37 protein-coding genes (2 of these 37 running past the window's edge) are annotated in these 57,671 nt (G+C 72.4%); 27 read left to right on the forward strand and 10 right to left on the reverse strand.

The genetic code is table 11. The features are described 5' to 3' along the window. The 7 genes in view from G401_RS0140145 to G401_RS0140180 are tightly spaced (each overlapping or abutting the next) and all read left to right on the forward strand, a layout consistent with a single transcriptional unit that may run on beyond the window. A protein-coding gene (locus G401_RS0140145) for a thiopeptide-type bacteriocin biosynthesis protein (RefSeq protein ID WP_027346919.1) crosses the window boundary here: on the forward strand, window positions 1-989 show its 3' portion. It extends 619 nt beyond the left edge of the window; the window shows 989 of its 1,608 coding nt (coding positions 620-1,608); its start codon lies beyond the left edge, outside the window; its stop codon occupies window positions 987-989. Then, window positions 986-2,131: a metal-dependent hydrolase family protein gene (locus G401_RS0140150; protein WP_034594551.1), complete on the forward strand. Its 1,146-nt coding sequence runs from the start codon at window positions 986-988 to the stop codon at window positions 2,129-2,131. Before G401_RS0140145 ends, G401_RS0140150 begins: the two co-directional genes overlap by 4 nt. Next, entirely contained in the window at window positions 2,128-2,511 is a 384-nt protein-coding gene (locus tag G401_RS0140155; RefSeq protein WP_027346921.1) for a hypothetical protein, read from the forward strand. The genes G401_RS0140150 and G401_RS0140155 overlap by 4 nt, the downstream gene beginning before the upstream one ends. Beyond that, a complete protein-coding gene (locus G401_RS0140160; RefSeq protein WP_027346922.1) occupies window positions 2,511-3,938 on the forward strand; it encodes a nitroreductase family protein in 1,428 nt (475 codons plus the stop codon). Before G401_RS0140155 ends, G401_RS0140160 begins: the two co-directional genes overlap by 1 nt. Then, a complete protein-coding gene (locus tag G401_RS0140165) occupies window positions 3,935-4,471 on the forward strand; it encodes a hypothetical protein (protein WP_027346923.1) in 537 nt (178 codons plus the stop codon). The genes G401_RS0140160 and G401_RS0140165 overlap by 4 nt, the downstream gene beginning before the upstream one ends. Beyond that, the gene (locus G401_RS0140170) at window positions 4,468-5,889 is read left to right on the forward strand and encodes a hypothetical protein (protein ID WP_157546809.1); all 1,422 of its coding nucleotides are present in this window, start codon (window positions 4,468-4,470) and stop codon (window positions 5,887-5,889) included. The genes G401_RS0140165 and G401_RS0140170 overlap by 4 nt, the downstream gene beginning before the upstream one ends. Continuing rightward, window positions 5,886-7,340: a nitroreductase family protein gene (locus G401_RS0140180; RefSeq protein WP_051367946.1), complete on the forward strand. Its 1,455-nt coding sequence runs from the start codon at window positions 5,886-5,888 to the stop codon at window positions 7,338-7,340. Before G401_RS0140170 ends, G401_RS0140180 begins: the two co-directional genes overlap by 4 nt. Window positions 7,341-7,490: 150 nt before the next feature. Here the strand turns inward: G401_RS0140180 and G401_RS0140185 are convergent, their stop codons facing one another. Both G401_RS0140185 and G401_RS0140190 read right to left on the reverse strand, forming a co-directional pair. Then, entirely contained in the window at window positions 7,491-7,946 is a 456-nt protein-coding gene (locus tag G401_RS0140185) for a hypothetical protein (RefSeq protein WP_027346926.1), read from the reverse strand. A 130-nt stretch (window positions 7,947-8,076) separates the two neighbouring features. Then, window positions 8,077-8,958 (reverse strand): LysR family transcriptional regulator, encoded by an 882-nt coding sequence (locus tag G401_RS0140190; protein WP_027346927.1) that lies wholly within the window; start codon window positions 8,956-8,958, stop codon window positions 8,077-8,079. A gap of 131 nt (window positions 8,959-9,089) precedes the next feature. Between G401_RS0140190 and G401_RS0140195 the strand changes: the two genes are divergently transcribed. Both G401_RS0140195 and G401_RS0140200 read left to right on the forward strand, forming a co-directional pair. Then, the gene (locus G401_RS0140195) at window positions 9,090-10,460 is read left to right on the forward strand and encodes an MFS transporter (protein ID WP_027346928.1); all 1,371 of its coding nucleotides are present in this window, start codon (window positions 9,090-9,092) and stop codon (window positions 10,458-10,460) included. A 319-nt stretch (window positions 10,461-10,779) separates the two neighbouring features. Next, window positions 10,780-11,226, forward strand: a complete 447-nt coding sequence (locus G401_RS0140200) for a hypothetical protein (protein WP_157546810.1) — start codon at window positions 10,780-10,782, stop codon at window positions 11,224-11,226. Here the strand turns inward: G401_RS0140200 and G401_RS0140205 are convergent. The 4 genes from G401_RS0140205 to G401_RS0140220 all read right to left on the reverse strand — a co-directional run bounded on the left by G401_RS0140205 (window position 11,221) and on the right by G401_RS0140220 (window position 13,724). Beyond that, the gene (locus G401_RS0140205; protein ID WP_027346930.1) at window positions 11,221-12,012 is read right to left on the reverse strand and encodes an alpha/beta fold hydrolase; all 792 of its coding nucleotides are present in this window, start codon (window positions 12,010-12,012) and stop codon (window positions 11,221-11,223) included. The two genes, G401_RS0140200 and G401_RS0140205, sit on opposite strands and share 6 nt — an antisense overlap. Before the next feature lie 23 nt (window positions 12,013-12,035). After that, window positions 12,036-12,392 (reverse strand): DUF1048 domain-containing protein, encoded by a 357-nt coding sequence (locus G401_RS0140210; RefSeq protein ID WP_034594555.1) that lies wholly within the window; start codon window positions 12,390-12,392, stop codon window positions 12,036-12,038. Next, the gene (locus G401_RS0140215) at window positions 12,389-12,724 is read right to left on the reverse strand and encodes a PadR family transcriptional regulator (RefSeq protein WP_027346932.1); all 336 of its coding nucleotides are present in this window, start codon (window positions 12,722-12,724) and stop codon (window positions 12,389-12,391) included. Before G401_RS0140215 ends, G401_RS0140210 begins: the two co-directional genes overlap by 4 nt. A 106-nt stretch (window positions 12,725-12,830) precedes the next feature. Continuing rightward, window positions 12,831-13,724, reverse strand: a complete 894-nt coding sequence (locus tag G401_RS0140220; RefSeq protein ID WP_027346933.1) for a helix-turn-helix domain-containing protein — start codon at window positions 13,722-13,724, stop codon at window positions 12,831-12,833. A 169-nt stretch (window positions 13,725-13,893) separates the two neighbouring features. On the opposite strand from G401_RS0140220, the gene G401_RS0140225 reads away from it, so the two are divergent. Together G401_RS0140225 and G401_RS0140230 are read left to right on the forward strand one after the other, a co-directional pair. Beyond that, window positions 13,894-14,751, forward strand: coding sequence for an aldo/keto reductase (locus G401_RS0140225; protein WP_034594557.1), 858 nt, complete (start codon window positions 13,894-13,896; stop codon window positions 14,749-14,751). Window positions 14,752-14,833: 82 nt separating this feature from the next. Beyond that, entirely contained in the window at window positions 14,834-15,817 is a 984-nt protein-coding gene (locus G401_RS0140230) for an aldo/keto reductase (protein ID WP_027346935.1), read from the forward strand. A gap of 8 nt (window positions 15,818-15,825) precedes the next feature. On the opposite strand, the gene G401_RS0140235 is transcribed toward G401_RS0140230, so the two are convergent. Then, window positions 15,826-17,274 carry an NAD-dependent succinate-semialdehyde dehydrogenase gene (locus G401_RS0140235; protein WP_027346936.1) on the reverse strand — a complete coding sequence of 483 codons (1,449 nt, stop codon included), beginning with the start codon at window positions 17,272-17,274 and terminating at the stop codon, window positions 15,826-15,828. 233 nt (window positions 17,275-17,507) lie between these two features. Here G401_RS0140235 and G401_RS51725 point away from each other — a divergent pair, with 233 nt between their 5' ends. Next, window positions 17,508-20,084: a chitobiase/beta-hexosaminidase C-terminal domain-containing protein gene (locus G401_RS51725; RefSeq protein WP_027346937.1), complete on the forward strand. Its 2,577-nt coding sequence runs from the start codon at window positions 17,508-17,510 to the stop codon at window positions 20,082-20,084. 91 nt (window positions 20,085-20,175) lie between these two features. Here G401_RS51725 and G401_RS0140245 read toward each other — a convergent pair whose 3' ends face one another. Continuing rightward, the gene (locus G401_RS0140245; protein ID WP_211240969.1) at window positions 20,176-21,159 is read right to left on the reverse strand and encodes a LacI family DNA-binding transcriptional regulator; all 984 of its coding nucleotides are present in this window, start codon (window positions 21,157-21,159) and stop codon (window positions 20,176-20,178) included. A 282-nt stretch (window positions 21,160-21,441) separates the two neighbouring features. Here G401_RS0140245 and G401_RS0140250 point away from each other — a divergent pair, with 282 nt between their 5' ends. From G401_RS0140250 to G401_RS0140275, 6 genes are all read left to right on the forward strand, one after another. After that, window positions 21,442-22,740 carry an ABC transporter substrate-binding protein gene (locus G401_RS0140250; RefSeq protein WP_027346939.1) on the forward strand — a complete coding sequence of 433 codons (1,299 nt, stop codon included), beginning with the start codon at window positions 21,442-21,444 and terminating at the stop codon, window positions 22,738-22,740. A gap of 2 nt (window positions 22,741-22,742) precedes the next feature. Further along, window positions 22,743-23,702 carry a carbohydrate ABC transporter permease gene (locus G401_RS51730; RefSeq protein WP_064741966.1) on the forward strand — a complete coding sequence of 320 codons (960 nt, stop codon included), beginning with the start codon at window positions 22,743-22,745 and terminating at the stop codon, window positions 23,700-23,702. A 43-nt stretch (window positions 23,703-23,745) separates the two neighbouring features. Then, window positions 23,746-24,588: a carbohydrate ABC transporter permease gene (locus tag G401_RS0140260; protein WP_051367947.1), complete on the forward strand. Its 843-nt coding sequence runs from the start codon at window positions 23,746-23,748 to the stop codon at window positions 24,586-24,588. Further along, window positions 24,585-26,477: a DUF5107 domain-containing protein gene (locus G401_RS58160; RefSeq protein WP_027346941.1), complete on the forward strand. Its 1,893-nt coding sequence runs from the start codon at window positions 24,585-24,587 to the stop codon at window positions 26,475-26,477. The genes G401_RS0140260 and G401_RS58160 overlap by 4 nt, the downstream gene beginning before the upstream one ends. Window positions 26,478-26,641: 164 nt before the next feature. Continuing rightward, entirely contained in the window at window positions 26,642-29,098 is a 2,457-nt protein-coding gene (locus tag G401_RS51735; RefSeq protein ID WP_034594560.1) for an RICIN domain-containing protein, read from the forward strand. 107 nt (window positions 29,099-29,205) lie between these two features. Further along, entirely contained in the window at window positions 29,206-29,748 is a 543-nt protein-coding gene (locus tag G401_RS0140275; protein ID WP_027346942.1) for an LURP-one-related/scramblase family protein, read from the forward strand. Between the two features lie 64 nt (window positions 29,749-29,812). On the opposite strand, the gene G401_RS0140280 is transcribed toward G401_RS0140275, so the two are convergent. After that, window positions 29,813-30,754 carry a hypothetical protein gene (locus G401_RS0140280; protein WP_027346943.1) on the reverse strand — a complete coding sequence of 314 codons (942 nt, stop codon included), beginning with the start codon at window positions 30,752-30,754 and terminating at the stop codon, window positions 29,813-29,815. A 303-nt stretch (window positions 30,755-31,057) separates the two neighbouring features. Here G401_RS0140280 and G401_RS51740 point away from each other — a divergent pair, with 303 nt between their 5' ends. The 7 genes from G401_RS51740 (at window position 31,058) to G401_RS0140315 (ending at window position 51,977) form a co-directional block, all read left to right on the forward strand. Beyond that, the gene (locus tag G401_RS51740; protein WP_064741967.1) at window positions 31,058-34,639 is read left to right on the forward strand and encodes a BTAD domain-containing putative transcriptional regulator; all 3,582 of its coding nucleotides are present in this window, start codon (window positions 31,058-31,060) and stop codon (window positions 34,637-34,639) included. Window positions 34,640-34,695: 56 nt separating this feature from the next. Next, window positions 34,696-36,069, forward strand: coding sequence for an FAD-binding oxidoreductase (locus G401_RS0140290; protein ID WP_027346944.1), 1,374 nt, complete (start codon window positions 34,696-34,698; stop codon window positions 36,067-36,069). Between the two features lie 96 nt (window positions 36,070-36,165). Then, window positions 36,166-38,613 carry a metallophosphoesterase family protein gene (locus G401_RS0140295; RefSeq protein ID WP_027346945.1) on the forward strand — a complete coding sequence of 816 codons (2,448 nt, stop codon included), beginning with the start codon at window positions 36,166-36,168 and terminating at the stop codon, window positions 38,611-38,613. Continuing rightward, on the forward strand, window positions 38,610-42,158 hold the full coding sequence (locus G401_RS0140300; protein WP_027346946.1) for a DUF6603 domain-containing protein: 3,549 nt from the start codon (window positions 38,610-38,612) through the stop codon (window positions 42,156-42,158). Before G401_RS0140295 ends, G401_RS0140300 begins: the two co-directional genes overlap by 4 nt. After that, the gene (locus G401_RS56535; protein WP_034594562.1) at window positions 42,155-45,886 is read left to right on the forward strand and encodes a hypothetical protein; all 3,732 of its coding nucleotides are present in this window, start codon (window positions 42,155-42,157) and stop codon (window positions 45,884-45,886) included. The genes G401_RS0140300 and G401_RS56535 overlap by 4 nt, the downstream gene beginning before the upstream one ends. Continuing rightward, window positions 45,883-50,271 carry a hypothetical protein gene (locus tag G401_RS0140310; protein WP_027346947.1) on the forward strand — a complete coding sequence of 1,463 codons (4,389 nt, stop codon included), beginning with the start codon at window positions 45,883-45,885 and terminating at the stop codon, window positions 50,269-50,271. Before G401_RS56535 ends, G401_RS0140310 begins: the two co-directional genes overlap by 4 nt. Then, complete coding sequence (locus tag G401_RS0140315; protein WP_027346948.1) at window positions 50,268-51,977, forward strand: hypothetical protein; 1,710 nt, start codon at window positions 50,268-50,270, stop codon at window positions 51,975-51,977. The genes G401_RS0140310 and G401_RS0140315 overlap by 4 nt, the downstream gene beginning before the upstream one ends. 88 nt (window positions 51,978-52,065) lie before the next feature. Here G401_RS0140315 and G401_RS51750 read toward each other — a convergent pair whose 3' ends face one another. Then, window positions 52,066-53,133 carry a fatty acid desaturase family protein gene (locus G401_RS51750; protein ID WP_051367948.1) on the reverse strand — a complete coding sequence of 356 codons (1,068 nt, stop codon included), beginning with the start codon at window positions 53,131-53,133 and terminating at the stop codon, window positions 52,066-52,068. Window positions 53,134-53,465: 332 nt separating this feature from the next. Here G401_RS51750 and G401_RS51755 point away from each other — a divergent pair, with 332 nt between their 5' ends. Then, window positions 53,466-54,614, forward strand: coding sequence for a glycosyltransferase (locus G401_RS51755; RefSeq protein ID WP_051367949.1), 1,149 nt, complete (start codon window positions 53,466-53,468; stop codon window positions 54,612-54,614). Window positions 54,615-54,768: 154 nt separating this feature from the next. Next, on the forward strand, window positions 54,769-57,671 hold the 5' portion of the coding sequence (locus G401_RS0140330; RefSeq protein ID WP_027346949.1) for a DUF5979 domain-containing protein. 1,636 nt of this gene lie beyond the right edge of the window; 2,903 of the gene's 4,539 nt are visible here — the first part of the coding sequence; the start codon lies at window positions 54,769-54,771; its stop codon lies off the right edge, out of view.

Consider the following 57,671-nt stretch of genomic DNA (forward strand, 5'->3'; position numbering starts at 1 on the left):
CGTACCTGTCGTCGCGGGCCAAGGTGCGCTCCGCCGTGGGACAGGACGCCGCCCGGACCGGGTACCTCGGACTGTGGCACGCGTCCGCCACCGCGTACGCCGAACGCCTGCGGCACCTGGAGGCGGCGGGGGAGCTGGGCGGGGTCGGATCGGTGTGGACGATCCTGCTGAGCCAGCTGCACATGCTGCACAACCGGATGGGCGTGGAACTCGCCGAGGAGTACCACCTGTCGTGGCTGGCGTCGCTGGCGGCCGTCCAGGCGAGCATGGGGGAGGGCTTCCACGACGGGGGGCTCGACACGCCCGCCCGCCGGTACCACGAGGCGGCCAAGTACTTTCCCGCCACGCTGCCCGCGCAGCTGCCGCGATCGGACGTGCCGCCGGCCTACGTTCCCCGGACTCCGGTGTTCGATCTCCCGGCGGCCGGCCCGCTCGACCGGCCGGTGGGGGAGACGCTCCTGGCGCGACGGTCCACACTGGCCGGTTACCACGGTCCGGTGTCCCTCGACGACCTCGCGACGCTCCTGGCGTACTCGGGGGGCGACCGGTATCCGAGCGCCGGCATCGTCCGTCCGACCCGGCTGCTCGTCGTGCCGACCCAGGTGCCGGGGCTGGAGCCGGCGGTCTATCACCACGATCCCGACGGGCACCGCCTGCGGCGGGTCGCGCCGTTCGTCGGGCTGGCCGGCACGTCGCCCTATCTGGACCCGGGCGAGGTGGTGGCGCTCGATCCCGCGCGCGTACCCCTGTGGCTGGTCGTCGTGGGCGACATCCCGGCCATCACGGCGCGCTACGGCCTGCGCGGCTACCGCTTCCTCCTGCTGGAGGCCGGTCACTTGGCGCAGAACGTGCTGCTCGTCGCGACGGCGCTGGGGCTGCGCTCGGTGCCGATGGGCGCCTTCCACGACGACGCCCTGGCGCAGGCACTCGACCTCGACGGGATCGGCGACGTCCCGCTGTACCTCATCCCGATCGGCGGCCGGTCGTGATCGTCTATCGGGGCGCCGAGGTGTTCGACGGGCACGACGTGTCCGTCACCGACGTGGGCGTCGCCGACGGCGGCATCGTCGCGATGGGCGCCGGTCTCGACGGCGAGCGCCTGGTCGACCTCACCGGGTTCGGTCTCCTGCCCGGATTCGTGGACTGCCATGTCCACGTGACCGTCAGCTCGATGGATCCCGGAGTGCTGCTGCGGACACCGGCCAGCTACCGGATCCTCAGCGCGGCCCGCAACCTCCGGCGTACGCTGGCCGCCGGGGTCACGACCGCGCGGGACGCCGACGGCGCGGACGCGGGGCTGCGCCAGGCGATCGACGACGGGCTGATCCCCGGTCCCCGTCTGCGGATTGCGATCACGATGCTGAGCCAGACCGGCGGCCGGGGCGACTATCGCACGGCGTCGGGCGTACCGCTGCCCGCGTTCCCGGACGACCGTCCCCCCGGCGTGGTCGACGGGGTGGAGCAGATGCGGCGCGCTGTACGCGGTCTCGTCGCCGCCGGTGCCGACGTCATCAAGATCGCCGTCAGCGGCAGCGCGCTGGGCACCGACGCCGATCGGGCTCAGCTGCGCGACGATGAGATCGCCGAAGCCGTCGCCGAGGCGAGCGCGGCCGGACTGCCCGTCATGGCCCACGCGCACAGCGCGGAAGGTGCGTTGCGGGCGATCCGCCACGGCGTGCACTCGATCGAACACGGCAGCGGGCTGAGCGACGAAGCGATCGCCGAGATGGCCGACCGGGGTACCTGGCTCGTGCCCACCCTCGCCGCGGGCCGCGCGACCGGCGACACGGAGTACGCCGACCGGCACGTCGAGGCGTTCCGGCGGGCCCGGGCGGCGGGCGTGCGGATCGCGATGGGCTCGGACTCCGGGCTGGTCGCGCACGGGCAGAACCTGACCGAGCTCACCGCCCTCGTCGAGGCGGGCATGTCGCCCTGCGAAGCTCTGACCACCGCCACGTACGCCGGTGCGCGCCTGCTGCACCTCGACGAACGGATCGGGACGCTGGCGCCGAAGCGGCAAGCGGATCTGGTCGTCGTCGCCGGCGGCGTCTTTCCCGTCGAGACCATCGCGCGGCGCATCGTGGCGGTCCTGCGCGACGGCCGGGTGGTGGCAGGGCGGTTGCCGTCATGATCCCCGTCCTCGCCGTCGGCGCCGTCGGGCACGCCATCGCGGCCAAGCTCACCGCCGAGTCCTACGACGTCGCGGTGATCCTGACCGACGCCGTGACCGCCGACGTCGAGCAGCTCGCGTGGCGCTGCCTCAGCGCGGGAACCCCGGTCCTCATCACTGTGCTGACGGGCGCCCGCCTCACCGTGGGGCCGCTGCATTTGCCGGACGGTCCGGGCGTGCCGTCGACGGGGTCGGGCGCGGGCGCGCCGGCCGGCGTACTGACGCAGCACATCGAGCTGGCCGCGGAGGTCACCCGCTGGTATCTGCGGCACGCCCACACCGAAGCGCTGAGCGTGGACCTGGTCGGCGTCGGTCTCCGGCGTTCGAGCGGGGAGCCGTGATGCCCCGGCTGACCGGTGCCACCACCGCCGACTCGCTGGCGGAGGCCGCCCGCACGGATCCGCATCTCGGCGTACCGGCGCGTCCGGCGCTGCGGCCCGGGATGCACTGGGAGTTCGGCGAACGTGCGGTCACCGTCGACACCGGTACGCGCCAGCTGCAACTGAGCGGACCGCGGATCTCGGCGGCGCTCGCCGCGCTCACGGCCCGCCTCGACGGGACGAGCGACCACGATCTTCTGGCGACCCTGTGCGGGCTCGCTCCGTCGGCCGTCGAGAAGCTGCTGGGAGTGCTCGCCGTGCACGGGCTCCTCCAGGAGGGGCCGTCCGTCCCCGATCCGCGTACGGACGGGGGGTCGTGGCTGTATCTCAGCCGGGGGGTCGCGGCGACCGGCGTACACGCCGATGCGTCGGGTGCGCTGGACGTGCTGGAAAGTACGCCGGTCTGGGGTGTCGACAGTGATCTGCTGACGGCGGCCCGCACCGTGGCCGACGCGGCCTGGGTGATCGTCGGCGGCACACCCGACCGCGCCGTGTGGCGGGACCATCTGCGGGCGGGCCGGACCGTCGTTCCCGTCGTGCGGGCGGCGGACGCTGTCACGATCGGACCGGTGCTGGAGCCCGGCAACCGGCGGCCCTGCCTGTCGTGTGTCGCCGAGGCGCTGCCGGCCGACGACGACGGCGGCACGGCATCGGCCCTGGCGGACGTCCTGGTGGCGATGGAGGTCGCGCAGACCGTCGGCCGCTTCGGGCGTACGCTCACGAACGTCACGGCCGTCCGGCACGACCTGCGCGCGTGGCGCACGGACCTTGTCCCGGTGGCCTGCCGCGGCCATGGTTCCACTGTGGACCAGGTCATCCGCGACTACGAGGCGGCGGCCGGGCTGCCCGCCCGCCGGTGGCTCGACCCGGCCCTGCACCGTGGCCACTACCGGCCCGGCGCGCTGGCCGCGCAGACCGCCTTCCCGCGCGCGCCCGGGCCCGGCCGGCCCGCGCTCGATCCGATCGGCGCGGCGCTGCGCCGGGCGGTCGGCCTGCGTGCCACGGCACCGCCCGACCGTTACGCGCCGTCCGCAGGCAACCTGGGCATCATCATCGGGTACGCCGCCGACGCGAACGGGATCCACCAGTACGACCCGTACGCGCACGAGTGGGTGACGCTGGAGAAGACCGGCCCGCCGATCGATGACACGGTGGTCGACGGGACGGCGATCGTGCTGGCCGCCGACATCGGGCGGTCGCTGCCGAAGTACGGGCTGAAGGCCTACCGGCTGGCGTGGCTGGAGGCGGGCGCGGCCATGGGCCAGCTCGCGATCGCCGCGACGGCACAAGGCCTGCGGATGGCGGCCCTGACCGAGTGGCCCGACGCCGGCTGGGAAGAGCGGCTGGGACCGGGGTTCCTCGTGTGCGCGATGGCGGTCGTGTCATGACGACGCAGGCCGCACTTCCCCTTGACGTCCTGGCATACGTGCGGTCGGCCCGGTCGTCGTGGCCCGCGCCGGTCTCCTTGCCGTGGGTGGTGGATCCCGAGGTACTGGAATCGCGGCGCTCACGGCGGTCGTGGTCCGGCCCGCTCGCCCCGGTGTCGGTCGCCGCCGCGCTCGAAGCCGCCCGGCTGCTCGACGCGGCGTTGTGGCCCGGCGAGGAACCGCTCGGCGCCACCGTCGTCACCCCCGACGAGGGCATGCTCATGCAGGTCGACCTGGCCGCGGCACCCGCGCTCGTGCTGTGGCACGGGGACGTCGAGGCGGCCATCGCCGCTCACGGCGGCGCCGGATACCGGCTCCTGCTGACCCGGGGCGGCGCCGCGGCCGCCACGTTCCTTCTGCACATCCAGCAGCACGGTGGAGTCGGCTGTCTCACCGACGGTCTCCTGCCACCGCTGCGCGACGACGTCCCGCCCGCCGGCCGCCTCGCCCTCATCGGCGCCGCGTTCGGCGTACCCGCCGAGGAGGAAGATTGAGCCGCCGCGTACGCCTGCGCCCCGGAGTGCACGCCGCGCCTGTTCCGGGCGGGCTGAGCATCGCCGGGCTGGGCCGCACGACCGTGGTCGCCGCCGACCCCGCCGAGTGGGACGCGCTGTTCCCGCGCCTGCACGCCGGATCGCCGGTCGGCCCGTCGACCCTTGTGGACCGGCTGGAAGAACTGGGCCTGCTGCTCGATCCCGGCGACCGCCCGGCCGAGGCCGACCGCTTCCCCCGCGTACTCAGCTACCTGGAGGCGCACGCCGTCTCGCCCTACGACTCCTTCCGGCGGCTGCGCTCGGCGGTCGCGTACTTCCCGGGCGGCGACGGGCTCGTGCTGGACGCGGTACGCCGAACCCTGGAACAGGCCGGCGTCGGCCGCCTGGTGGCCACGGATCCCCGGCCGGACGCGTCCATCGTGATCACCGTGGACACGTCGGAGCCACCGGACGCGCCGTGGATCGGCATCTGGCTCGCGGGCGAGCACGCCCTCGTCGGCGCGACGCTGCCGGATGCGCTGCGCCGCATCCGATTCGAGGTCGACCGGGCACCGGTGTCGCCCGTGGTCGCCACGCTCGCCGGCAATCTCGCCGGACTGGCCGCCCTGCGGGTGATCGCCGGACTGGACGACCCCGCGGCGCGTCGCGACGTCCAGCTCATCCGGACCGACGGGCTGAAGGTCACGGCGCATCCGACCGCCGCAGTCGCCGCCGAATGGGCCGAGCTGCCGGCGGACTTCGCGGTCGACGCCTTCGTCCCGCTGTATCCCGGGGCGGTTCCGCCGGTCCCGATCGCCTGCGACCCGGTGACCGGCGCGCTTCCCGCACCCATGCTGGTTCCCGCCGACGGCTCGACCGCGGCCGTGGCGAGCTGTGGCGTGGCGTACGGCGCCGGTCCCGATCCGGCCGCTGCGCTGCGGCGGGCGTTCGTCGCCGCCGCGCGTACGCTGGTTCCGTTGCCGGACAACGATTCCGTCGCCGCGGCCGGAACGTCGCCGGCGGAGTTCTGGCGCGACGCGGTCCTGCGGTGCATCGCGCGCTGGGAGGAGTCCGGCCGCCTGGACCGTCTCGCGGCGATCACCGGCCTGCACCCGCGTACGCCGGTGCCGGAGGCGGAGGTCGTCACCTATCGCGTCGCCGGCGGCCGCGACGTGTTCGCCACGACCGTCCGGATCGGCGGCCGGCTGGCGGCACTGGACTGCTCCCTGGACGCGCAGTCGAGTGTGGACGGTGCCACGGCCCATGCCCTCCTGGCCCCGGGCGTCGCCGTCGACTATGCCGTACCCCGCGATCCCGGCGAATTCGACGCCCGTGCGCTGCTCGGCGACGACGTGACCGGCCGATGGTGGCGGGGCGAACCGCTCCTCGACGACGACGTCCTCACCGGCGTCGTCGCGTTCCGGAAGGACCTGCCGTGACCGCGTTCGACCTCGAAGCCTTCGCCCGCCTCCAGGCCCGGCCGAGCGAGATCTTCCGCCGGCCCGTGCGGCCGCTGCCGCCCCCGCCGCCGATCCGCTACTCGGCCGCGCCGTGCGTACCGCTGCCGATCGGCCGCCCGCGTACGCTGGCCGCGGTGCGCTACCCCCGCGCGCGCCCGGCCGCGCCGACCGGGCTGGACGGATTGGCGGACCTTCTCACGTCGGCCTTGGGGTTCCAGCGATACGAGCCGGCCAACAACTACAACGCACATCGGGCGTACCCCTCGGCGCAGAGCCTGTTCCCGGTCGAAGCCTTCGTGGTACGCGGACCGCGGGCCTGGCACTACGACGCGGCCCGCCACGCGCTACGGCCGGTGGGGGAGACGGCGGACGGCGACCCGGCCGGAGCCGGCGCGATGATCGCAGTCCTCGGCCGGCCGGGGCAGCTGCCGGACTACTACCGGGAGCTGCGCTGGGCGCTGACGCTGTGCGAAGCCGGTCACGCGGTCCAGGCCACCGCGGCCGTCGCCCAGGCTCTGGGGTACGCCGCCGGGGTGCACACCGACTTCGACGACGCCGCGCTGCTTAGCGCGATCGGGGCCGGACCCGCGGACGGATGGCTGCCGGCGGCCCTCATCGGCCCCCTGTCCACCCCGCCGGCCGACTCCTCGACACGCATCGGCTCGGCCCCGTCCGGCGGTGTCCCGCTGCCGGACGACACCGTGCTCGCCGAGGACCCCGTCCTGCACGCCGACCGCCTCGCCTGGCCCGCCTCTCACTCGCTCGGCAGCGACGATCCCGGATCCGATCCCCGTCCCAAGGCTGGATCCGACGCCGCGTCCGAGATGGGCGACGAGACGGGGGCGAGTTGGGACCACGTCCTGTTCACCCGATCGGCCGGGCACAGCCGCGGCGGCTTCACGGCCTCGCCCGCAACACTGCCCCGGCAGGCGCTGACCTCCGCGCTGGCCGCCTGCCGCCACGCGGCCCGTCAGGACTGGAGCGGCCTGGGCGTACGCCTGTGCCTGGCCGTCGAGCGCGTCGAGGCCCTCGCCGACGGCCTGTACGCCTGGTCCCCCGAGGCCGGTGACCTGACCCTGCTCGCGCCCGGCGCCCACCTCGGCGCGGTGCAGTCGGCGTACCTCTATCCGTCGACGGTCATGCGGGTCGACACGTGCAACGTCGCGATCATGTTCCTCGCCGACTACCCGTCCCTCATCGGGTCGCACGGTGCGCGCGGGCTGCGGTTGAGCCAGCTCGCCGTCGGGGCGCTCGCGCAGGCGGCCGGCCTGGCCATGGCGGCGCACGGCGCGTTTCTGCGTCCGGCCCGCAGCTTCGACCCCGATCGGCTGGGTGAGCTGGCCGACGCCAAGGACGGCGAGACGGTGGCCTATCTCGCGTTGTGCGGTCAGGCCAGGCTGGACGATCTCCTGCTCGACCTGCGGGTCTGATCGCTCCGTAGTCTGACTCGCGAGCTGGCGGACCGTCCTGACGAACGGCACCCTGGATCTTGACCGGCCGCCGCTCTCCGGACATCGGCGCGGCCGCCCGCATCGGCAGGCGGCCGCTGAGCGATCCGGGTCGTTCTCCCGGCCGGCCGGCTACGAGGTGAACGGGTTGTCCCGGTACTCCTCTTCGCACTTGAGCGTGGCACCGAGGTCGACGCAGACCTGCAGACCGGCCTTCATGATGTCGCCGCTGGTGTTCAGCTCCTTGTTGTCGTACGGGCCCCATGCGTCGCTCTCACAGGTGCCGTCGTCCTCGTGCCAAGCGCCGTTGGCCCACGAGCCGTTGCGGAGCAGGGCCCGCGCCCGGCCGATGACGCGGAAGCCGTCGCCGGGGCAGGTGTCGTTGATGACCCAGTTGTTGTAGGTCACCGACCGCGCCGCGGTGAAGTTGAGGTCCGCGTACGTCGAGCCGCCCGAGTCGCCGCCGGACGGGTACGTCTGCACGTGAACGTAGATGTGCCCGTCCTCGGCCATCGCGGGGATCGGGGCGGCGATCAGCATCGCGGCCGAAACGACCGCGACGCCGAAGGTCTTGAAGGGAATGCGCATGTCAGAGCTCCTCTTCGCTGGCGGTGTGACGTTGCCTGCACGGAGGCTGATCCAAACATCGCTCAATACAGATGGGATACATATTTCGTCTACGGCGGCATGCGTAGACGTCCCTGGTCCCGTCTGGTGTTCAGGGCCGGGCGGCGGCGTACAGGATGTCGCGTACGCCGGGCAGTGACTCCTGGTCCTCTCGCCAGACCAGCCGCAGGCTGAGGTTGGGGAGGGGGAGGGCGAGCTGGACCAGGGCGCCGGAGCGGAGGCTGTCGGCGACGGCGAACCGGGGCAGCAGCGAGATTCCGAGTCCGTGCTCGGCCCACGCGCGCATCACCGGTACGCCGCCGACCTTGACCCGTTGGGGTCCGGCGCCGAGGATCTTGTTCCCGGCCAGCCAGAACGAGCACTCCGGCACGTTGACCAGGAGCCGCTCGTGCTGGAGGTCCTCGGGAGCCAGCGTGCCCCGGCCGGCGAGGGGATGGGTGGGCGCGGACACCAGCGCGAGGGGGACCGGGTCGAGGTCGATGAAGGCGAGCGGTTCGGCGGGGGCGGGGAAGCCGAGCCCGCCGATGTCGTCGCCGGAATCCAGCAGCAGGGCGGCTTCGAGCCGGCCCTCGATCACATCGGTCAGCAGGCCGTCGCGGGCGCGGTCGGAGTGGATCTCAAGGTCGATGTCGGGCCGGCGTTCGGCGAACCGGGCGAACACCTGGGGGACATGCGAACCGGCGAGGGTCTCCAGCGCGCCGAGCCGCAGCCGCCGCCGCTCGCCCCGGACGTCGCGGGTGGCCCGTTCGGCCTGGTCGAGCAGGGACCGGGCCCATCCTTGCAGCCGTTGGCCGGCCGGGGTGAGCCGCATGCCCTTGGGGCCGCGTACGAACAGGGCCACACCGAGGGCTTCCTCGAGGATGCGGATCTGCTGGGAGACCGACGAGGGGGCGAGGTCCAGCGCGACGGCGGCGTCGGTCACGGTTCGGTGCCGGACGACGGCCTCGAAGGTCCTGAGTTGGCGTAGCTCCACACCGGGCGGAACAGCTCGGAGCGTTCGGGAATTCCGAATGCTCCGTGCGGCTGCGGCGGTGGAGCCGTCGGCCTGGGGAAACGCACAGTGGTGGCGTCCTTTCCACCGTCATCCCGGAGAGTCGCCCAGTCATGACCGTCTTGAGTTCATCCGCGCCGCCGTCGGCGCTTCTCCGTACGCCGCGGGGGCGCTCCGGCGTCCTGGCGGGCATCTCGCTGGGCTACTTCATGGTGCTGCTGGACATGACGGTGCTGGCCGTCGCCGAGCCCGATCTGGCGGCGTCGCTCGGCACCTCGATGGCCGGACTGCAGTGGGCGACCGTCGGCTACACCGTGGCGTTCGCCGCGCTTTTGCTGTCCTCGGGGGCGGCGGCGGACCGATTCGGCGCCGAGCGGCTCTTCCGGGGCGGGATCGCGGTCTTCACGCTGGCGTCCTTGCTCAGCGCGTTCGCCCCCGGGCTGTGGGCGCTCGTCCTGCTGCGCGCCCTGTCGGGGATCGCGGCGGCGGCGTGCGTACCCGCCTCGATGGCGATGATCGCCCAGCTCTACCCGGAACCGGCGGCCCGGGCGCGTGCGGTCTCGACCTGGGCCGCCGTCAGTGGTGCGGCCGTCGCGGCCGGTCCGATCGCGGGCGGCGCACTGGTCGGCGCGGCCGGATGGCGGTCGATCTTCCTCATCAACGTGCCCATCGGCCTCGCGGTCCTGGTGCTCACGCTGGGCCGGGCGGTGGCCTGCCCGCGCGGCGACCGCCGGATCGACTGGGCCGCCCAGTTGGCGGCCGCCGCGGTGCTGGCCCTCTTCACGGACACGCTCATCGCCGCCGGTTCGCGGGCGTGGGCTCACGCCGCGTGGTCGTCGGTGGGGCTGGTGGCGGCGGCGCTGGCATTCCGGTGGCGGGAACGCCGCAGCCCGGCGCCGGTCCTCAACCGGGTCCTGCTGCGGTCGGTCCGGGTACGCGCCGGCCTTCTGGCGGCCGCGGCGGTGAACTTCACGTTGACCGGGGGCCTGTTCGTGCTGCCGCTGCTGTTGCAGCAGGAGCGGCACCTGGATCCGCTGCGGGCCGGGCTGGCGTTCCTGCCGCTGACGGTTCCCTTCGCGGTCAATCCGCCGTTCACGGGCAGGATCGTGGCCCGGGTGGGTCCACGCCGTCCGATCCTGGCCGGCTTGGCCCTGCTGACCGCCGGAGGAGCGGTGCTGGCCGCAGTGGTCTTCGCCGGCGGCGGTTACCCGTGGCTCGCGGTGGGCCTCCTGCTGACCGGGTTCGGCGTCTCCTACGCGTTGCCGGCGCTCGTCGCGGCCCTGGTCGGCGTCGCTCCCGCGGGCACGGCCGGCGCGGTGGGCGGCCTGCTCAACGCCGTACGCCAAGTCGGCGCCACCCTCGGCGTCGCCGTGATGGGTGCCGCAGTGGCCGCGGGCACGGGATGGGCACTGCTGGTGTCGGCCGCGGTGTGCGGGGTCGCCTGGTCCGTCTTCGCTCTCGCGCGCCGTGAAGAGGCCGACTGATGCCGTACTGGCCGTGAACCTTCGGACGGGTCGGGTACCACCTCTCCGAGGCGTACCCGAAACCGGGCATCGCCGCGTGGCGAACTCGCCCGGCTCGACTTCGGACACAACTGGCGCAGCGGCGGGCGCGGCCCTTCCGCGGTCCGTCAACGACCCTCCGCGGTACGTCAACAAATCGTCAAGAACGACGGCGGCGGCGCCAAGAACGCGTCAGGGCGTCTGTGCCGGTGCGGCGTACCGGAGTTGACTCCGAGGAGGCGGCCGGTCATCGGCCGCGCCCGCGGCCGGGAGGCGGCCGTACGCAGACATCGGAGCAGACGTGAACTCCACGCGGGTGGCCAAACCCCACTGGCCGCTGCTGATCGCATCGGAGAAGGCCGACGACCACGAGGTGCCGGGCGGCATCCTCGTCGGCGCCGGCGCGCTCGTGATCATCGTGGCCGGTTTCGTGGCCTCGGCGATCCCGCAAAGTGCTGGGAACCTCCGTTATGGCGTACTCGTCGCCGCGGTGCTCGGCTTCGCGGCGTTGTGCCGTCGCTGGAGCGTCGCGATCGCCGTGGCCGGCATCGGTTTCCTGGTGTTCGACGGATTCCTGGTCAACCAGCTGGGTGTGCTGTCGTGGCATGGCTGGGCGGACGCCGGGCGCATCGCGGCGCTCGGCGCGGCGCTGATCTTCGGACGGCTCGCGGGCGACATCGGATCGGCCCCCCGGGCCTCGGCCCCTCAGAAGGCCGGCAATCCACGGCCGGATTCGATCAGATCATAGGTCCGCGCTGGTGAGGTCGGCGAGTTCGCGGATGGTCTGGGCGACCGCGGGGGAGTCCTTGCTGAGGATCTTGCTGTGGTTACTGGCGACCTTGGCGCTGATCCTGAGGTGGGGGTTGGCGGCGAGCAGTGGTTCGAGGACCGTCCGGCCCTGCTCCATCTCGCCGTCCTTGCTGCCGAGGCTGTCGCCGGTGGCCATGACGAACCAGACGGGACGCGTCAGCCGTTGCAGGACCGGCCCGCTGGCGGCGGCGATCTCGTTGAGTTCGATGTTCACGTCGGCGTGCTGGTCGGCCGACATCTTGGCGGCCAGGCCGAGCCGGGCGGCGATCGGGAAGAACAGGCGCATGCGGCGGAACAGCTTGCGGATGCGCTCGTGGCCTTCCGTTCCGGTCAGCCCGACCGGGAACGCGTCCACGATCACCGAACCCTGTACGCGATCGGGGTGCCGGTCGGTCCAGTGCCAGGCCAGAATGCCGCCGTACGACCAGCCGGCGAGCAGTGGCCGCTGCACGCCGCGTGCGATGAGGACGGCGTCGAGGTCGCGCAGCGCGGCCTCGAACGAATAGTCGCGCGAGCGCTGGGACTTGCCACGGGCCCGTTCGTCGTAGGTGATGTGGCGGAAGCCGGGGCCGAGTTCGGCGATGACGCGACGCCAGTGCGACTGATCGGCGTACGCGCCGTTGAGGTAGACCACCGGACGGCCGGTTCCGCCGGTGTCGGACACGTACAGTTCGGTGTCGTCGACGGCCAGCATGCCGGTCCAGGGGGATGGGGTGACGGTCATGAGGGTTCCTTCTTCCGGTCTCTTCAGCGCTGCGCGGTCTCTTCGGCGGCGGCGCGGTCGATCTCCCTGGTCAGCCGGTCCCGTTCGCGGATGATCCAGTGGCCCTTGGGGTAGTTCTGGACGAACGTCTCGATGAACTCCACCGGGTCCTCGCCGACGATCGCGCGGATCGGGGTTCCGCTGGCCGCGCCCTGTTCGAACAGGTCGATGAGGTCGCCGTACATGGCGGTTCCGTCACCGCCGGTGCCGAAGTAGTTGAGGTAGCGCTCCAGCGCATCGAGCGCGGTCCGATAAGCGGGGGGCAGTTGCCGGGAGCGTGCCTTGTACTCGCGCCACTGCTTCTTGCCGCCGACCACGGTGGCGATGAACTTCGAAATCATGGTCTCTTGTCTCCTTCACGGAGCCGTCCGAGCCGGTCGGCCAGGAAATCCCAGGTACGCCAGAACTCGTCGAGGTACGCGCGCCCGTGCTCGTTGAGCGAGTACACCTTGCGTGGCGGCCCCTTTTCGGAGGGGACCTTCTCCACGTCGACCAGGCCCTTCTGCTCGACGCGGACCAGCAAGGCGTAGACGGTGCCCTCGGCGATGTCGGCGAAGCCCTGGTCCCGCAGCCACGCCGTGATCTCGTAGCCGTACGCGGGCCGCAGTGAGAGCACCGCGAGCACGATGCCTTCCAGCGTGCCCTTGAGCATCTCCGTCGTCTGCCTGGCCACGGGCCTGCCTTCGCTACTCAGTGTCGCTGACTACCGGTATATAGTAGCACTGACTAGTGATGCCGCAAGCCCGCCCGGATCAAGGGGCTCGGTCAGGAAACCGCTGTCACGCCTCGGAACCGGTGCGGGCCGAGGCACCGGCGTCGGCGACCGACTGGTGGCCGCTCCACGCGGCGAGGAACGTGACTCCCTGGGCGGTGGGGCTGGCGGGTTCCCAGGTGTAGGTGATGATCGTCAGGTCGGGGTCGCCGGGCAGCTGGAGGGCTTCGCCGGTGAGTTCGAGGTCGCCGGCGACCGCGTGGTGGACGGTTTTGGTGGCGGTGTGGTGCAGCTTCACGTTGTGGGTGGCCCACCAGGTGCGGAACGGTTCGCTGCGGGTGGACAGTTCGCCGATCAGGTCGGTGAGGTTGCGGTCGTAGGGGTTGCGTCCGGCATAGGTGCGCAGCGCGGCGGCGCTGTCGGCGGCGACGGTCTCCCACTGGGTGTAGAAGGTCTGCGAGCGGCGGTCGAGGAACAGGTACCGGGCCATGTTGAAGCTCGTGGCGGTGCCGAGGGCGTCGGCGAACAGCGCGCGGCCGAGCTGGTTGGTGGCCAGGACGTCCATCCGGCCGTTGCGTGCGTACGCGGGCGCGTTGATCGTGTCGAGGATCCGTTGGACGCCGACGCGGACGGATGTCCGGTTCTGCACCTTACGGGTCCCGCGTACGCCGCTGGGGGTGTTGGCGGTTTCGGCGAGGTCGAACAGGTGGGTGCGTTCGGCTTCGTCGAGCTGAAGCGCTCGCGCGAGTGCTTCGAGGACGGTGTGCGAGACTCCGGTCAGGTTGCCGCGTTCCAGCCGGGTGTAGTAGTCGGTGCTCATCCCGGCGAGCATGGCGACCTCCTCGCGGCGCAGGCCCTTGACCCGCCGCCGGCCGCCGAACAGCGGGACGCCCGCCTGCTCCGGGGTGAGCCGGTCGCGGCGGGTGGTGAGGAAGTCGCGGACCTCGCTGCGGGTGTCCATGCTCTCGACCGTACGGCGCCGGAAGCGCGCGGAGGGAGGGTCTGGCATTACCGGGCAGGACCGTCACTGCCTTCCGGACCGGATCTGCGGTTGGCTTGGACGCGTACCAGGAAAACGTGCCGGCCACGGGCCCGCGTGGGCTGGGGGCGGCAGGACGGGTGGAGGAATCATGGCAGCGGAGAATCGTCGGATCACGCTCAACAACGGCGTCCAGATGCCGATCCTCGGTTTCGGGGTCTTCCAGGTCCCCGATGAGCAGACCGAGCAGGTCGTCACGGACGCCCTGGCGGCCGGCTACCGGGCGATCGACACCGCGGCCTCGTACGGCAACGAGGAGGCCGTCGGGCGGGCGATCGCCGCGAGCGGCATCCCGCGGCGGGACCTGTTCGTCACGACCAAGATGTGGATCCAGCACACCGGCGAGGACACCGCCCGGCGGGAGTTCGACAAGTCGCTGAAGAAGCTGGGACTGGACTATGTGGACCTGTACCTGATCCATCAGCCGCTGGGCGACTACTACAGCTCCTGGCACGCGATGCAGAAGCTGTACGGCGAAGGCCTGGCCACGGCGATCGGGGTGTCGAACTTCCACCCCGACCGGCTGGTCGACCTGATCACGCACAACGACATCGTCCCGGCGGTCAACCAGATCGAGACGCACCCGTTCTTCCAGCGCCACGCCGACCAGCGGGTGATGGGCGAGCACGGGGTGCAGATCGAGTCGTGGGGGCCGTTCGCCGAGGGCAAGAACGACCTGTTCACCAACCCGGTCCTGACCGGGATCGGCGAGAAGTACGGCAAGTCCGTGGCCCAGGTCGTCCTGCGCTGGCTGACCCAGCGCGACGTCGTGGTCATCCCCAAGTCGGTACGCCCCGACCGGATGGCGCAGAACCTCGACATCTTCGACTTCGAGCTGTCCGACGACGACATGGCCCGGATCGCCGGCCTGGACACCGGCCAGACGGTGTTCTTCGACCACCGCGACCCCGAGATGGTCACCTGGCTGGGCGGACGGCGCGTCGACTGATCCGCCCCACCACCGGCCCGCCCGCCACACGAGGCCCGCGACTACGCGAGGCCCGCCCACATGCGAGGAATGAGGAAGTCTCATGCAGTCGGCACACCTCGGCCCGCTGGAAGTGGCCCGGATCGGTCTGGGCGCGATGGGCATGTCCTTCGGCTACACCGGCGCCGGCAGCGACGACGCCGAAGCGATCCGCGCCGTCCATCGGGCCGTCGACCTCGGTGTCACGCTGATCGACACCGCCGAGATCTACGGCCCGTACACCAATGAGGAACTCGTCGGCCGGGCCCTCCAGGGCCGCCGCGACCAGGTGGTCGTGGCGACCAAGTTCGGCATGGTGGCCCACGACGGCCGCGGACCGTGGACGCCCGACAGCAGCCCGGCCAACATCCGCCTCGCGGTCGAGGGATCCCTGCGCCGACTGCGTACCGACCGTATCGATCTGTACTACCAGCATCGCGTCGACCCCGGTACGCCGATCGAGGACACCGTCGGCGCGCTCGCGGAACTCGTCGAACAGGGCAAGATCCGCCACATCGGACTGTCGGAGGCCTGGCGGGACACCGTCCGCCGGGCGCACGCGGTGCATCCGATCGCCGCCCTGCAGTCGGAGTACTCGCTGTGGACCCGCGACCAGGAGCAGATCCTGCCGCTGCTGCGGGAGCTGGGCATCGGCCTGGTCGCCTACTCCCCATTGGGCCGAGGCTTCCTCACCGGCGCCATCCGCGGCCCGCAGGACGTCGAGGCCTTGGACGACGGCGACTTCCGCAAGGACCACCCGCGTTTCACCGGCGAGAACCTCGCCCGCAACCTGCGCATCGCCGACGAGGTCCGGGCGGTCGCCGATCAGGTCGGCGCCACCCCGGCGCAGGTGGCGCTGGCCTGGCTGCTGGCCCAGGGCGGCGACGTCGTCCCGATCCCCGGTACCAGGCGCGCCGACCGCGTGGCGGAGAACGTCGCCGCGGCGGACGTCCAGCTCGACGCGCGGCAGCTGGCCGTGCTGGACGGCCTCACCCCGGCCGAGGGCGGCCACCACACCGACGCGCAGATGGAGCTGATCGAACGCTGACGCCAAGATCAGGCGGGGCGTACTCCCTGGGCGATGAGTTTGGGGACCATGTAGTCCTCGACGGCCTCGGGGCCGCCGTCCGACCCGTACCCGCTCTGTTTGCGGCCGCCGAAATAGGTGTCGCGGGCGCCGACGCCGAACCGGTTGACGCTCACCATTCCCGCGTCCAGCAGGGGCGGCAGCCGCAGGGCACGGTCGGCCGACCTCGTGAACAGGTACGCGGCGAGCCCGAAAGCGTTGTCGTTGGCCCGGCGTACGACGTCGTCCTCGTCGGTGAAGGTGCTCGTCACGGCGATCGGCCCGAACGGTTCCTCGTGCATGAGCAGCGCGTCCGCCGGTACGCCGGCCACGAGCGTCGGCCGCCAGTAGTAGCCGGTCGAGTCGTCTCCGGTGCCGCCCGCGACGAGCCGGCCGCCCCGCTCGAGCGCGTCGTCGACGAGCGGGCCCATCGCGGCGTACCGGCGGTGGTTGGACAGGGGGCCCATGTCGGTCGAGTCGTCCATCGGGTCGCCGACGCGGGCGCCGTCGAGGGCCGCGGCGTAGCGGGCGACGAACTCGTCGTGGATCTGTTCGTGGACGAAGAACCGGATCGGCGACCCGCACGACTGGCCGGTGTTGTGCAGCTTCGCGCCGGTCGCGTCGGGGATGAGGGCGTCGAGGTCGGCGTCGTCGAACACGAGGACGGGCGCGTGGCCGCCGAGTTCGAGGGTGATCGGCTTGACCTCGTCGGCGGCCTGCCGGGCGAGGATCTTCCCGACCGCGGTCGAGCCGGTGAAGGAGATCTTCCGGATGACCGGCGAGGCGATCAGCCGCCGTGAGATCGCGTCCGGGTCACCGAACACCATGCTCAGTACGCCGGCCGGCAAGCCCGCGTCGTGCAGCGCCCGGGCGAGGGCGATCGCGCTGGCCGGCGTCTCCTCGGCCGGTTTGATCACGACCGGGCAGCCGGCGGCCAGGGCGGCGGCGACCTTGCGGCCGGGCACCGTCAGCGGGTAGTTCCACGGCGTGAACGCGGCGACCGGCCCGACCGGCTCGTGGACCAGCATCGTCCGGCCGTCGCCGGCCGCGGTCGGCAGCACCGCGCCGAACCGGCGGGGCCCGTCGGTGGCCATCGATTCGATGATGTCGGCGGTGTAGTCGGCTTCTCCCATGGCGTCGCGCAGGGGTTTGCCGTTCTCCATCGTCATGGCGGTGCCGATCTCCCGGCGCCGTTCGCGCAGCAGGCCCGCCGCCCGCAGGAGGACGGCGGCCCGCTCGTGCGGCGACCGCGCCCGCCAGGCTGGGAACTCGCGGGCGGCCCCGGCGAGGGCCTGGTCCACATCCGACTCCGTCGCCACGGGCACGGTGCCGATGACCTTGCGGGTGGCCGGGTTCTCCACCTCGATCGCGGCGCGGCCGTCGGCGATCCATTCGCCGTCGATGTAGAGGGCTGCTTCGGGGTACTCGGATGCGCTCATGACCGGCTTTCCTTCGACGTGAGGACCCCTACCCTGACAGACTTCGCCGTTCGGCGGAACCCCGGTCGGTGGGAACCCGCAGGTGGGCCGTTCCGAAAACAAATAACGAACATCGATCATTCGATGTTTCTGTCGTGTGACCCTTCCGTTGCGGGGTGTTGCCAGCTTAGTGTCTCCGCATCGAGAGAGCGCTCTCTCGACACCCGCCCGGGATGCTTTGGAGGCGTTGCCCGATGAACCGAAGCTCGCACCAACCCGCCCGCTCCCGCCCGCGTACCGGTCTGATCCGGTGGGCCGCCGTCGCGTCCGCCGTGATCCTGATGGCCGTCGGCAGCGCCACCTCCGCCGCCGCGGCAGCCGACTACACGCAGAGCGTCACGCAGATCGACGCGTCGCAGGCACAGATCAACTTCACGCCGACCACCCCCGCCCTCTACGTCGACGTCCACTACCTGTCGCCCAACGCCGGCCAGCAGAACTTCCGCATGACCAACAACGCCGGGACCTGGCAGAAGACCGTCGGCTCGCTGACCGCCGGCTTCGTCCTCGAATACTGGTTCACCTACGAGAAGAGCGGCCCGCAGTTCGACACGCCGCATTTCTTCTACACGCAGGGCGGCGCCGCGACGGTGGCGACGCCGACGTTCAGCCCGCCCGGCGGTTCCTACAGCAGTACGCAGTCGGTGACGTTGTCGACGACGACCGCTGGTGCGAGCATCCGGTACACCGTGGACGGTTCGACGCCGACCGCGAGTTCGACCCTGTACAGCGGGCCGATCAGCGTCGCGGCCACGACCACGATCAAGGCGATCGGCATCGCCTCCGGCCAGACCAACTCCGCCGTCGCGTCCGCGACCTACACGATCAACACCTCGACGGTGGCCACGCCGACGTTCAACCCGCCCGGCGGTTCCTACAGCAGTACGCAGTCGGTGACCCTGTCGACGACGACCGCGGGTGCGAGCATCCGGTACACGCTGGACGGTTCCACGCCGACCGCGAGTTCGACCCTGTACACCGGGGCGATCAGCGTCGCGGCCACGACGACGATCAAGGCGATCGGCATCGCGTCCGGCCTGGCCAACTCGGCGGTCGCCACGGCCGTGTACACGATCGGCGCGGCGACGTGCCCGGTGCAGTCCGACACCCCGAATTTCGGCCCGAACACGCGGATCTTCGACCCGGGCATGTCCGCCGCGACGATCCAGGCCCAGCTGGACGCCGACTTCGCCGCGCAGAAGGACACCCAGACCGCCCAGATGGCCTCGGGGCGGGTGGCCCACCTGTTCAAGCCGGGCACCTACAACGTCCACGACGACGTCGGCTTCTACACCTCGGTCGCGGGCCTGGGCCAGAATCCGGACGACGTGACCATCAACGGCGACGTGACGGTCGACGCGTTCAACGCCTCGGACGCGGGCAACGCGACGCAGAACTTCTGGAGGTCCGCGGAGAACCTGGCCATCACGCCGAGCAGCGGCAGCGACCGCTGGGCGGTGGCCCAGGCCGCCCCGTTCCGCCGGATCGACGTGCACGGCGGCCTGCAGCTCTACCCGGCGAGCTACGGCTGGGCCAGCGGCGGCTACATCGCCGACACCAAGGTGTCGGGGCAGGCGGCCTCCGTCTCGCAGCAGCAGTGGTACACCCGGGACAGCAGCCTCGGCAGCTGGGCCGGCGGCGTGTGGAACATGGTGTTCTCCGGCACCACCGGCGCACCCGCCACCACCTTCCCGAGCCCGCCCGAGACCACCCTGGCCACCACGCCGGTCTCCCGCGACGTGCCGTACCTGTACATCGACGGCACCGGCAAGTACCGGGTGTTCCTGCCGTCGTTGCGTACCAACGCCTCGGGGCCGAGCTGGGCGAGTGGCAGCACGCCCGGGACGTCGCTGCCGATGAGCCAGTTCTACGTGGTCAAGGCCGGTGACACCGCCGCGACGATCAACGGCGCACTGGCGTCGGGCTGCAACCTGTTCTTCACCCCCGGCGTCTACCACGTCAACCAGACGCTCAACGTGACCAAGGCCAACGCGGTCGTGCTGGGCATCGGCTACCCGACGATCATCCCCGACAACGGCGTGAACGCCATGCAGGTCGCCGACGTCGACGGCGTACGGATCAAGGGCCTGCTGTTCGACGCGGGCACGACCAACTCGGCGGCCCTGCTGACGGTCGGCACGTCCGGCTCGACCGCGAACCACGCGGCCAACCCGACGACGCTGCAGGACGTGTTCTACCGCATCGGCGGCGCGACCGCCGGCAAGGCGACCACGAGCCTGATCGTCAACAGCAACAACGTGATCATCGACCACACCTGGGCCTGGCGGGCCGACCACGGCAACGCGGGCACGGTCGGCTGGACGGTCAACACGGCGGACACCGGCGTACTGATCAACGGCAACAACGTCCTGGCGACCGGCCTGTTCGTCGAGCACTACCAGAAGTACGAGGTCGTGTGGAACGGCCAGGGCGGCAAGACCGTCTTCTTCCAGAACGAGATGCCGTACGACGTGCCGAACCAGGCGTCCTGGAACAGCCCGGCCGGGGTCAACGGCTACGCCGCGTACAAGGTCGGAGCCGGGGTCACCACCCATGAGGCGTGGGGGCTCGGCAGCTACTGCTACTTCAACGTCAACCCTGCGGTGAACTCGTACCACGCCTTCGAAGTGCCGAACACTCCGAACGTGAAGTTCCACAGCATCCTGACCGTCTCGCTCAACTACCAGGGCACCATCACCCACGTCATCAACGACACGGGTGCCGTCACGCCGTCGGGTACCACACCGTCGAACGTGGTCAGCTTCCCGTAACTCCCCGCACCCCAGGGGCGGGCCGGCACTGCGTCGGCCCGCCCCTGGGCAGTTCGGGCGGGCGTCGCGTACGCCGGAAAGGGCCGTCCGGTCAGCGGGCGGGACCGGAGCTGGCGCGGACCACGAGCGTCGGGCGCAGCAGTTGCAGCGCGTTGACCGGCGGGCGCTCGTCCTCGACGGACCGCAGGAGGAGCTCGACGGCCTGGCGGGCCATGTCGCGGGCGGGAATGGCGACCGTGGTCAGGGTGGGCCGGGTGTGGCGGGTCTCGGCGACGTCGTCGTGGCCGACGATCGACAGGTCGCCGGGGACGGAACGGCCTTCCGCGCGGGCGGCCTCCAGCGCGCCGAGGGCAAGGATGTCGTGCGTGGCGAAGATCGCCGTGACCTCGGGCATCCGGGCGAGCGCGCGGACCGCGGCGTCGAAGCCGCCGACGGCCGAGGCGTCGGTCGCGACGTGCACCGCGGAGTCGGGTACGGCTATGCCGTCGCGGGCGAACGCCTTGCGGAAGCCGTCGAGGCGGTCCTGGTGCGACGGCAGGCTGGCGAGGACCGCGACCCGTTCGTGGCCGAGCTCCCGCAGGTGGCGGCCGGCGAGGTAGCCGGCCTGCTCGTAGTCGATGGTCACCACCGGGTGGGTGACCGGGGCGTCGGTCTCCCAGGCGCACAGGACGATCGGGAACCGGGCGTCGGCCAGGAGCGGGAGATGGTCGGCCAGGTCCTGGTCGCCGGCGATCAGCAGGGCGTCCACGTTGCGGCTGGACAGGCCGGCCATGTGCCGGCGGGCGCGTTCGCCGTCCTGCCGGGTGGTGCACAGCAGCAGGTGGTAGCCGCGCTGTTCGAGGACGTTCTCGACCTCCTCCACCACCTCGGAGTAGAAGGAGCTGGCGACGGTCGGGACGAAGAGCCCGACCGTGCGGGTCGCCCCGGTGGCCAGCGACCGCGCGACGAGGTTGGGCGTGTAGCCGAGCGCCTCGATGGCCGCCCGGACCTTCGCCTCGGTCTCCGGTCGTACGCGTACCCGGCCGGTGACGACGTTGGAGACCGTCTGCTTGGTGACTCCCGCGCGTTCGGCCACGTCCCGCATCGTGACCAATCCGGTCACCTCCATTTACCGGTCCAATATCGGAAGCGACGTTAGCCCGTCCCGCGCGGCGCGGTCAAGGCGCATGGCAGCGCGGTTTTCCGCTCCAGGCGAGCCGCGCGTGCAACGCGGAATGTTCGTTTCTGGGGATCATGAAAGCCGGTCTTGTTTTACCGGTCAATTGCGCCCTAGAGTCCTGACCCATCACTTCGCAACGGCGGCGTGCTCCCGGCGCCGCCCGCGTAGGGCGAGTCCTGATCTCGGAAGGAATCCCAGATGGGCAATACTGCGAAGAAGACCGGACGGCTGGTGGCCCTGGCCGCCGCGGCGTGCGTCGCGATGACGCTGACCGCGTGCGGCGGCACCTCGGCCGACGACGCCAAGGATGGCGGCGGTTTCACCTACTGGTCGATGTGGCGCGAGGAGGAGCCGCAGGCCAAGGTGCTTAAGGCCGCCCTCGACCAGTTCCAGAAGGACACCGGCATCACGGTCACCGTGCAATGGACCGGTCGTGACGTATCGAAGAAGATCGGCCCGGCCATCGCCGCGAACCAGTCCCCGGACCTGTGGGACCAGGCCAACGACGCGATCTTCGGCGCCACCGCCCAGGCGGGCCAGGCGCTCGACCTGAGCCCCGTGCTGGCGATGGCGATCCCGGGGGAGTCGGGCACCGTCGGCGACGTCATCCCGGCCAAGTACTTCGACATGATGCCGAAGGACCCGGCCGGCTCCAACCATTACGTCATCCCCTACGAGGTCGCCTCGGCCGGCGTCTTCTACAACGCCGCCGACGCCGACCTCGGCACCGCGATGCCCTCGGCACCGTCCACGTGGGACGCGTTCCTCGCGGTCTGCGAGGCGCTCAAGGCGAAGAGCAAGCCGTGCGTCGCCTCCGACGGCGGCGAGACCTGGCTGAACGAGCTGTACTTCGACGGCCTGCTCAACGCCGGCGGGGTCGACGTGGCGAAGCTGTCGGCCGACAAGTCCGGCGCGGCGTGGGACGACCCGGCCGTGCTGAAGGCCGCCCAGCAGGTCGAGCAGCTGGTCAAGGGCGGCTACATCCTGCCCGGCTACGACGCCACCAAGTACCCGGCGCAGGAGACCAACTGGGCGCTCGGCAAGGCCGCCTTCTACAACAACGGCAGCTGGGTGACGGCCGAGGTGGCCAAGCAGGTGCCGGCCGGCTGGAAGTTCGGCTCGTTCTCCGTGCCGGGCGCCCGCGCCGCCGACGCCGCGCTGTTCGGCTTCGCGATCCCCAAGCGGGCCAAGAACCCCGGCCCGGCGCAGAAGTTCATCGCGTACTTCCTGCAGAAGTCGATGCTGTCGGGCATCTCGACCACCGCCGGCAACATCACCCCGCGGGCGGACATCCCGGCCCCGGCGGAACTGGAAGCCGTGCAGAAGACCCTCAGTGCCGGCCAGGTACGCATGGTCTTCGACGGTGTCGCCGGCGACTGGCAGCCGAAGGTCCTCGACCCCGGATACCTGAAGCTGTGGCACGGCAAGACCACCGCGGCCGACTTCGTCGCGACGGCCAAGCAGGCGCAGATCTCCTTCTGGAAGACGCAGAGCTGACCGTGGCTCTCCTCAGTGCACCGAGCTCTCCCCGGACCACCCGGTTCCGGGGAGAGCCCCCGGCCTCCGAGCCGGCTGCGCCCGCGTACCGGCGGGGTGGCGTGTTCTGGCTGTTCACCAGCCCGGCGCTGCTGGCTTACCTGGTGCTTTTCGTCGCCCCGGTCGCGTACGCCTTCTGGACCAGCTTCTACAAGTGGGACGGGATGGGCGACAAGCAGTGGCGGGGGCTGCGCAACTACCAGGTGCTGTTCGAGGACCCGTACTTCCGGGGCGCCCTCGTCAACACGTTGAAGATCACCTTCGTCGGCGGGTCGATCACGTTCGTCCTGAGCCTGCTGCTCACCCTGGTGCTGCGCGAGATGCGCGGCCGGCTGTTCGCCCGGTCGGCGCTGTTCTTCCCGAGCCTCGTCAACGGCATGGTGTTCGGCATCGCCGCGGGTTTCCTGTTCTCGCCGAGCGGGCCGGTGAACCAGGCCCTCGGCCTGCTCGGCATCGACACCCCGCCGAAGTGGCTGGCCACCGAGAACCTGTTCCCGATGATCCTCGGCACGCTGGTGTGGACGGCGACCGGCTACTACACGTCCATCATCATGGCCGCCGTCGACCAGATCCCGCCCTACCTGTACGAGGCGGCCGAGCTCGACGGTGCCAACGCGTTCCAGCGGTTCCGCGTGGTGACCCTGCCGATGGCCTGGGACGTCATCGCGACCTGCGCGGTGCTGTGGACGGTCAGCTCCGTGAAGATCTTCGAGCTGATCCTGCTGTTCGGCGGCTCCAGCTCGGCGACGCCGCCGGCCGACACCTGGAACACCGCGCTGTACGTCTACGTCCAGGCCTTCCCGCAGGCGACCGTGCCCCGGCTGGGCATGGCCACCGCGGCGGCGATCACCAGCCTCCTCATGATCACCGTGATCACGGTCGTCCTGCGGCGGCTGCTGCGCCGCGAGCCCGTCGAGAACTGAGCCGAGCATGCAGAGAGTTTCGTTGCGGAGAGAGGTGAGCGGGATGCGCGGGCGTACCGGGGTGGGGGCCGCCGTCCGGATCGGCTGGCTGGTGGTGTGGATCGTCGTCGCCGCCAACCTGGCGCTGATCCTCTGGGCCGTTCTCACGTCGCTGCGGGACGGCCCGGACATCCTGCGGCACACCGTCGGCCTGCCGCACGACCCCAAGTTCGCCAACTACGTACGCGCGTTCCGCGAGGGCGGCTTCGCCCAGGCGACGCTCAACAGCGTTCTCGCCGGCGGGATGTCGTCGCTCCTGGCGATCGTGCTCGCCGCCCCGGCCGCGTACGCGCTGGCGCGGCACCGCACCCGGATGTCGTCGGCGATCACGATGCTGTTCGCGCTCGGGCTCGGCGTACCGGGGCAGGTGCTCGTGGTGCCGCTGTTCGTCGGGCTGGCCCAGGTGGACCTCGTCGACAGCCGGCTCGGCCTGACGATGGTCTACGTAGGACTCGCCATGCCGTTCACGGTGTTCCTGCTCACCGGGTTCTTCGCCGGCATACCCACGGCACTGGAGGAGGCCGCGTCGATCGACGGCGCCGGCCCGGTACGCACCTTCGTCAGCGTCGTCGCGCCGGTCGCCCGCGGCGGCCTGGTCACGGCGTTCCTGCTGCAGTTCATCGCCTCGTGGAACGAGACCCTGTTCGCCCTGGTCCTGACGCACAGCCAGGACAAGGTCACGCTGCCGGTCGCGCTGGCCGAGTTCGTCGCCAGCGCCCAGTTCAGCGGCCTCGACTACGGCACCATGTTCGCCGGCGTCTGCATCATCCTCGTCCCCATGCTGGCCCTCTTCTCCTGGATGGGCGCTCGCATCATCCAGGGCATGACGTTGGGAATCGGAAAATGACGTCCACTCTGCGCACGGGAACCCTGCGGATCGAAGCGGCCGCGGATCCCGTGCCGGGCCTGCCCGTCCTGTCCGGCCTGAGCGGCGGTGTCGATCCCGCCGCCGGGGTCGATGCCGAGATGCGCCGCAACCTCGCGTACGGGCGTCCGCCGACGCTGCTGCCCTACACCCGCCTCGGCGGCTACGACCGGCACCGCGCCGAACGCGACCTCGACGTGGTCGTGCTGGAGAACGAACTGCTCACGGCCACCTTCCTGCCGGGACTCGGCGGCCGGCTGTGGTCGCTGGTCCACCGCCCGACCGGCCGGGAACTGCTCTTCCGCAACCCCGTGCTGCAGCCCGCCAATCTGGCCCTGCGGGACGCGTGGCTCGCCGGGGGAGTGGAGTGGAACCTGGGCATGACCGGGCACTGGCCGCTGACCGGCGAGCCCCTGCACGCCGCCCGGGTCACCGCCGCCGACGGGACGCCGGTCCTGCGGATGTTCGAGTACGAGCGCCTGCGCGGGGTGGTGCTGCGCATCGACGCCTGGCTCCCGGCGGGATCGCCCGTCCTGCTCGTCACGATCACCCTCCACAATCCGTCCGCACAGGAGACGCCCGTCTACTGGTGGTCGAACATCGCCGTGCCGGAGAACGCCGGTACGCGCGTACTGGCGCCGGCGGGACACGCGTTCCACTTCGACTACGTCAGCGAGCTGCGGCACATCCCGTTCCCCGAACGCGACGGCACCGACGCCAGCTACCCCGGACGCGCGCCACGGGCCGCCGACTACTTCCTCGATCTGCCCATCGGCGTACGCCCCTGGATCGCCGCGCTCGACGCGGACGGAACCGGCCTCGTGCAACTGTCCACGCGCCGGCTGCGGGGCCGGAAGCTGTTCTGCTGGGGCACCGGCACCGGCGGGCGGCGCTGGCAGGAATGGCTGTCCGGGCCCGGATCGGCGTACCTGGAGATCCAGGCCGGCCTCGCGCGTACGCAGATGGAACACCTGCCGATGCCGGCCGGTGCCACGTGGAGCTGGACCGAGGCGTACGGGATGCTCGAGACGGCGGCGGCGGAGGTGCACGGGCCGTGGCCGCAGGCCTGGCCGGCGGCCGGCCGTGCGGTCGACGCCCTCGTGCCCGAACCGGTCCTGGCCGCCGCCGAAGCCTTCGCGGCTGCCCTGCCCGCGCCGGAAGCGCTGCTGTACAACGGTTCCGGCTGGGGTGGCCTGGAGATCGCGGCCGGCGCGCTGCCGGCGTCGGCGGCCGTCCCGTTCCCCGCACCCGGCCCGGAACAGGAACCGTGGCGGCAGCTGCTGGCCCGCGGAGTGCTGCCCGTCTGCGACCCGCCCGCCACCCCCGTCACCGGTACGCACTGGCGCGAACGGCTCGAAGCGTCCGCCGGGGACTGGCACGCCCTCTACCACCTCGGCCTTCTACGCCTCGCCGACGACGACGACGAAGGTGCCCGGGACGCGTGCAAGCGATCGCTCGGCGAGGCCGCGACACCGTGGCCGCTGCGCGTACTCGCGCATCTGGCGGCGACGGCGGACGAGGCGGCCGACCTCATGGCGCAGGCCCACCGGCTGCGGCCCGGCCGGCGCGACCTGACGGTCGAGGCGCTGGCGGCGCTGTTGCGGGCGGGCCGGGCCGCGGCGGCCCTGGACCTCATCGAGCGACTGTCCACCAGCGACCGCGCCCACGGCCGGATCCGGCTGGCCGAAGCTCAGGCGGCCCACGCCCTCGGCGACGACGACCGGGTGCGGCGGCTGCTCGACGAGGGCATCCGGGTCGACGACATGCGCGAGGGCGAGGTCTCGCTCGACACGCTCTGGCTGGCGGTCCGGCCCGGTACCGCGGTGCCGCCGCACTACGACTTCCGGATGACGGAAAGGCCTTCCGCATAAGGCCTTCCGCATCACGTAGCGACTTCCGCGTCACGGCGGCTCCAGGCGGCGGCCGTGACGCGGGACCGAGCCCACGGGGGACGGCCGGCGCCGCCCGGCGCCGGACCACGCATGACCCACCCGGGCAGGGCCGTCGTGGCCTGCCCGCGAGCAAAGGAGCATCCGTGTCACGTCCACGCAGAGCGCTCTACGCCACCGCCGCCGTCACGGCGCTGGCGCTCGGTTCGACCGGGGCGGCCGCCCAGGCGACACCGCCGGCCGCCACCTACACGATCACGATCGGCTCGACCGGTGGGTACGCGTACCCGACCGACACACCGGCGGGCACGTACATCGACAAGGACGGCACCTTCTACTTCCAGCAGTCGGCCGCGCTGTACGGCGCGACCGACCCGCGCTACTGGGCGTTCTACAGTGGAACGAACCTGGAGACCGCCACCCGCAACGCCGCCATCAGCGACGCGGTCAACCCCGCCAACGCCTCGGACAAGAACAACGACACCACGTGGCGGTGCGACAACAGTCCCACCGGGCTGACCGCCACCGCCGCGACCGGCTCCGGGTACGCGCACAAGAACTACTGCGACCTCGTCGGCGTCTGGGTCGATCCGGACACCGGCGACTGGTACGGCCTGGTGCACAACGAGTTCACGCCGCAGCCGTTCGGCGACGGACTGCACTACGACTCGATCGACTACGCCGTCTCGACCAACCAGGGCCGGGTGTGGACCATTCAGGGCCACGCCATCACCTCGCCCTACAGCACCACCCGCAACGACACGACCGCCTTCCCCAACCAGACCTACGACTACGGCGACGGCGACCAGCGCCTGTTCGTCGACGCCGCCTCGGGCTACTTCTACGTCTACTACGGTTCCCGGATCATCCCGAAGGGCGGTGTCGGCGGGAGCAACGGCGGCCTGGCCCACGTCGCCCGCGCGCCGATGTCGGGCAAGATGGCCACCGGGACGTGGAGCAAGTGGTACAACGGCACCTGGACCCAGCCGGGCGTCGGCGGGCTGGAGAGCAACATGGTCCCGGTGACGGCCGCCGCGACGACCGGCTACACGCCGGTCGCCGGCGACTACAAGCCGAGCACCACCGGCACCGTCGACCAGCAGATCGCCGCCGGCACGCTGCCCGCGAAGTCCGACCTGTTCATCATGAACATCGCGTACGACGCGTACCTGGGGCTGTACATCGGCGAACCCGAGGTGGTCACCGGCACCGCGCCGCAACGCTTCTACGTCACCGACGACCTGTCCACCCAGAAGTGGTACCTCATCGGCGACAGCGGCGGCTACACCTCCGGCTCCTGGTACCGCTGGTTCCTCGACAGCGCCAACAGGACCAGCTCCACCGTCGTGGGCAAGTCGTTCCGCAGCTACTGCTCCATCGCCTGCGCGAGCTCCTCCGGCGAGTACGCGAACATCACCGTCGCGTCGACGTCACCCGCTCCGGCGCCGGTGGACACCGCCAGGACGTACACGATCGGCGTTGGCGGCGGCCGCGTCCTCGCCCAGGTCTCCGGTGGGAGTTCGACCACCTCGGTCGCGGCGCCGACAGGCTCCGCACTGGAATCGTGGGCGTTCGCACCCACCGGCGACGGCGCGTACGCGATCACCAACGCCTCGACCGGCCAGGCGCTCGGCGTCGACGCCACCACCACGAGCGGCCGGGCCTGGGCGGCCAAGCCGACGGTGACCGGCCTGTCCGGCGGCCCGACCGTCGGCCAGCAGTGGTTCGTGCTGCCCAACAAGAGCGCGACCGGAACCTTCCGTCTCCTCAACCGCTACAGCGGACTCGTCCTCGGGCTGTCGGCCGACTCGTCCCGGCTCGCCGAGACCACGCCGGTCCGAGCCTGGACGAACACGACCGGCAACGCCGTCGGCGGTACGCGCACCGCGGCCGAGCAGACGCTGACCTTCACGGCGACCGGATCGGCGGCCGAGACGGTCACGGTCGGATCGCCCGGCGCCCAGAACGTCATCGTCGGCCGGCCGGTGTCGGTGCAGGCGACCGCCAGCGACTCGCTCGGCAAGGCGCTCACCTTCACCGCCGCCGGGCTGCCGGCCGGCCTGTCGATCAGCGGCAGCGGACTCATCACGGGTACGCCGACCACCGCCGCCATCACCACCTCGACGATCACGGCGTCGTCCGGCACGGCGACGGGCTCGGTCTCCGTCACCTGGACGGTCAACCCGAACCTGACCGGCACGCGTACGCTGACCGCGGCCGGCAAGGCACTGGACGATCCGAACTCGTCGACCGCCACCGGCGTACAACTGATCACGTGGACGCCGAACGGCGGCACCAACCAGCAGTGGGCCTTCACGTTGCAGGCGGACGGCTCCTACAAGATCGTCAACGGCCGGTCGAACCTGTGCGCCGACGTCAACGGCGGGTCGACGGCCGCGGGCGTCGCCATCATCCAGTGGACGTGCTCGAGCAGCAACGACAGCAACCAGCGGTGGATCGTCAAGGCGCTGCCCGGCGGGGGATACACGGTCGCCTCGCAGCGCAGCGGCCTGCTGCTCACCACGGCGTCGAGCACTGACGGCGCGCTGGTCACCCAGCAGGCGGACACGGGCAGCGCCCTGCAGCACTGGACGATCGGATAAGCGAAGTCCGGTGCCCGGCGCGGTTTCATGACGCCGGGCACCGGTGCCAGGCTGGTCTTCGCCGCCGGGGGCGGTCGCGGTTTGCGCCGCTGGCTTACCGTCACGGCATGGATCTGCGCGCCCCCTACGCCGGTGTTCTCTACCTGCCGGACAAGGACTTCATGAACCCGAACACCCCCGTGATGCTCCCGGACGGTCAGGTCGTCGCCGGCGTCGGGTGGCACACGTGGAGCCAGCGCTTCGAGGTCCTCGACGCGGCCGGCGGCCTGGTCGCGGAGTGCCGCCCGACTGGCTTCTTCCGCAAGCGGTTCACCGTACGCACACCGGACGGGCGGCCGATCGTCGACGTGCTCCCGGGCAGCTGGCGGGCCATCAACGGCGCGGCGATCACCTTGGCCAACGGGCAGCCGCTCGGCGTACGGCAGGCGAGCATGTGGTCGGACCGGCGCTTCGAGTTCTCGACGGCGCAGGGCCTGGTCGGCCGGATCAATCCGACGACCGGCACCTTCACGTTCCACCCGGACTCGTACGCCTTCGAGCTGTTCCAGCCGGTGATGTCCGCGCTGGAGGCGATCTGCCTGGCTCAGGCGCTCCGGTTGGTGGTGCGCGGCATGCGCCAGGCCCGCAACAGCGCGAGCGCGTCGACGTAGCCGACGAGTCCACCGGGTCCCGCCGCGCCTCGTCACCGAGCCGCGGCGGGACCTGTCACCGGGGTCAGGCTACGTAGCCGTTGAAGACGTGTACGCCGTCGTAGGAGCCGCTGGAGTTGGCGCGGTTGGTGTTGAAGTACAGCTTGCCGTCGCTGACCCCGACGCCTTCGATCTCGAACAGCGTCGAGTACGCCGAGGACGTGATCCGGAAGGAGAGGTCGGTGGCCGCGGGCGCGGTGCCGGTCGTCGCCGTCGTGATGTTGCGGTAGACGAGGACGATGCTGCGGTTGTCCTTGGTGAGCGGGTAGTACAGGACGTCCTTGGCCGCGTCGTAGTAGAAGCCCTGGTTGGCGAAGGTTCCCAGGTCCGCGACCGTGGCTCCGTTGACGAGGGCGCCGTCGACCTGCAGGTCGAACGCCTTGGTCAGGTCGATGGTCCCGGAGGAGGCCCGCAGCGGCAGGCTGCCGTTGTAGACCGTCCGGCCGGACTTGAACATGAAGGAGATCGTGGTGCTGGTGACCGCGACCCGGCTGATCCCGGAGGGCGTCGACACGGCGCCGTTGAGCCGGACCTGGTAGGAGCCCGCGTAGTAGTAGGTCGTGCCGTCGTAGCGCAGCCGCACGACCTGGGCGCCGGTGGCCTCCATGGTGACGATGAACATGTGGTGCTGGCCGTCGATGTCGACGATGGTCATGTCGTTGGCGTGCCCGAGCCAGGTGTTGGTCGTCCCGCCGTTGGTGCCGTTGGTCATCAGCACCCGGTCACCGGTGGTCTTGTTGACACGGTAGATCACGGCGAGATCGTCGTAGTCGGTGTGGTTCTTGATCGAGTACAGGTACGTGGATCCGGCGGCGAATCCCTGCGCCCCGGTGCAGCAGCTGGTGTTCGGCGTGCTGGCGATGTCGGTGTACGTGTTGTAGTAGGCGGCTTGGGCCGCCTGTCCGGGCACGACCAGTAGACCGACGATCATCACGATCGCCAACGTCAGTCGTCTGCCGAATCGCATGCTGTCCTCCCCAGAGTGTGACGGCCCGGGACGCGGGCGCCCCGAAGATCATCGACCGAGACTATCCCATCAGGACGGTCGTTCGGCTGGCTGCTGTCGATCGCTCTGATCCCGGCGATCACGCGTACGCTCAGCCAGGCGGATCGGTAGGAGACACCGGCCGGGACCGCTTTTCGACCCATGGGCGGTCGGCTGGCCGGTGGACAGGGTCGCACGCGACGCCGTTCCGGGCGCGCGTACCGGCGTTGTATCTTCGCTCCCAACGCGGCCGACCCACCGGCTGTGCCGGAGGGATGACGCGCGGTGCCAGGTGGCGAAGACGGGCTGAAGCTGTCGATCCTGGGCGACGTCACCGCGTCGAACGGCGGGCGGCTGATCGATCTCGGCGGGCGCCGGCAGCGGGCCGTTCTGGCGCTGCTGCTGCTCGGCCGGGGCGATGTGATCGCCGCTGATCATCTGATCGACTCGCTGTGGGGTGAGGATGTCCCGCCGAGCGCCAGTGGTGCGCTGCAGGCGTACATCTCGCATCTGCGCCGCAGGCTGGAGCCGGAGGGGACGGCGCGGGCCCGCGGCAACATCATCGCCAGCAAGGGCGGCGGTTACGCCTTGGCCCTCGACGAGGACGCGGTGGACGCGTGGCGGTTCGAAAGCCTCGTCCGCACGGCCGGGACGGTTGATCCACAGGCCGCGACGGCGGCGCTGACGGCGGCGCTGGCGTTGTGGCGCGGCCCGGCGCTGGCCGAGTACGCCGACCGGCCGTGGGCGCAGCCCGAAGCGATCCGCCTCGCGGGGCTGCGCGGGGTGGCCCGCGAACAGCTGGTGGCGGCCCGGTTGGCGACCGGTGAGAGTGCCGTGCTGGTTCCCGGGCTCGAAGCGCTGGTCGCGGAGGAGCCGCTGCGCGAGGAGCGGTGGCGGCTGCTGGTGCTGGCGCTGTACCGGGCGCACCGGCAGGGTGACGCGCTGGCCGCGTTGCGCCGGGCTCGGCAGACGCTCGCCGACGAGCTGGGCGTGGACCCGGGGCCCGCGCTGCGCGCGCTGGAGGCCGAGGTGCTCGCGCAGTCGCCGGCCCTCGACCTCGCACCGCCGACGGTGACGGTGACGGTGGGGGAACCTGTCCCGGTGCCACCGGCCGGGCGGGCCGGCGGCGACGACGTCCTGTTCGACCGCGAGCTTGAACTCGCGGAGATCCGCGCCTGTCTCGGCGACGCGCTGTCGGGCCAGGCCCGGCTGCTGCTCGTCGAGGGGCGGGCCGGGATCGGCAAGACCCGGCTGCTGATCGAGGCCCGCCGGCTGGCCGCCGAACGCGGACTGTCCAGCCTGGCCGCGCGCGGCAGCCAGATCGAGAAGGAGTACGGCTTCGGCGCGGTACGCCAGCTCTTCGAACCCCTGCTCGCCGATCCCGGCCGCCGCGACGGGCTGCTGCTCGGGTCGGCCCTGTCCGCGGCGGCCGTCTTCGACGTGGCGGGCATGGGTGGCGGGGCTGAGCCGCAGCAGCGTACCGACAACCTGCTGGCGACCCTGCACGGCTTGTACCGGCTGACGGCCAACCTGTGCGCCGACGGGCCGCTCGTGCTCAGCATCGACGACCTCCAGTGGTGCGACAGCGGCTCGCTGCGCTTCCTCGCGTACCTGGTGCGGCGGCTGGAAGGGCTGCCGATCCTCATCGTGGCGACGCTGCGTACCGGGGAGCCGCACGACGACGAGGCGCTGCTGGCCGAGCTGATGCACGACCCTTCGACTGTCCGCGTCCAGCCCTCCGCGCTCACCGAGCACGGCGTCGCCGGGCTCGTCGACCGCGTCCTGGGCCGGGCCGAGCCCGCGTTCGTCACCACCTGCCACCGTGTCACCATGGGCAACCCGCTGCTGCTGCGCCAGTTGCTGCGCGCGCTGCAGGCGGAAGGCGTACGCCCGGACGCGGCCCACGCCGACACCGTCATCGCGATCGGGTCGCGGGCGGTGTCCAGCATGGTCCTGATGCGACTGGCCCGGCTGCCCGAGGCGACGACGGCCACCGCGCGGGCGGTCGCCGTCCTCGGCAACGGGGCCGCGCTGCCCGCCGTCGCCGCGCTGAGCGGGCTCGCCGAGACCGACGCCGTCAACGCGATCGCGGTCCTGGCCCGGGCCGAGGTGCTGCGCGACGAGTACCCGCTGAGTTTCGTGCATCCGCTGGTCGCCGACGCCGTCTACCGGGACCTGCCGCCCGGTGAGCGGCAGCTGCACCACGAGCGGGCGGCCCGCGTACTCGCGGCCGCGGGCGCGCAGGCCGAGCAGGTCGCCGCGCACCTGCTGCAGGTGCCGCACCGCCGGGACCCGTGGACGGTCGGGATCCTGCGGGCCGCCGCGGCGCGGGCCGCCGGACGCGGCGCGGCCGACGCGGCGGTGACCTACCTGCTGCGGGCGCTCGCCGAACCGCCGACGCCCGAGGAACGGCCCGACGTCCTGCTGGAACTGGGCCTCATCGAAGCGACGATGGACGGCCTGGCCGCGGTCGGCCACCTGCGCGAGGCCTACGAGATCCTGACCGACCCGGTACGCCGGGCCGACGTCGCGCTGACCCTCGTCCGGGCGCTGGTGTTCGCCGGAGCGCGCGGGGAGGGTACGGCGGTGGCCCGGCGGATCATGGCCGAGCTGCCCGACGACCTGGTCGACGCCCGGCAGGGGCTGACCGGCCTGGCCCGGCTGTGCGGATACATGCACGGTCTGGAGGAGTCCGAGTGGCGGTCGGGTCCGGTACCGGAGATTGTCGGTACCGGACCGGGTGCCCGGATGCTGGCCTCGGCGCTGGCCTGGGAAGGTGTCGTCGACGGGGTGGACCGGCACCGGGCGGTCGAACTGGCGCGGTTCGCGGTCGCCGACGGGGTTCTGCTACGCGTCGACACCGGTCTGCTGTGGATCGTCGCGACCGTCGTCCTGCAGGCCGCCGACGAGGACGCCGACGCGCTCTGGGCGCAGGGATCGGTCTTCTCCTACGAGCAGGGATCGCTGTTCGGCCTGCTGTCCGTGCACCTGTGGGAGGCGTGGGGGAAGCTGTGCCACGGCAACCTGCAGGAGGCGTTCGAGGGCCTGCTGACCTCCAAGGAGCAGCAGACGATGTGGGGATCGCTGATCGGGCAGGCGTACAACGACGCTTACCTCGTGCTCGCCCAGCTGGAACTCGGCGACGTGGCCGGCGCGCGCGATTTCGCGGACTCCGTGCGCGACCGGGGCAGCTTCGGCGACGGCGCCCGGCTCAACTACGAGGCGCAGGCGTGCGTGGAGCTGGCCGAGGGCCGTCCCGCGGCCGCACTGTCCAGTCTGGACGAAGCGCGTCGCTGTCAGCCCGAGCACGACAACCCCGCGTGGTGGCCCGGCCGCTCGCTGCGGGCGACGGCGCTGGCCGCGCTCGGGCGGCCCGCCGAGGCGCTGGCGCTGGCCGAGCAGGAGGTCGAGCACGCGCGCCGGTGGGGGGCGCCCCGCGTCCTCGGCCGCAGCCTGCGCATCCTCGGCGAACTACGCGGAGCCGACGGACGCGCGGACCTGGAGGAGGCGCTGGCGCTGCTGTCGGCCGGCCGGGCGCGGCTGGAACATGCCCGGGTCCTGGCGGCACTGGCCCGCATCGGCCCCGAGCGGGAAACGATTCCGCTGCTGGAGCAGGCGTACGCGCTGGCCCAACGGTGCGGCGCGGCGGGTCTGGCCCGGGACGTGGCGGCCGAGTTCGAGCGGCGGGGCGCGGCGGTTCCTCCGGTCGAAGGCACGGCCGCGCTGACCGCGGTCGAGCGGCGGATGCTCGCCATGGCCGCGGAGGGCGCGGGTGCCCGGGAGATCGCCCAGGCGCTGTTCATCACGCCGCGCCTGGTCCAGACGATGCTCGCGGCGGTCCGGCAGCGCCGCGACGGCCGCGGGTAGCCGCCTTCGCTAGCCGGCTGCAAGTCTTTCTCAAGCGGCTCGCAACATCGTGGTTCGTGACCAACCATCCGGCCCGCCGACCGGCTGACGCCTCGGCATTGGCCGGGCTGTGCGGCGGTGCCGTGCTGCTGCCCGACGACCACCGCTACGACCGGGCCCGGGCCGCCTGGAACCTCGCCGTCGACCAGCGGCCGGCGGCCATCGCGTACCCGGCCGACGCGGGCGAGGCGGCCGAGGTCGTCCGCGCCGCGGCCGCCGCGGGTCTGCGGATCGCGCCGCAGGCCACCGGGCACAACGCCGGCCCGCTGGGCCCGCTGGGCGAAGCCGTGCTCGTCCGCACGTCCGGCATGATCGGCACCACGGTCGACCCGGTCGCCCGGCGGGCCCGCGTACGCGCGGGTGTGCGCTGGCTCGACGTCACCGAAGCCGCGGCCCGGCACGGACTGGCGGCCCGGCACGGCAGCTCCCCGACCGTCGGAGTGCTCGGCTACTCCCTCGGTGGCGGCCTCGGCTGGTACGCGCGGGCCCTCGGGCAGCAGGCGGATGCCATCACCGCCGCCGAACTGGTGACCGCCGGCGGCGAACTCGTCCGCGCCGACGCCGCCCACGAGACCGGTCTGCTGTGGGCGCTGCGCGGCGGCGGCGGCAACTTCGGCCTCGTGACCGCCCTGGAGTTCGAGCTCTTCCCGGCCCCCGAGGTGTACGCCGGCACGCTCCTCTGGGACGTCCGGCACACCGAAGCGGTGCTGCGCCGGTGGATCGACTGGGCGGCCGGCGCGCCCGACGAGGTCACCACGACACTGCGCGTCCTGCGCCTGCCGGACTCGCTGGGCGGCGCCTGGGCCGGCCGGTCGCTCGTGACCGTCGACGGGGCCGTCCTCGGCGCCGCCGAGCGGGCCGCGAAGCTGCTGCGGCCGCTGCGGGAACTCGCCCCCGCCGTCGACACCTTCACGGCGGGCCCGGCCCGGACGCTGGTCCACCGGCCGGCGTACCCGGGTGGACCGGTGGAACTGGCCGCCGACAGCGCGGTGCTGGGCGACCTGCCACCGGCTGCGGTCGACGCGCTGCTGGCCGTGGCCGGACCCGGCGCGACCGCCGCGGTGCCGTTGGTGGAGCTGCGCCAGCTCGGCGGCGCGCTGTCCCGGCCGGATCCCGCCCGCGGACCGCTGTCCATGATGGACGGCCGCTTCCTGCTGTCGGCCGCGACGATCCTGGGCGGGCCGCCACTGGCGTACGAGCGGGGGCCGGCCGCCTGCCGCCGCGTCGTCGACGCCGTGGCCGCGTACGCCACCGGGCGGCCCTGCCTCAACTTCACCACCCGGGCCGTCGACACGCGCACGGCGTACCCGGAAGGGGTGTGGGAGCGGCTGAAGGTGATCCGGGCGGCCGTCGACCCGGACGGCCTGTGGCTCGCCAACCATCCGATCTGAACCGCCGCCCGACCCCGTTCAACTGCGTTCCAAGTCGCCCCCAAGTACGCCGGGTGAAGCTTCCGGCACAGGGAATCCGAACTGGGGGAGTACACCATGTCGACGCCGGAGACGGCCGCGGCGGCCAGCGGCTGGCGGCTCGCGGATCGTCTGAAGACGATGCCGTCGGTGCTGGCCGGCCCGATCCTGCGGCACACCAGCGACACCACCGTGACCGTCTGGCTGGCCTTGCAGGAGGCCACCGCGGTGAGCCTGACCGTCTACGACAACCCGGACGGGACGGGAGCGCCGGTCGCCGCCACCGCGGTACCGGCGCCCACCGTGGCCCTGGGCAGGAGCCTGCACGTCGTGGCGGTCACCGCGAACGTCATGCCGCCGCTGCCGAGGCTAGGGGAAGGCGTCACCTACTACTACGACGTCCAGTTCACCGGGGGCAAGCTCACCGGGGGCAAGCGGCTCAAGGACGAGGGCGTCCTGGCGTTCGGCGGCACGGACGCCGGCCGGATCCAGACGATCACCTTCGGCGGCGACAGGCTGCCGAGCTTCGCGGTGCCGCCGGCGGACCTCGGCCGGCTGCGGATCCTGCACGGCTCGTGCCGCAAGCCGCACGCCGACGAGTACGACGGGCTCGGCGCCGTCCACCATCTCATCGAGGCGTCGCGCTGGTCGGCGACCGACGCCGACCCGTGGCCGCTGATCCGCCCGCATCTGCTGATGCTCACCGGCGACCAGATCTACGCCGACGACGTCGCCGACTGCGTGCTCGCGATGTGCACCGACTTCGGCGACGAGCTGCTGGGCTGGACCGGCGGGGAACCGTTGCCGGTCCTGGGCAAGACCCCGGCCGCGTACGCGCCGGGCAATCGGGCGGCCCTCGTCACCGACTACGGCGGCTTCACCGGCTCGATGGTCGACGCGCCGGAACTGGCGAAGAGCCAGCTGATGGGCTTCGGCGAGTACGTCGCGATGTACCTGCTGGTCTGGTCGCCGGTGCTGTGGCCGGCCCAGTTGCCCGCGACGTCCGCCGAGTACGACGCCGGCGAGCGCGAACGGGTCGAGAAGATGCGCTCGACCCTGCCCCAGGTACGCCGGGCGCTGGCCAACGTCATCACCTACATGTCCTGGGACGACCACGAGGTCACCGACGACTGGAACCTCAACCGCGAATGGTGCCGGCGGGTCTGGGGCGAGGCCGGCCAGACCGAGGGCCGCCCGGTCGGCCGGCGGATCGTCACCAACGGCATGCTCGCCCACGCCGTCTTCCAGGCCTGGGGCAGCCTGCCGGAACAGTTCACCGGCAACACCCCGGGCGCCCGGCTGCTGGCGCTGCTGCCCCAGTGGGACGGCGCCCCGGCCCATCAGCCGACGCTCGACCGGATCGCGGACCTGCTCGGCGTACCGACGGGGAAGCTGCCGTCGGGCGGCGTCGACCGGTTGCCGCGCGCCGGCGACTCGCTGCGCTACCACTACAAGCTCACCTGGCTGGGGCGTCCCTACGAGATCCTGGTCACCGACTCGCGTACGGACCGGGCCTTCGACCCCAAACCGATGGTCCCGCCCGCGGTCATGTCCGACGAGGCGATCGCCGAGCAGCTGCCGGCCGTCGCCGACCCGCCCTACCTCACCATCGCCGTCGTCCCCGGCCCGGTCCTGGGCGTGCCGTGGATCGAGGAGAAGCAGGAGGAGCCCACGCCGGAGATGATCTGGGGCCACGACGCGGAGGCCTGGGGGCTGCGGCAGAAGACCCTGCACCGGCTGCTGGGGCAGCTGGCGCACCGGCCGCGGGTGGTGCTGCTGTCCGGCGACGTCCACTATGGATTCACCATCCACGCCAGCGTGTGGAACCAGCAGCCCTACGGCACGACCGCGCCGCTGGCCACCCCGCTGCGCAGCGAGATCGCGCAGTTCACCGCGAGCGCCTTCAAGAACGAGACCAATTCCTACCTCGGCCTGACCACCGACAAGCTGCACCTCGTCGGCTGGAACGCCCTGCCCGGCTTCGCCTGGGTGCCGAAGAACCCGGCCGACGAGGCCGGCTGGGCCGAGCCGCTGGACTACTGGACCGAATGGCGCCCGAGCGGCTCGACGACGCTGCAGCTGCACTTCGACAAGGTCCCCGCCCGCCTCGACGTCAGCGTGCCCGGAGAGTTCCCGCACTACTACGTCCCCGAGCACTGGCGGCACCGCATCCGCTACGGCACCGGCGTGCGCAGCGACAAGCAGCCGCCGGCGACGCCGGTGACCCGGCCCGCGCCGGGCTCGGACAAGTCAGCCTTCGCCGCGTGGTACAGCGGCCTGTCCACCTCGTTCGCCTCGGCGAAGCGGACCGGGTCCGGCACCCAGCTGATCGGCAAGAACAACCTCGGCGAGATCCGGTTCGCCCCGGACAGCTCGCCGAGCCGGCCGGCCCTGGCCGCCAAGCACGTCCTCTGGTGGCAGATGACCGCGTCCGGGCAGCCGGACTACGCCACCGCCTTCGACGTGATCCTCAACCCCGCGGACGCCAGTGCCGTCCCGCCGAGCCATGTGGAGCGCCCGCAATGACGTCACCCGTCGTTCCCGCCACCGCGCCCGCGCCGCCCGCGGGCCCGGCCGACGCGCGTACCGTGTTGCTGCGCGAGGTCACCCTGCTGCTGGCCCCGCTGCGCGCGGCCGTCGACGACCCCGCCTGGCGTACCGACCTGTTCGCCGCGATCGGCTGGAACCTTGACGCGATCGCCGGTTTCCCCACCGCCAGGCTCGAAACCCTCCTCGCCGCGGTCCGTGACGCCGTGGACCGCCTCCAGCCGCTCGTCGACCAGCCGACCGCCGACCTGCAGGCCTACAAGCCGGCCCTCGCGGCCCTCAAGAAATGCTTCGACGCCGTACGCGCGCTCAAGACGGCCTTCGACGGCTGGACCGGGATCGCCCTGCCGGACGCCCCGGCGATCGGCACCGACCTGGTGAACTACCTCGTCGCGACCTACCTGCGGCGGCACCGGCCGACCCTCGGCGCCGTCCTGTGGGCACTGTCGCTGATGGACGGTCCGCCGCCGCCCGTCGCGCCGGTGATCGACCCGGCCACCGGCAAGGTCGCCCGCTTCTCCTCGACGACCCCGCGCGTACGCCTCGACCGGCTGCCCGCGCTCGTCGGCGACCCGGTCGGTCAGCTGCGGGCGCACTACTTCACCAAGGCCGGGCTGTCGGACCGGGCGGCCACCGACGCCGTCGCCGATCTGCTCCTGCCGGCGATCGGCGGCCTGCTCAACCGCCTCGGTACGCCGATCACCGCCCTCTACGGCGACGACGGGGCCGACCCCGCCGACGCGGGCCGGCATCTGCTGCACGTGTTCGTGCGTACCGGCGACGGCTCGTTCGAGGACGGCGAGGCCGGCTTCGAAGTCGTCCTCGGCCTCGCCGGGGACGAGGACGGCCGGCTCGGCCTGGTGATCGCGCCGAGAGGCGCGGTCGCGTTCCCCGACACGTTCGGCGACTGGGCCGCCACCCTCACCGCGACGCTGCAGACCGCCTCGGTCATCGCGATCGGCCCCGACGGGCTGACCACCGACCTGCCCGACGCGACCGCCCTCAACCTGCGTGCGGACCTCGGGCTCGTGCGTACCGGCGCGACGATCCGGATCGGCGGCAAGACCGGCACCCGGCTGGAGATCGACGGCCCGGTCCAGGTCACCGGCTTCGCCCAGCTGACCCGCGACTACCAGGACTTCGGCGTCGAGTTCAGCTGCGGCAAGGCCCGGCTGGTCGTGTCCGGCGCCGACGGGGACGGCTTCCTCGGCAAGGTCCTGCCGGAGAACGCCACCCTCGAATTCGAGCTCGGCATCGGCTGGTCCCGGCGGCGCGGCCTGTTCCTGACCGGCGGCGCCGCGCTCGCCGCCCACTTCGACGTCGGCGCGGTCCTCGGCGACGTGGCCCGGCTGGACTCCCTCGACGTCGAACTGCTCCCGGCCGGTCCGCAGGACCCGGTGAAGGCGCTGACCCTCAGGGCGACCGCGTCCGGCCAGGTACGCCTCGGCCCGGTAGGCGTGACGGTCCAGGGCGTCGGGATGAGCGCCCGGCTGTCGTTCCCCGACGGCGGCGGCAACCTGGGCCCGGCCGACCTCGACCTCGGCTTCCAGCCCCCGCACGGGGTGGCGCTGCGTATCGACGGCGGGGCCGTCACCGGAGCCGGGTTCCTCGCCTACGACGCCGACGCGGCCAAGTACGCCGGCGGCATCGACCTGGAATTCGCCAAGCTGCGGCTGTCGGCGCTGGGCCTGCTCGCCACCCGGATGCCGGACGGGCGGCCCGGGTTCTCCTTGCTGGTCGTCATCAACGCCCAGTTCCCCAAGCCGATCCCGCTCGGCTTCGGCTTCAACCTCGCGGCCGTCGGCGGCATCGTCGGCGTCAACCGGGCCGCCGACGTCGACCGGATCCGGGCCGGACTGCGGGCGGGGTCCCTCGCCGCGATCCTCGCCCCCGGCGACGTCCTCGGCAACGAGCGCCGCCTGCTCGACGACCTCGACGCGCTGTTCCCGGTGACCCCCGGCCGGCACCTGTTCGGGCCGACGGCGCGGCTGACGTGGGGCGTACCGACGGCGGTGACGATCGACCTGGCCCTCGCCCTCGAACTGCCGAAACCGTTGCGGTTCATCGCCGCCGGCCGCGTACGCACGCTGCTGCCGGACGAACGCAAGGCCGTCGCCGTGATCAACATGGACGCCCTCGGAGTCCTCGACACCGGCGAGGGAACCCTTTCTCTCGACGCCACCCTCTACGACTCGCAACTGGCCGGCTGGCGGCTGTCGGGCGACATGGCGCTGCGGGCCCGCTGGACCGGCAGGAGCGAGTTCGTGATGAGCGCCGGGGGCTTCCACCCCCGGTTCACGCCGCCGATCGGGTTCCCGCAGCTGCGCCGCATGACGATGGAGATCGGCGAGGACAGGTTCTGGCTGCGGCTGCAGGCGTACCTGGCGCTGACGTCGAACACGCTGCAGTTCGGCTCCCGCGTCGAGTTCCACGCCGAGTCCGGCGACTTCACCGCCGACGGGCACTTCACCTTCGACGCGCTGATCCGGTTCGCGCCGTTCGGGTTCGAGTTCGACCTGTCCCTCGGGGTCGCCATCCGCTGGAAGGGCCGGCTGCTGCTGGGCGTCACCGCCGACCTCTACGTGTCCGGCCCCGGCCGGTGGCAGGTCCGCGGCCACGCCGAGATCAAGCTGCTGGGGCTCAGCGCCACCGTCCGGTTCAAGGCCGCCTTCGGCACCGAGACCGCACTGCCGCCCGCACCACCGCAGGACGTCGCCGCCCTGGTCCGCGCCGCGCTCGCCGAAGCAGGCGCCTGGCACGTGGAGGAGCGCGCCGCCCTGCCGGCCCTCACCATGCGGTCCGGCATCACCCTGTCCGACCTGCTCGTGTCGCCGTCGGCGCGGGTCAGCGTACGGCAGAAGATCGCACCGGTCGGCGGCACGCACCTCGACCACTTCGGCCAGGCGCCCATCGACGGAGCCGCCGAGCTGCGCATCGACTCCGCGACCCTCGGCAGCGCCCTCGCGCAGCTCGCCGACGTCAAGGACGAGTTCGCGCCCGCCCAGTTCTTCGAGCTGTCCGACGAGCAGAAACTCGCCGCCGACGGGTTCGACCAGCTGCCGTCCGGCGTCACCTTCACCGCCACCGACGCCGTCGCGTACGACCATGCGGGGCCGGCGGCCGTCGTCATCGCGTACCAGACGAAGGTGATCGACGAGCTGGACGCGGGCCCGGGCAAGAGCGTCGCCGGCGGCCTGCCGAAGCCGACCCCCACCTGGGTGCTCGGCGGCGCGCACCTGGACCGGCTGGCCCACAGCGGCGCCGCCGGCCGGGCCGCGACCCGGTCGACGGGACTGGCCCGGTTCCAGGCCCCCGGCCTGCCGCTGGCCGTCCGCGACCCCGCGTTCGTGATCGTCGACAAGGCGACCCTGCGCCCGGCCGGACCCGCACCGGCGGTCAAGGAGCGCTGGAGCCGCAGCGAGGCCGCCGACCGGCTGCGCCGCTGGGCCGCCGGCCACCCCGACCACGACCTGATGATCGTCCCGGCCCACGAGGCCGCCACCGGAAGCGCGGTGCCCGCATGACCACCCCCACCGAACTCGCCGCGGCCACCCCGGCCGCCCAGCGCCACCTGCTGTCCTGGGTACGCGACGGACTCGCCGGCCGGCTCACCGAGGTCGACCCCGGCAGCGGACCGGTCCCCGCGCGGGCCACGCTCGCCACGGGCCTGACCGTCAACGGTGCCGCCGTCACCGGCCCGCGGCTCGCCCTGCACGGACCCGGCGACGTGACCGGTGTCGACCCGCGGCAGGTCGTGCGGACCGATCCGGCGCCGGGGGCGAAGAACTTCGAGGCGACGCATTACGCGCTCGTCGAGTTCGACGATCCCGGGCTGCCGTGGCGGCTCACCCCGGCCGCCGCCCACCCGGACAAGGGGCTGCGGCCCTGGCTGGTCCTGATCGTCGTCGACACCGCCACCCCCGGCGTACGCCTGTCCACCGACCCTCGCCGTCCGCTGCCGGTCCTCGACACGCCGCTCGCCGAACTGCCGGACCTGGCCCGGTCGGCCGCCTGGGCGCACGCCGAAGTCGTCGCCGCCGACGGCGAGGACATCGCGAAGCTGCTCGCCGACCGTCCCGAACGGACGGTCTCCCGGCTGATCGCCGAACGGAAACTGGCCGACGGGCGCGCCTACCTCGCCTGCGTCGTTCCGGCGTTCGAGCACGGGCGGCTGGCCGGACTCGGCGAACCCGTCCCCGCGACCGACACCACCCCGCCCGCGTGGACCGGCACCACCGGCACCGTCCGCCTGCCCGTCTACCACCACTGGACCTTCTCGACCGGCGTCGACGGCGACTTCCCGGCGCTCGCCGGGCGGCTGCGGCCGGCGGTCCTCGGCGACGGCGGCAAGCAGCTGTACTACCGCGACGCCGACCCGGAGGTGACCAAGGCGCTCGGCACCGACCCCGGCATCACCGCCGTCCTGCCCGCGCTCACCGCGCCCGGCTCGGCCATGACCGCCCCGGTGCACCCCGGGTTCGCGACCGCCCTGACCGGCATTCTCGCGCGTACCAGCACGGTGACGGCGCCGCTGTACCTCGGTGTCCACACCGGACACGGGTCCGGCTGGACCGGCGCCGAACCGCCGTGGCTGCGCCAGCTCAACACCGACCCCCGGCTGCGCGCCGCCGCCGGCCTCGGCGCCGAGGTCGTGCGCATCCACCAGGAACCCCTGATGGCCGCCGCCTGGGAGCAGGCCGCCGAACTCGCCGGCGTCAACCGCGAACTCCAGCAGGGACAGGTCGGGCGCGCGGTCAGCGACAGCCTGCACCGCCGCTACTTCACCACAGCCGCAAACGCTGCCGCGACCGCGGCCGGGCTCGCCGATACGCGTACCCTGGCCGCCGCGGCCGACCGGGACGACACCGTGATCGCGCGTACCGCACGGGCGTTCGGGCGGCTTCCCGGACCCGACGGCACGGTCGCGGCGCAACTCGCCACGCACGAGGCGACCGCCGCTATCGCCTCCGCCGACGTGCAGCGCGCCGCCCGGCCCACCGGCCCCGCCGCGCGGGCCGGCGGTGCCACCCCCTTCTCGCCGCTGGCCTCCGGGCTGAGCCCCACCGCCGCCGGCACCCTCGTGCCCGCCCCGCCGATCCAGGCCGGCTCCGACACGGGTGTCCTCGACCGCTACACCGGTGGTGCCGCCCGCTACCGCGACATCACCAGCGACGTCGCGGCCGCCGCCACGGACTGGTGGAGCCGGCCGTACGCCGCGGGACTGCCCCTGGTCACCCCCGGCCCGCTCGGCTACCTGACCGACCTGACGGTGTTCCAGGAGAATCCGGCGCGTACGCAGCTGACGGCGACCCTGCTGCGGACGGTCGACTTCGACGGCCGGCCCCGCGAGCAGAGCAGCCCGATCCCGCTGGCCACCGACCCCGCCGCCCCGACCGTCCGGCTCGTCGGCGGCCTCGTGCACCGCGTCGACCCCGGACAGCCGACGACCCTGCTGGCCGGCGTACGACCGGGCTTGTTCGTGGACAGCTGGGAGCCGTGCACCCGCAGCCTGCCGCGCGCCGCCGACGGCACCTATGGCACCACTCCGTACGCGCCGCTGCCGACCTTCCGCTGCGGCACCCTGCACGGCGCGGACGTGACCCTGCGCCGCCGGGCCGGGCAGCCGGACGCCGCGGCCGAGCTGGTCATGCTGTGGAGCGGCGCGGACCCGGACGGGGCCGGCGCGATCAGCACCTGCAGCTACCAGCTCGACACCCGCACGGTGCTGCACCCGCAGCGCAACATCCGCGTCTTCCTCGGCTACGCCCCGGCCGACTTCGCCGCCGACCTCGTGCCGATCACCGCCCGGGCCGGGCAGTCGATCACCGAGCCGACGGACCTGGCCGCGGCGTTTCTCAACCCCACGTTCGTCACCGAGTCCGGGCCGGGCGGCATCGTCGTGCACCCCGTCTGGCAGCTCGACTGGACCGTCGGCCGCGCCTTCGGTACGCCGCAGGAGAGCTGGACCGCCGTGCACACGATCACGCTGGGCCAGCGGGTCTGGGACGACACCACGAGCGGCCGGCTGAGCCTGTCGGTGTCCGATCTGGACGGGGACGGCGACCCGGAACTGGTCGTGCACCTCACCTTCGACGAGCGGCGGGAGACCGGCCCGGCCCGGCGGGTGACCCGCCAGCGCATCGGCTTCGGCCTGCACCCCGACGGCTCGATCGAACACTGGGAGGCCCCGGTCGACCTGCCGATCGAGGCGCTGACCCCGGACGCCGCGACGATCGCGTTCCTCGGCGACCTCGACAACCAGCGGCTCGGCCGCGTCGCCGGGATCGGCCACAACTTCCAGTCCATCGCGGTCGCCCACCAGGCCTTGCTGATCCGCGACGCGACCCGTGGGCAGGACCCGCCGATGCGGGCGGCGTACGAGATCGGCAGCGTGGCCACCTGGGTCAGCGACTCCCTCGATCCGGCCACCACGATCCCGGCCGCCGTCGCCGACCGGATCAGCCCGCTGCCCGCGTCCAGGACGCTCGCCGCCGCGCCCCCGGCCGACCCGCTGCGCCCCCGGCTGTACGAGCCGTCGTTCCCGCAGGCGATGGCCGAGCCGCTGCGCGAGCTCTTCCCCGATCTCGTCTTCCCCGGCGCCGACGCGCTGCCCGACGACAGCGTCGCGCTGATGGCCGGCAACGGCCCGCTCATCGCCGCGTACCTGGCCGGGCTGAACCACGAATTCGGGCGGGAGATGCTGTGGCGCGGCTTCCCGTCCAGCGGCCGCGCGACCTGGTTCCGCCGGTTCTTCGACGCCCGCAGCGCCGACCCGGCCGGTCCCGCCGGCGACATCGCCGACATCGCCACCTGGGGCCGGACCGGCAACCTCGCCGACAAGGTGACCGGCCCGGCCGCGAACGGCAGCGTCATCCTGCTCGTCCGCGGCGAACTGCTGCGCCGCTACCCCGACCTGGTCGTGCAGGCCGCGCCCGCGGTGAGCACCGCCACCGGCCGCCGGCCCGACGACACCGCCGTCCAGCTGCCCGTCTTCACCGGCCGGGCCGGGGCCGACGTGCTGCTGTTCAGCTTCGACATCCCGGCCACCGGCGTACGCGGTGACGGCACCCAGCCCGGCTGGTTCTTCATCTTCGCCGAACCGCCGACCGAGCCCCGCTTCGCCGGAACGCCCGACTGGACCGGGGCCGGCGCGTACGCGGCCGCGGCGCTGCTGAGCATGCCGTTCCGGGTCGCCGTGCACGCCTCCGACCTGATCGCCCCCGCGTCACTCACCTCCGGAGCCGAGAAATGACCGCCCCCGCAGCCCCGCCCGCCACCGAGACCGCGGCGGCGACCCCGTCCGTGGCCCCCGCTCAGCCGCTGCCGCTGCCCGCCGACGTCCCGATCGCCCTGCTGCCGGTACGCCTGGAGACCCGCTACCACGACGGCAACCTGCTGATCCGAATCTATCCCGACGTGCTGCACGTGGACGCACACGAGACGGTCCTGACGGCGGCCGAGGCCGGCCACGGTGTCCGCTACTGGGCACAGGTCGCCGCGGCCGGCACCGACCCCGACCAGCTGCTCGGGGCGTGGCGGGCCCTGACCGCCGAGCACGGCATCGAACGCGCCGCCTGGATCGCCCGGCGTACGCGTGACGGCGCACCGGCGGAGACACCGGCGACGAGCACCTGGACCCGGGCCCCGATGGCGAGGCTGCTGCCGACCCGGTGGCGGGTCGCCGGCTACCGCGAATGGGGTCCGGGCAATCCGCCGACGCTGCACTTCGACGTGGCCGGCAAGGAGATCACCGGCGATCTCGCGGTCGGACCCGACCCCGCCGCGACCGGCCTGCCACCGGAGTCCGATGAGGACACCCTGATCACCCCCGGCATGCGGTGGATGGTCGACTACCAGGCGGCCCTGGACGCGGGCATGGCGGTCACCGTCACGAAGGCCGACGACGCCAACCTCGGACTACCGCTCACCTGGCTGATCGCGTACGGAGTGGACGAGAAGGGCGACCCGGTCACCGGCGCCGCCCGCCTGGCCGGGCTCCTCGAAGCCCACCACTACACCGACGGTCTCGGGTACGCCGACCCCGGCACCCCCACCAACAACACCGAACTGGGCCGGTCCGGGCTCGACCCGCTCGGCGACAAGATCAGCGAGCGCTACCGGATCGCCGACGGTACGCGTACCGGCGCGGCCGCGACCCCCGCGGCGTCGATCGCGGCCCAGCTGGCCGCCGCGCTGGGCTTCGACCCGGCCGCCGCGACCGTGCTGCAGCGCGATCCCGCCGGCCGCCGACCGGACGCGCAGGCCGACGTCAACGCCGTCCTGTGGCCGTCCACCTGGGGCTACTTCCTGCTGCACGTGCTCGACGGCATCGACCTGCCGAGTATCCGCCAGGTCCGCCGCCATTTCATCGACCACGTCCGGGCCGGCGGTGCCCTGCCCACCCTGCGGGTCGGCGACCAGCCGTACGGCGTACTGCCGGTGATGTCCTTGAAGCACTGGGCCGACCGCGAAGGCGGCACCGGCGTGCACACGGCCATGGTCCGGCTGCTGCGCCAGCTGCAGCCCGCCTTCGGCGAGGCCAGCTGGAAGGCGACCGTCGGCAAGCGGTGGGCCGGCCAGCCCGGCGTCGACGCCACCGAGCGCTACCACCGGCTGCTGGCCACCCAGGCGCAGGCCGTCGACTACGTCGGCCGCAGCGCCCTGGGCCCGGAGTACGTCGGCGACCTGTGGCGGTTCCTGCGCCTCGACTTCGACTCCGCGTGGCGGCAGGCACCCCGCCGGCAGGCCAACGCCGTCCTGTCCGCGGTCGGCCTGCCGGTCGACCAGCGGCACACCGGCACCGTCTTCGCCGGCGAGGCGTACCCGGTGCTGCACACCCTGACCGGCGCCGACGCGGCGGCTTATCTGACCGAACTGGCCGCGCTGGCCCCGGCGGCGCTCGCGGCCGCGACCGAGCGCGGGCAGACGCCGCTGTTCTACCGCCTCGCGCGGCACTCGGCCCTGCAGGAATGGTGGACGGCGGTCATCGCGACCCGCGGCGACCGGGCGCTGCGCGAGAAGGAACTGATCGATGCGGACCCGCTCGCCCCGCCGACCGCGACGCTGTGGCGCGGCCTGGACGCGGCCGCGCCCGGCCAGCCCGGGCTGACCGTCGAGCAGTACCTCACCCGCGCCGCCGCGGGCGACCCGAACGTCACCGACCTGCGCGAGTTCGGCGATCGCAGCCGCAGCCTCGCGGCGGCGATCCGCCGGGAGGACGTCACCCCCGACCTGCTCGACGGGCTCGTCCGCGGCGGGCTCGACCTGGCCGCCCACCGCATCGACGCGTGGATCGGCTCGTTCGCCACCCGGCGGCTGGCCCACGTGCGCGGGCGGCAGCCGCAGCTGCTGGCCGTCGGCGGCTTCGGCTGGCTGGCCAACGTCGGCCCGGCCCCGCTGAGCTCGGTGGACACGTTGCCGCCCAAGGAATCCGCGCCCCTGTACACCGACGCGGCCAACGCCGGGCACGTCCTCGCCCCGTCGCTGCAGCACGCCACCACCGCCGCCATCCTGCACGCCGGCTACGTGGCCCGCGGCGGCCGCGCGGGAAAGCCCGGCGCCGTCGCGGTCAACCTCAACGCCGATCGCGTACGCCTCGTCCAGCACCTCACCGAAGGCATCAGCGCCGGACAGCCGCTCGCCGCCCTCGTCGGCTACCGGTTCGAACGCGCGCTGTCCGAAGGGGGAGTGGACGGCGTACCGGCGATGATCCTGCCCTTCCGCATCCTCGCCCCGTACACCGCGCAGGTGCTCACCCCGGACGGCGGCGCGACCGACGTCACCCGGCCGGCGAGCCTCGCGGGATCCGTCGCGGACGGCGTGGAACTCGTGCGCCGCCTGCACGCGGGAACCATCCCGTGGGGCAGCGCCCCCGACCCGGCGCAGCCGACGGTCACGCTTCCCGCACCGGGCAGCCACGCCTACGACGCGTGCCTCGCGGCGCTGCGATCCGCCGCCGACGCGCTGGACGCACTGGCCGACGCCACGCTGGCCGAAGGCGTACACCACCTCGCGGCCGGGAACCCGACCCGCGCGGGGGCCGTCCTCGACGCGCTCGCCAAGGGGGAGGCTCCGCCACCGGAGCTCGACGTCGTGCGTACCCCGCGCAGCGGCGCCGTGCACACCCACCGGCTGATGTTCCTCGGCACCGTCGACGCCGGCGCCGACTACCGGATCTGGCCCGCCGACGGCCGCCAGATCCGCGCCGACATCGAACCCACCGTCAACGGCTGGGCGGGCCGGCTGCTCGGCGACCCGTCCCGCGTACGCTGCAAGGGCGTCTGGACCGGCGCCGACGGCACGGTGCTCGCGACCGGTGAGACGACTCTCGACCAGCTCGCCGTCTCGCCGCTGGACATGATCGCGCTGGCCGGCGACGACCGCTCCGGCGGCCGGTACGAGCTGCGCCAGCGCTTCATCGACCGGCTACGGCTGCTGCGCCCGCCGACGGTACCCGACGAGATCATGCCCGTGCCCGACTTCGGCCGCCAGCCCGGCTGGTCCGCGCAGACCCTCAGCGTCGAGGAGTTCCTCCAGCTCGTGGCGGCCGTCCGAGCGACCCTGGCCGGAGCCCGCCCGGTACGCGCCGAAGACCTCGCCGGCCCCGGCGGTACGCGTACCGTCCAATGGGGAATCGCCGACCTCGCGGGCCGGGTGACCGTCGTGCTCAACAGCTTCACGCAGACCCGCGCGCTGCTGTCGGCGGCCGTGGACGCCGGAGACATCGGCGGGATGGGCGGGCACCTGGTCACCTTCGCCGCCCGGGGACTGCCGGGCGCGTACCCGCAGACCGGGCATCCGTGGAACGACGCCTGGCGGGACGAGTTGCGGGTGAGGGCGCGCGGCGTACTGTCCGAAGTGGATCGGAGGATGGCCGAGGAGGCGCGGTTGCGCGGCGCCTTCGACGACGCGGCCGCGACCGACGACCAGCGGGTCGCCCACCACATCGCCCGGCTGCGCAGCCTGCTCGGCGAGGACTTCCCGGTCGCGCCCACCTTCCAGGTGACCGACCGGGCCGCGCTCGCCGACCTGTTCGCCCACTCGAACACGCTGACCGGCGGCGACCCCCTCGCCACCGGCACCTGGCTCGACCGGCTCGCCCGCGTCCGCAAGGCACCCGCCCGACTGCAGTCCGCGTTCCGGTACGCCGAAGCGACCGGTGCCGCGATCTCGACCGACCTGACCATCGCCCAGCTGCCCCACCGCGACGGCGACGCCTGGGCGGCACTGCCCGGGGCGCCGAAGACGGGGCGGACGGCGTTGGCGGTGCACACGGTCCGGCCGATCAACCCGGCCGCCTCCCTCGCCGGACTCGTCTTCGACGAGTGGACCGAGACGGTGCCGGGCGACTCCGAGGTCGCCGGGCTCACCTTCCATTACGACGCGCCGAACTCCCGCGCCCCGCAGGCCGTCCTGCTCGCCGTCCCGCCGGGCGCCGACGGCACCTGGACCACCGAACAGCTGCGCGACACCGTGGCCGAGGCCCTCGACGTGGCCCGGTCGCGGGCGGTGACGCTGCCGACCCTTGACGAGTACGGCCACTTCCTGCCCGCGATCTACCTCGGGCTCAACGACGCGGGCGCGACCGTCTCGACCGACCTGACCGGCGGGGCCGGTCTCGAAGGAGCGATCCGATGACCACCTCCGACGAGCGGACTCCCTCGGCGACCACCTGGACCCGGCTGGAGCCGCAGCACGCCTCGCCCGACGAGCGCATCGGCGCGGCGGCGGCGATCGCCGATCCCGCCTGGCTGCTGGCCCGGCAGTGGCAGTTCGGCGAATTCCACGGCAGCGACGGCGGCTCGCCGGCGTCGGCCCGGATGCGGATGCACGCCGGCACGTTCTCCGGCTACCGCGGCCGTGGGATCGGCGGCGACCTCGACCGCTTCGACCCGTACGCCCAGCACACGATGCCGCTGGAGGTACTCGTCGAGCGGGAGCCGGCCGACCCGGTCGACCTCACCCTGCGCGCGGACGGCGGCCGGCGGTTCGCCCGGCTGCTCGACCGCCACGGGGCCGGCGCCTACCGGCAGGCGTTCGTCGACCGGTACCCGCTGCCCGCGACCGCACCCGGCGCGCCCGCGCACGCCGACAGCGCAGCCCTGCTGGCCGTTCTCGCCGGCCGGCTGGCCGACGGTCAGGCCCTGGCCGCCGCGTGCACCTCGGCTTCGGGGCAGCCCGTCGTACCGGCCGTGCCCGCCGTCGCGGCGGCCGACCGCGCCGCGGTGCTGGCCGCCGTCACCGAGTTCCTGGCGTGGTGGTCGTCCTTCGTGGACCATCCCGGCGCCGGCGGGCAGGCCTGGGTGCCGACGCGGATGGAGCACGCGTTCGGTGTCGGCGCGCTGCTCGGCCCCGACAACACGCAGGTCAACCTGGTCGCCACCGAGTATCCCGGCGGCACCCTGGACTGGTACGACCTCGACGTGGCCACCGACGGCACCTGGGTTCCGGCCGACGCCCCCGGCCGCGAGATCGTCCGGACCGGCCTGCCGACCCCGGTACGCTATCCCGGCATGCCGGCCGCCCGTTTCTGGGAGTTCGAGGACGCCCGCGTCTACCTCGGCGGTGTCGAGGCGGGCCGCGACGACCTCGGCCGGATGCTCCTGGCGGAGTTCGCGATCCTCTACTCCGACGACTGGTTCGTCATCCCGGTCGAACTGCCGGTCGGCACCGTCGCCCGGGTCGTGTCCCTCGTCGTCGCGGACACGTTCGGCGTGCGTACGCTGATCCAGCCGGCCGCCCACGGTGACTGGGACATGTACCGGCTGACCGGTGCCGGGGCGGACCAGGCCCTCTTCGTCCTGCCGCCGACCCTCGCGGGCAGCCTCGACGGCGACCCGGTCGAGGAGGTCGTGCTCCTGCGCGACGAAGCCGCCAACGTGGCCTGGGCGGTGGAGACGCGCGTACAGAGCGCGGCCGGACGCCCCGCCGACCGGCACGAGCAGTACCTCGCCCAGCTGCGCGCCGCCGGCGACCCGGTCGCGCCGGCGGTACCCGGCGGCGTCGACTTCGACTACCGGCTGCGTACCGGGCAGCCGCCCGAACACTGGATCCCGCTCATCCCCGAGGCGCACTCCGACGGGCTGCGGCTGCGCCGGGACGCGCTGGCCAAGCCCGGCACGGACATCCCGATCCCACCACTCGGCGAGCTGCTCACCGCCGCGGAGTGGATCGCGGCCGAGGAGGTGCCCCGCGAAGGCGCCCGGATCACGCGCAGCTGGCAGCTGGCCCGGTGGGGCGACGGGTCGACGCATCTCTGGCTGTCACGCCGCAAGGTGACCGGGCGCGGCGAGGCGTCGAGCGGGCTGCGATTCGACGTCCTCCAGCGAGCCGACGCCGGATAACGGACGGCGGCGCGGGTCCGGGCGGGCGGCGCGAGGTCAGGGCGGTGGCACCTCCCGCGGACGGAGCTGACATGACGATCGCCGCATGTCAGGGCGTCTGCGGGTGCGGTGGCCGCCCGGCCACGCGGCCGATCCGCCGGACGTAGCCCAGGGCCTGGCGGTAGGAGGCGAACAGGGTCGTCTCGGCGTACGGCAGGCCGATTTCGGCGCAGTACGCGCGCACGATCGGACGGGCCCGCCGCAACGCCGTGCGCGGCATGCTGGGAAACAGGTGGTGTTCGATCTGGTAGTTGAGCCCGCCGAGCAGGAGCCCGATCACGGGTCCGCCGCTGACGTTGCGCGCGGTGAGAACCTGACGCCGCAGGAAGTCGGACGCGTCGTCACGGGCGAGGATGGGCATCCCCTTGTGGTTCGGCGCGAAGGAGCAGCCGAGGTACAACCCGAACAGGCCCTGGTGCACGGCCATGAACACCAAGGCCTTCCCCGGTGACAGTACGACGAAGACGACGGCCAGGTACGCGGCGAGGTGCAGGAACAGCAACGACGCCTCGCGGCCACGGCGCGGGCAGCCCGGCCGCACGAGCGCCCTGGCGCTGGCCACGTGCAGATTGATCCCTTCGAGCAGCATCAGCGGGATGAGGAACACCGCTTGATGGTGCGCGAGGAACGCCCCGACCCGCTGCCGCGCACGTGCCTGCGTCGAGGTGAAGACGATCACCTCGCCGGAGATGTCGGGGTCCAGTCCTTCCTGGTTCGGGTGGGCGTGATGACGTCGATGCTTGTCCACCCACCAGCCGTAGCCCAGCCCGATGGCGAGGTTGCCGTGCACCAGCCCGACCAGGTCGTTGGCCCGCCGGGTGCGGAAGATCTGCTGGTGACCGGCATCGTGACCGAGGAAGCCGAGCTGGGTGAAGCTCACGGCGAGGAAGACCGCCGTCAGCAGCTGCCACCATGAGTCGCCGACGAGAGCGAAGACCGCCCAACCGGCGGCCAGGGCGATCCCGTTGACCGCGATGCGCAAGGAGGAGGAGAGCGGCCGGCGGCGCAGCAGGCCCGCCCGGCGTACGCGGTCGAGCAGGACGGCGTACTCGCTGCCACGCGTACGGGCCTCGACGGCCGGCTGGTACTCGCCGGCCTGTGGGAAGGGGTGAATCATATGGCTCTCCACGGGAGTTGTCGGCTGAAAGGCGCCGCCAGGGTCCAGAGCCACGTCTCTTTCAGCGTACCCCCGGCCAGGGTGATTCGAGCTCGGAAGGGCCTCCCTTTCACGTGTTAGGCTCAAGGTCAGTCCCGGAGGTCGCCGCCCAGATGGAGACAGGCGCTGATCCGGGTTCCGTCGGGGCGACGGTCAGTGAGCGGTAGCGGATCGCGTACTCCTTCCCGCCATCTCGGACGAAGTATCGGAGATGAGTGATGGCTTCCGTGAAGAACGCGCCGCGACCGTCGTACTACAAAGGACGGGCGACCTTGGACCGAAGACTGGCGAGCATGTTCTCCCCGCGTTCGGTCAACGCTCCCGCCACGGTGTCCCGGCTGTGTCTGGTGGGCAGCTACGCGGCCGCCGAGGCCGGGGTTTCCACGTTCATCACCGACATGCGCAACGCGCTGCTCGCCGACCGTGCGGAGACGGTCGTCGACGTGGTGCGCACCGGCGCGCACGGCGAGCGTGACGCCCGATCGGAGACGGTGCGCAGCGTGGGATCCTCCGATGAGGACAGTCGCAGCGCCGCCACGCTGATGAACGAGTACGACGTGGTCGTCATCCACTACGCGGCCGATGCCTACGCGGATGACGAGGGCGGCCAGGTTCTCGACATCCTCGAACGGGTCACCGTCCCGGTCGTGTGCGTCATGCACGACGTCCACCTCGAACCCACCGCGCGGCAACGCTTCATCATCGAAATGCTGACCTCGTCCGCGGACGCCGTCGTGGCCCTGACCGAGACCAGCCGCCGGGCGCTGCTGGACGACTATCACGTCGAGCCGCGCAAGCTCGTGGTCATCCGGTACGGCCGGCTCCCGGCTCCCACCGCGCATCCGGCTGCGGCGGCCGGGCGTACGCCCACGGTGCTGACCTGGGGGCGGCTGTACGCGGGCATGGGTCTCGAGCTGGGCATCGACGCGATGGCCCGGCTGGACGCGGGGCCGCTCGCGCCGCGCTACGTACTCGCCGGACCGATCGACGACGCGTACGCGCAGGATCTGACGCGCCGGGCGGAAGCGCTCGGGATCGCCGATCGGGTCGAGCTCCTGCCCGGGTACATGCGGCCGGGCCGCCTCGCCGAGATGGTCAGTGGCGCCGACATGGTCCTGCTTCCGTACACGGAGAACGACCGGACCTCGTCGGCGATCCTGGCGGAGGCCGTCGGCGCGCACAAGCCGGTCGTGTCGACGCCGTTTCCGCACGCCTGTGAGCTGCTCGAGGACGGCCGCTCGGGAACGCTGACCCCGTACGCCGACGTCCAGGCGATGGCCGACGCCGTCGGCGATCTGCTGGCCGACGCGGATCGGGCGCACGGCGACGTCGTGTCGGACGGCCTGCCGGAGGCGGGCGCGCAGAGCTGGGCGGACGCGGCGAGCCAGTACCGTCAGCTGATCAACGTGGTGTTCCGGAGTTCCTCGACCGCGAGTCGATGACGCTCGGCGCCGTTCGCGCGCCCTGATGCGGGTGCGCGGATGGCGGGTTTCGCAATAATTTGCATAATGTGACCGTGTCGTCACGGTATGTAGTCGTATCTACGGAATAATCCGCAAAAGGTGCATTCCCGGTTCGACTGCTTGAGGAGCCTCCGTGGCGCGAGCGTCCACTCGACCCCGCCGTTGGGCGGCCGCCCTCGCGGCGCTGACCCTGGCCGCCGGCGGCGTACTCCTGCCGGCCGTGCCCGCGTACGCCGCCGTGGTCGGGATCGACAAGTCGACGGTCGGCGTACCCGCGGACGGCGTCGTGCCCGGCGGTTCGTTCACGTACGTGATCAGGGTGGACTGCACCTCGCTGGCGGAGGACTGCCAGAACGTGACGGTGACCGACACGCTGCCGGCGGAGTTCGACGCGAACATCGTGCCAGGCGCCTTCGCCTGGACCGGCGGCCCGGACACGACGCCGGCTGGCGGCACGGTCTTCCCGGGTATCCCGCAGTACACCTACACCTATGACGCCACCACGCGGGCGCTGAGCGTCACGGTGCCGTCGGTTCCGGCGGGCACGTCGGCGTCGGTGCAGATCGGTATGACGTTGCCGGCCGACACGACCGTGGCGGACGGCACCCTGGTACCCAACACCGCGAACGTGACCGCCGACAACGCGAGCCCGGCGAGCGACAGCGTCGACGTGAAGGTGCACGTACCCGTCGTCGTGAACGTGCAGGCGACCAAGGACTGGGCGGACGGTTCGGCGCTGGCCGGGTCGGGGGAGGCCAGCACGGTCACCCTCGGCGTCGCCAACACCTCGTCCGGTGCCGCGGGCGTCACCAGCCTGACCCTGACCGACCAGACCACCGGTACGCCCGCCGGCGACCCCTGGAACTACTTCGACCTGACCGGTTTCGGCGCGGTGACCTACCCGGCCGGCGCCGACCAGGTGCAGATCCAGTACTGCGAGCTGCCGTACGCGCAGCAGTGCGGCGCCTGGACCGCCGGCGCGATCCAGACCGGCTCGCCGATCTCGGCGGACGCGGGCGTCGACCTGGCGAACGTGACCGGCGTGCGATTCGTGTTCTCCAGCTCCACCGGCGATCCGATCCCGAACGACGCTTCGGGCAACGTCGCGTTCACCCTGAAGCTGCGCGACACCGAGCGGGTCGACGGCACCACGCCGATCGAGCCGACGCGGACACAGACCGTCACCGACTCCGCCACGCCGTCGGCCACGAACGCGGACGGGACGACCGACGGCAGCCCCGCGTCGGACACGTACCAGATCGTGCCGAACATCGCCTCGATCGACATGTCGAAGAGCTGGTTCGCCGACGCCGACGGCGACTACACCGCCGACAACCCGCCCAGCGCGCCCGCGCAGCGCCGGTGGCCGGTGTCCGCGGTCGTGACGGCGACCAACACCTCCCCGTTCCCGGTCGAGACGATGACCGTACGCGAGCCGTCCGCCACCGACCCGAGCAGCGGCCTGAGCGTGGTCGACGTGACCCAGATCCGCGCGCGCTTCCCCGACGGAGCCACGACCGCCCAGGTGACGATCACCTGCGCCGACGGCTCGACGTCGACCAAGAGCCTGACCAGCCCGCCGGCGACGCAGGAGCTGAACCGCCCGGCGGACTTCACCTGCCCGGCCGCCGGTCCGGACGATCCGCGGATGCTGCTCACCTCGATCGAGATCACGTACGCGAGCCCGGCCGGCACCGCCGCCATCGACCCGAACGCCCAGGCGGGCCTGGACTTCCACGGCACGCTGACCGGCAACGCGGTGCCGGGGGACTCGCCGTTCACCAACTGCGCCGACGCCACCGCGGTCAACACCGGCAACGGCTCGACCTCGGCCACCGCGACCGCGTGCGGGCAGCTGACCGTGACCACCGGCGGCGGCCCGAGCGGCCCCGGCACCAAGACCGTCAGCCAGCAGGAGCTACCGGACGACACCCCGATCCAGTACACGATCGACTTCCACAACGACGGCAACGACCTCAACGACTTCGCCCTGGTCGACCCGCCGAACGTGGAGGACCTGACCGACGACACCCAGCCGTTCAACGTCGCGAAGATCGACTCCATCACCGCGTCCTGCCCGACCAGCCCGGCCGACATCGTCCTGCTCATCCCGGACGCGCCGAACCCGCCCCGCCAGGTGGCCTACGCGACGGCGACGGCCGCCGACCTGGACGCGGCCCGCGGCTTCTTCATCCGCGCCGATCCGCTGCCCGCGGGCGCCGACTGCAAGGCGACCATCGAGGTCGAGCGGCGCGACGGCGTCGAGGACAGCGTCACCATCACCAACTGCTACCTGGTCCTCGCCGGCGGCGGCCCCGCGATCAACGGCAGCATCCAGGACTCCAGCGCCTGCGCGCCGAACGTCGTCACCAGCCCGCCCAAGAGCGCCGCCAGCCTGCAGAAGTTCATCGAACCCGGCGACGTCGCCCGGCCCACACCCGGCCTCGACCCGCAACTGGCCACCGTCAAACTCCGCATCGCCAACACCGGCAACACCCATCTGAAGTCGCTGCAGATCGTCGACTTCGACGACGACGGCGCGGGCTCCGACTTCTTCCGCTCCTACGACTTCGTCGCCCTGCAGGGCGTCTCCTTCCCGCCCGGCGCAGACCTCGTGCAGTTCGACGTCTGCACCACCGGCTGCGCTGCCGGAACCTGGATCTCCGGTACGCCGACCGCCGCGAACCCGCCCCCGCTACCGGGCGGCGTCGCGGCAGGGGACGTCCAGGGCGTCCGGATCACGTTCACGTCCTCCGATCCGGCGCACAACGGCTACAACCTGACCCCGGGCGAGAACTTCCCGGCGAGCGGGCCCTGCGTACAGGCGTCGGTGTGCTTCACGGTGACGCCCCGGGCCACCGACCGGCAGACCGGCGAGCCCGTGCTCGGCACTTACACCGACACGGCGGACGGGCATGGTGAGGCGCTGACCAGCCTCGGTGGACAGTTCGACATCCCGCCGGTCACCGCCGACCTCGCCGTCACCGAGGGCCGGCCCGCGATCGACGTGAACAAGGCCGTGGTCGGACCGTCCAG

The sequence above is a fragment of the Hamadaea tsunoensis DSM 44101 genome (genome assembly GCF_000428945.1).
GTDB classification, from domain to species: domain Bacteria; phylum Actinomycetota; class Actinomycetes; order Mycobacteriales; family Micromonosporaceae; genus Hamadaea; species Hamadaea tsunoensis.

Bases quoted from the DNA above. Each gene is read 5' to 3' on its own strand.
- G401_RS0140280 (WP_027346943.1), bottom strand. From the start codon at position 30,754: ATGCGATTCGGCAGACGACTGACGTTGGCGATCGTGATGATCGTCGGT.
- G401_RS58160 (WP_027346941.1), top strand. From the start codon at position 24,585: ATGACGTCCACTCTGCGCACGGGAACCCTGCGGATCGAAGCGGCCGCG.
- G401_RS0140210 (WP_034594555.1), bottom strand. From the start codon at position 12,392: ATGATTTCGAAGTTCATCGCCACCGTGGTCGGCGGCAAGAAGCAGTGG.
- G401_RS0140165 (WP_027346923.1), top strand. From the start codon at position 3,935: ATGACGACGCAGGCCGCACTTCCCCTTGACGTCCTGGCATACGTGCGG.
- G401_RS0140295 (WP_027346945.1), top strand. From the start codon at position 36,166: ATGTCGACGCCGGAGACGGCCGCGGCGGCCAGCGGCTGGCGGCTCGCG.
- G401_RS0140205 (WP_027346930.1), bottom strand. From the start codon at position 12,012: ATGACCGTCACCCCATCCCCCTGGACCGGCATGCTGGCCGTCGACGAC.
- G401_RS0140225 (WP_034594557.1), top strand. From the start codon at position 13,894: ATGGCAGCGGAGAATCGTCGGATCACGCTCAACAACGGCGTCCAGATG.
- G401_RS51755 (WP_051367949.1), top strand. From the start codon at position 53,466: ATGTTCTCCCCGCGTTCGGTCAACGCTCCCGCCACGGTGTCCCGGCTG.
- G401_RS0140310 (WP_027346947.1), top strand. From the start codon at position 45,883: ATGACCGCCCCCGCAGCCCCGCCCGCCACCGAGACCGCGGCGGCGACC.
- G401_RS0140275 (WP_027346942.1), top strand. From the start codon at position 29,206: ATGGATCTGCGCGCCCCCTACGCCGGTGTTCTCTACCTGCCGGACAAG.
- G401_RS0140160 (WP_027346922.1), top strand. From the start codon at position 2,511: ATGCCCCGGCTGACCGGTGCCACCACCGCCGACTCGCTGGCGGAGGCC.
- G401_RS0140260 (WP_051367947.1), top strand. From the start codon at position 23,746: ATGCGCGGGCGTACCGGGGTGGGGGCCGCCGTCCGGATCGGCTGGCTG.
- G401_RS0140155 (WP_027346921.1), top strand. From the start codon at position 2,128: ATGATCCCCGTCCTCGCCGTCGGCGCCGTCGGGCACGCCATCGCGGCC.
- G401_RS51725 (WP_027346937.1), top strand. From the start codon at position 17,508: ATGAACCGAAGCTCGCACCAACCCGCCCGCTCCCGCCCGCGTACCGGT.
- G401_RS0140220 (WP_027346933.1), bottom strand. From the start codon at position 13,724: ATGGACACCCGCAGCGAGGTCCGCGACTTCCTCACCACCCGCCGCGAC.
- G401_RS56535 (WP_034594562.1), top strand. From the start codon at position 42,155: ATGACCACCCCCACCGAACTCGCCGCGGCCACCCCGGCCGCCCAGCGC.
- G401_RS0140185 (WP_027346926.1), bottom strand. From the start codon at position 7,946: ATGCGCATTCCCTTCAAGACCTTCGGCGTCGCGGTCGTTTCGGCCGCG.
- G401_RS51750 (WP_051367948.1), bottom strand. From the start codon at position 53,133: ATGATTCACCCCTTCCCACAGGCCGGCGAGTACCAGCCGGCCGTCGAG.
- G401_RS0140250 (WP_027346939.1), top strand. From the start codon at position 21,442: ATGGGCAATACTGCGAAGAAGACCGGACGGCTGGTGGCCCTGGCCGCC.
- G401_RS0140315 (WP_027346948.1), top strand. From the start codon at position 50,268: ATGACCACCTCCGACGAGCGGACTCCCTCGGCGACCACCTGGACCCGG.
- G401_RS0140230 (WP_027346935.1), top strand. From the start codon at position 14,834: ATGCAGTCGGCACACCTCGGCCCGCTGGAAGTGGCCCGGATCGGTCTG.
- G401_RS0140300 (WP_027346946.1), top strand. From the start codon at position 38,610: ATGACGTCACCCGTCGTTCCCGCCACCGCGCCCGCGCCGCCCGCGGGC.
- G401_RS0140235 (WP_027346936.1), bottom strand. From the start codon at position 17,274: ATGAGCGCATCCGAGTACCCCGAAGCAGCCCTCTACATCGACGGCGAA.
- G401_RS0140195 (WP_027346928.1), top strand. From the start codon at position 9,090: ATGACCGTCTTGAGTTCATCCGCGCCGCCGTCGGCGCTTCTCCGTACG.